Source organism: Ottowia sp. (assembly GCF_047601385.1).
GTDB lineage: Bacteria > Pseudomonadota > Gammaproteobacteria > Burkholderiales > Burkholderiaceae_C > Ottowia.
On record NZ_JASGJP010000001.1, the window covers coordinates 3359881 to 3417551 of the forward strand.

Here is a 57671-nt window from a genome sequence, read left to right on the forward strand (position 1 = left end):
CGCGCTCGGCGAGGATCAGGTGTTCTACTTCGTCGGCATCGACGGTGCGCGCTTCAAGCGGCCGGTGGAGCCGGGCGACCAGCTCATCCTGCATGCGGCGCTGGAGCGCGCGCGCGCCGGCATCTACCGCTTCAACTGCAAGGCCATGGTGGGCGACGACGTGGCCTGCGAGGCGGCCATCATGTGCACCATGCGCGACGTCGGCTGACGGACGGCTTCGGTCGCCCATGGCTGAGATCCACCCCACCGCGCTGGTCGATCCCCAGGCCGAGCTCGACGGCTCGGTGCGAGTCGGGCCCTGCGCCGTCATCGGTCCGCACGTGCGCATCGGCGCGCACTCCACGGTGGGAGCGCACTGCGTGATCGAAGGGCGCACCACGATCGGCGCGCACAACCGCGTCTTCCAGTTCGCCAGCATCGGCGCCGAGCCGCAGGACAAGAAGTACGCCGGCGAGCCCACGCGCCTGGAAATCGGCGACGGCAACACCATCCGCGAGTTCGTCACCATCAACGCCGGCACCGTGCAGGACGCCGGCGTCACCCGCGTGGGCGACGACAACTGGATCATGGCCTACGTGCACGTCGCGCACGACTGCCAGATCGGCAGCCACACGATCCTCGCCAATGCCGTGCAACTGGCCGGGCACGTGCACCTGGGGGACTGGGTGTTCCTGGGCGGGCAGACCGGTGTGCACCAGTTCGTGCGCGTGGGCGCCCATGCCATGACGGGCTTCCAGGCCCGCCTGTCGCAGGACTTGCCGCCTTTCGTCACCGCCGCCGGCAGCCCGGCGGAAGCGCAGAGCATCAACGCCGAGGGCCTGCGCCGCCGCGGCTACACGCCCGAGCGCATCGCCCTCGTCAAGCAGATGTACCGCCTGCTCTACCGCAAGGGCCTCACGCTGGATGCCGCGCGCCAGCAGATCGACGCGCTGCGCGGCGAGGTGGCCGAGGCCGATGCGGACATCGCGCTGATGCAGGCTTTCCTGGCATCGGCCGCGCGCGGCATCGTGCGCTAGCCGTGAACGCCCCGCGCTTCGCACTGGTCGCCGGAGAACCCTCAGGCGACCTGCTGGCGGGCCACTTGCTCGATGCGCTGAAGGCCCGCTGGCCCGGATTGCGCGCGGCCGGCATCGGCGGCGCCGAGATGGCCGCGCGCGGCTTCGAGGCCTGGTGGCCCATCGAGAAGCTCTCCGTGCGCGGCTACCTGGAGGTGCTGCCGCGCCTGCCCGAACTGCTGCGCATCCGCCGTCAGCTGGGCGACCGGCTGCTGGCCGAGCGGCCCGATCTGTTCATCGGCGTCGATGCGCCGGACTTCAACTTCGGCCTGGAGGCGCGCCTGAAAAGCGCCGGCCTGAGGACGCTGCACTTCGTCAGCCCCTCGTTCTGGGCCTGGCGGCCCGAGAAGCTGCGCAAGCTGCAAGCCGCCGCCGACCACGTGCTGTGCCTGTTCCCGTTCGAGCCCGAATGGCTGGCCGAGGCCGGCATCGCCGCCAGCTACGTGGGCCACCCGCTGGCCAGCGTGATTCCGATGCAGCCTGACCGCGCCGCCGCCCGGCGCGCGCTGGGGCTGCCCGAACAGGGCACCGTGGTGGCGCTGCTGCCAGGCAGCCGTACGGCCGAGGTCGATCACCTGGGTTCAAGGTTTTTCAAGGCCGCAGCGCTTGTCCAGCAAGCGCTGCCAGCTACGAAATTCATAGTCCCCACGGTGCCGCGCCTGCTGCCGCGCGTGCAGGCGCTGGCGCAGGCCAGCGGGCTGGGCGATGCCATCGCCGTGCTGCCCGGCCAGTCGCACGCCGCGCTGGCCGCCTGCGATGTGACGCTGATCGCCAGCGGCACCGCCACGCTGGAGGCGGCGCTGTTCAAGCGGCCGATGGTCATCGCCTACGCCATGCCAGCGCTCAGCTACCGGCTGATGGCGGCCAAGCGCCAACTGCCGTGGATCGGCCTGCCCAACATCCTGTGCGCGCCGCCCGAGTGGCTGCGCCGCCCGCCGGGCATGACGGCGCGCCAGGCGGCCGACCGGCCCGGCGCGCCCTTCGTCGTGCCGGAGCTGGTGCAGGATGCGGCCACACCCGAGGCGCTGGCGCGCGCCGTGCTGGACTGGCTGGCTGCGCCTGAGAAAATCGCCGCCACCGAGGCGCGCTTCGCCGCGCTGCACCACGATTTGCGGCGCGACACCGCGCGCCTGGCCACCGATGCGATCGAGACGCTTCTTGCGCGCTGAACAAACCGCCCTGGACTGGGACGCGCCCGGCCTGCTGGCCGGCGTGGACGAGGCCGGGCGCGGCCCGCTGGCCGGCCCGGTGGTGGCGGCGGCGGTCATCCTCGACCCGCGCCAGCCCATCGACGGCCTGGCCGATTCCAAGAAGCTCACGGCGCTGCGGCGCGAGCGGCTGTTCGACGAGATCCGCGCCAAGGCGCTGTGCTGCGCCATCGGCGAGGCGTCGGTGCAGGAAATCGACCGCCTGAACATCCTGCAAGCCACGCTGCTCGCCATGCAGCGCGCCGTCGCCGGCCTGCGCCTGCCGCCGGCCAAGGTGCTGGTGGACGGCAACCGCCTGCCCACGCTGCCCATGCGCGCCGAGGCGGTGGTGGGCGGCGACGCACTCGTGCCGGCGATCTCGGCCGCGTCGATCCTGGCCAAGGTGCACCGCGACCGCTGGTGCGCGGAGATCGACGGCGCCTTTCCGCAGTACGGCTTTGCCGCCCACAAGGGCTACGGCACGGCGGCGCACCTGGCGGCGCTGCGCGCGCACGGGGCGTGCGAGTACCACCGCCGCAGCTTCGCGCCGGTGGCGGCCGTGTTGACAAGGGCTGCCGCATGAGTACCGAGCCGCTGCGCATCACCTCGCGTGACAACCCACTCGTCAAAGACTTGAAGCGCCTGGCGCAGGACGGCGGCGCCTACCGCAAGCAGGGCCGCGTGTGGGTCGAGGGCGACCACCTGTGCCGCGCCGCGCTGGCCCGTGGCGTGCGGCCGCAGCTCGCGGTTTTTTCAGAGTCTTTTTGGCCTTCAGCGCTTGCTGGACAAGCGCTGGCAGCTATCAAAACCGTAGTTCTGGACGAAGCGCTGATGGCGCACGTCAGCGGCCTCGAATCGCCCGCGCCGGTGGCTTTCGTGATTGATCTGCCCGCCGCGCCGGCGCTGCTGCCCGACGCGCCCACCGTGGTGCTCGACCGCGTGCAGGACGCCGGCAACGCCGGCTCCATCCTGCGCAGCGCGGCGGCGTTCGGCTTCGCGCAGGTGGCGGCGCTCACGGGCACGGCGGGGCTGTGGTCGCCCAAGGTGCTGCGCGCCGGTATGGGCGCGCACTTCGGGCTGCGGCTGGTGGAGGGCCTGGTGCTCGACGACCTGGCGGCGCTGCAAGTGCCGCTGCTGGCGACCAGTTCGCACGAGGGCGAGCTGCTGCACCGCGCCGCGCTGCCCTGGCCCTGCGCCTGGGTGCTGGGGCACGAAGGGCAGGGCGTGGACCCGCGCATCGAAGCGCGCGCGGCGCAGCGCCTGCGCATCGCGCAGCCGGGCGGCGAGGAGTCTCTGAACGTCGCCGCCGCAGCGGCGATCTGCCTGCACGCCAGCGCCATCGCACGGGGCTGAGCGCCCCGCCCGCGAGGCGGCGCCCGGTTATACTTGGAGGCTTTTCTCGCAACAGCGTCGCCCCGACCGCAGCCGAAGCACCTCCTTCTTCAGACGAGCCGCCGCAGCCCGCGGGTTGCGGGGCCGCGCGCACGGGCGACCGCAACCATCGGAGAACCCTGTGCTTTCGTCCCTAGAGGGCAAATTCCCGCCCGCCATCCTGGCCCTCGCCGACGGCAGCGTCTTCATCGGTCAATCCATCGGCGCCGTCGGCACCGCGGCCGGCGAGGTGGTGTTCAACACCGCCATGACCGGCTACCAGGAAATCCTGACCGACCCCAGCTACTGCCAGCAGATCGTCACCCTGACGTACCCGCACATCGGCAACACCGGCGTGAACGGCGAGGACGTGGAATCCGGCAAGGTGCAGGCCGCCGGCCTGATCGTCAAGGACCTGCCGCTGCTGGAGAGCAACTTCCGCAGCCAGCGTACGCTCAGCGACTACCTGAAGGCCGAGCGCACCACGGCCATCGCCGGCATCGACACCCGCAAGCTCACGCGCATCCTGCGCGAGAAAGGCGCGCAGAACGGCGCCATCGCCGGCCTCGCCGAGGGCGAGGCGGCAACGCCCGCGCGCATCGACGCCGCGCTGGCCGCCGCCCGCGCCGCGCCGCCGATGGTGGGGCTGGATTTGGCCCAGGTGGTCAGCACCGACAAGCCCTACGAATGGACGCAGACCGAGTGGCATCTGGGCGAGGGCTACGGCACGCAGGGCGCGCCTCGGTTCCACGTCGTCGCCTATGACTTCGGCGTCAAGCAGAACATCCTGCGCATGCTGGCCGAGCGCGGCTGCCGCGTCACCGTGCTGCCGGCCCGCACGCCCGCCGCCGAGGTGCTGGCGCTGTCGCCGGACGGCGTGTTCCTCTCCAACGGCCCGGGCGACCCCCAGCCGTGCGATTACGCCATCGAGGCCACGCGCACGCTGGTCGAGCGCGGCCTGCCGGTGTTCGGCATCTGCCTGGGCCACCAGATCATGGCGCTGGCCTGCGGCGCCAGGACTTTCAAGATGAAGAACAGCCACCACGGCGCCAACCATCCCGTCAAGGAGCTGGATTCGGGCCGCGTCAGCATCACCAGCCAGAACCACGGCTTCGCCGTGGACATGAACAGCCTGCCCGCCAACGTGCGCGCCACGCACATCAGCCTGTTCGACGGCACGCTGCAGGGGCTGGCCTACGTGGACCGGCCCGCGTTCTGCTTCCAGGGCCATCCGGAGGCTTCGCCTGGCCCGCACGACATCGGCTACCTGTTCGACCGCTTCATCCAGTCCATGCGCACACACAGGGAGAAAACAGCATGAAGCTCTACGCCTTTCCGCAAGCGGCCCTCGAAAAGGCCATCGCCAAGCGCATGCTGACCCTGCCGCCGCCGCACAAGGCGTGGTTCACCGACCGCTGGTCGCAGAAGCCCTACAAGAAGTCCTTCATGGAGTTCAAGGCCATGCCGCTGATCACGCTGCTGGCCAAGGGCAAGACCTGGACCGATGAGGAATTCAACGGCGAGCTGGCGGCCTGGGACGTGAAGTTCTACGACGCCGAGGCCGAGGTGCTGCGCCCCATGATCGAGGGCGACGGCCTGGTGCAGCTCATGCAGAAGAACATGCCCGCCGACCGCGTGCAGGCCCTGCTGCGCAAGCTGGATGAAGACCGCCATGCTTGACCGTCTGCGCTGGCTGTGGAGCGGGCACCTGGGCGTCGGCATCGCGGCCGCGCTGCTGGCCGGCTGCGCGCAGATGCCGCCGCGGCCGCCGGACGCGCGCGCCGAGCGCCTGGGCGAGCTGTTCGCGCAGGCCGTGCCGGTGGGCGAGGTCGTGCGCGTGGTGGCCGAGCGCAACCCGCGCTGGCCGGTGCACGACCTGCCGCCCGGCAAGGTCACGCCGGAGCAGACGCGCTGCCTGCGCGCGGAACTGACGCCGGAGAAGGTGGCGGCCTTCCAGCGCGCCGACGCACGCCGGTTCGTGGAGCGCCACCCCGGCCAGGCCGACGAGGCCATCCGCATCCTGAGCCATGGCGGCGCCGAACTGTTCGGCAAGCTGATCATGGCCGGCGGCCAGGAGGAGCTGACGGGCCAGCGCGCCAACGCGCGGGCCATCATGCAAGGCGCCACGCCCGGCCAGCTCAAGGAGTTCATGCAGCTGACCACCGGCGCCGGCTATGCCGACCTGCGCCAGGCCCTGCGCATCGACGGCATCACCAGCAGCCTGGGCGATGAGCCTGCCACCGCGCGCCAGCGCGGCCGCCGCGCCGGCCAGGCCATGGTGCTCGAACCCCTGCTGACCGCCATGGAAACGTGCAAGGTGCCGTCTTCCACGCTTTTCTAGACCCGTTCCCATGCCCAAGAGAACCGACTTAGCCACCATCCTCATCATCGGCGCCGGCCCCATCGTCATCGGCCAGGCCTGCGAGTTCGACTACTCCGGCGTGCAGGCCTGCAAGGCCCTGCGCGAGGAGGGCTACAAGGTCATCCTGATCAACAGCAACCCGGCGACGATCATGACCGACCCGGCCACGGCCGACGTGACCTACATCGAGCCGATCACCTGGCCCACGGTCGAGAAGATCATCGCCAAGGAGCGCCCCGACGCCATCCTGCCCACCATGGGCGGCCAGACGGCGCTGAACTGCGCGCTGGACCTGTGGCGCCACGGCGTGCTGGCCAAGTACAACGTCGAGCTGATCGGCGCCACGCCCGAGGCCATCGACAAGGCCGAGGACCGCCTGAAGTTCAAGGAGGCCATGACCAAGATCGGTCTGGGCTCGGCGCGCTCCGGCATCGCGCACAGCATGGAGGAGGCCTGGGGCGTGCAGAAGCTCGTGGGCTTTCCCACCGTGATCCGCCCCAGCTTCACGCTGGGCGGCACAGGCGGCGGCATCGCCTACAACCCGGAAGAGTTCGAGACCATCTGCAAGCGCGGCCTGGAAGCCTCGCCCACCAACGAGCTGCTGATCGAGGAGTCGCTGCTCGGCTGGAAGGAGTACGAGATGGAGGTGGTGCGCGACAAGGCGGACAACTGCATCATCGTCTGCTCGATCGAGAACCTCGACCCGATGGGCGTGCACACCGGCGACTCGATCACCGTCGCCCCCGCGCAGACGCTGACCGACAAGGAATACCAGCTCATGCGCAACGCCAGCATCGCCGTGCTGCGCGAGATCGGCGTGGATACCGGCGGCTCCAACGTGCAGTTCTCGGTGAACCCGAAGGACGGCCGCATGATCGTCATCGAGATGAACCCGCGCGTGTCGCGCTCGTCGGCGCTGGCCTCCAAGGCCACGGGCTTTCCCATCGCCAAGATCGCCGCCAAGCTGGCCGTGGGCTACACGCTGGACGAACTGCGCAACGACATCACCGGCGGCGCCACGCCGGCGTCGTTCGAGCCGACCATCGACTACGTGGTCACCAAGATCCCGCGCTTCGCGTTCGAGAAGTTCCCCGCCGCCGACAACCGCCTGACCACGCAGATGAAGAGCGTGGGCGAGGTCATGGCCATCGGCCGCACTTTCCAGGAGAGCTTCCAGAAGGCCCTGCGCGGCCTGGAAGTGGGCGTGGACGGCATGAACGAGAAGACCCAGGACCGCGAGGTGCTGGAGAAGGAACTGGGCGAGCCCGGCCCCGAGCGCATCTGGTACGTGGGTGACGCCTTCGCCGCCGGCTGGTCGCTCCATGAAGTGCACCAGCTCACCAAGATCGACAAGTGGTTCCTGGTGCAGATCGAGCAGATCGTGAAGATCGAGCTGGACCTGGACCGCCACACCGCCGAGCACGGCGAGGCGGCGCTCGGAAAGCTATCGAAAGAGGAGCTGCTGGCGCTCAAGCGGAAAGGCTTCTCGGACCGTAGGCTTGCCAAACTGCTGAAGACCACCGACAAGGCCGTGCGCGAGGCTCGCCGGCTGCTTTCCGTGCGCCCGGTGTTCAAGCGCGTGGACACCTGCGCGGCCGAGTTCCCCACCAACACCGCCTACATGTACTCCACCTACGACGAGGAGTGCGAGGCCGAGCCGACGGCCAAGAAGAAGATCATGGTGCTCGGCGGCGGCCCCAACCGCATCGGCCAGGGCATCGAGTTCGACTACTGCTGCGTGCACGCCGCCCTCGCCATGCGCGAGGACGGCTACGAGACCATCATGGTCAACTGCAACCCTGAGACCGTCTCTACCGACTACGACACCTCCGACCGCCTGTACTTCGAGCCGCTGACGCTGGAGGACGTGCTGGAGATCGTCGACAAGGAAAAGCCCACCGGCGTGATCGTGCAGTACGGCGGCCAGACGCCGCTGAAGCTGGCGCTGGGCCTGGAGGCCGAGGGCGTGCCCATCATCGGCACCACGCCCGACATGATCGACGCCGCCGAGGACCGCGAGCGCTTCCAGAAGCTGCTGCACCAACTCAAGCTGCTGCAACCGCCCAACGCCACCGCCCGCACCGAGGCCGAGGCGCTGGAGAAGGCGCAGGCGCTGGGCTACCCGCTGGTGGTCCGCCCCAGCTACGTGCTGGGCGGCCGCGCGATGGAGATCGTGCACGAGCAGCGCGACCTGGAGCGCTACATGCGCGAGGCGGTGAAGGTCAGCAACGACTCGCCCGTGCTGCTCGACCGTTTCCTGTCCGACGCCATCGAGTGCGACGTGGACGCCGTGCGCGATGCGCAGGGCCGCGTGCTGATCGGCGGCGTGATGGAGCACATCGAGCAGGCCGGCGTGCACTCGGGCGACTCGGGCTGCTCGCTGCCGCCGTACTACCTGAAGCAGGCCACGGTGGACGAACTCAAGCGCCAGACCGCCGCCATGGCGCAGGCGCTGAACGTGGTCGGCCTGATGAACGTGCAGTTCGCCATCCAGGAGAAGGACGGCCAGCACGTGATCTACGTGCTGGAAGTGAACCCGCGCGCCAGCCGCACCGTGCCCTTCGTCAGCAAGGCCACCGGCATCCAGCTGGCCAAGGTGGCCGCGCGCTGCATGGCCGGCCAGACGCTGGATGCGCAGGGCATCGGCGCCGAGGTCACGCCGCCGTACTTCAGCGTCAAGGAGGCGGTGTTCCCGTTCGTCAAGTTCCCCGGCGTGGACACCATTCTCGGCCCCGAGATGAAGTCCACCGGCGAGGTGATGGGCGTGGGCAAGACCTTCGGCGAGGCCTACATCAAGGCCCAGATGGGCGCCGGCGAGCGCCTGCCGCGCCCGCTGAAGGCCGACGGCACGCCCGCCGGCAAGGTGTTCCTGACGGTGAAGAACGCCGACAAGCCGCAGGCGGTGCAGATCGCGCGCGAGCTGGCGGCCATGGGCTTCCGGCTGATCGCCACACGCGGCACGGCGGCGGCCATCGAGGCGGCCGGCGTGCCCTGCGAGACGGTGAACAAGGTCACCGAGGGCCGCCCGCACATCGTGGACATGCTCAAGAACAACGAGATCGCGATGGTCATCAACACCGTCGAAGAGCGCCGCAACGCCATCGCCGACAGCCGTGCCATCCGCACCAGCGCGCTGCTGGCGCGCGTGCCGACCATCACCACCATCTTCGGCGCCGAGGCGGCTGTCGAGGGCATGAAGTTCGCGGACAAGCTGGGCGTGGTCTCGGTGCAGGCCATGCACGCGCAGCTGGCTGCCGCCTGAGCCGGCCTGCCGCCTTCTCTCCAACATAATGTCGGCGCAGGGCGAATGGCCCGGTCGGCAATGATTTCAAGGAGACGACGATGGCGGATACCTATGTCCTGGTTCATGGCGCCTGGCACACCGGCGCGGAGATGGAGGCCGTGGCCGGCCACCTGCGCGCGCGTGGCCACACCGTGCACTGCCCCACGCTGGCGGGCAACCGGCCAGGCGACGACCGCGCGGCCGTCGGCCTGGCCGACGCGGTGGATTCGCTCGCGGCCTTCATCGAAAGCAACAACCTGACCGACGTGCGCCTGGTCGGGCACAGCTATGGCGGCATGGTCATCAGCCACATGCCGGCGCGGCTGCCGGGCCGCGTCCGCCGGCTGGTGTACTGGAACGCCTTCGTGCCGCAGGATGGCGAGTGCCTCAACGACATGGTGCCGCCGCACTACCGCGCGCTGTTCGACCAGGTCGCGGCGGCCAGTGGCAACGCGGTGATGCTGCCGTACCCCATCTGGCGCGAAGCCTTCATCAACGACGCGGACGAGGCGCTGGCGAAAAGCAGCTACGCGCTGCTCAACCCCCATCCCTACCGCACCTTCACCGAGCCCGCGCACCTGCCCGTGCCGCTGGCGGCGCTGGACATCGGCAAGAGCTACCTCAATGCCCGGCAGGACACGGCCATGCCGCACAGTCTGCCCTGGCACCCGCGCCTGTCGGAGCGGCTGGGCCTGTTCCGGCTGGTGGAGTGCCAGGGCAGCCATGAGATTCTGCTTCAGCGATCCGGCGCTGGCGGCGGACAGCATCGAAAGGGCGGGCCGGGACTGAAGGGCCTGGGCGCGCATTGACCGCCGCCCGGCACACGGCATAATCCTGCGCATGACACCGCCCGGCCAACGCCCGGCGGTGTCGCTTTTTTGACAACCCGCAACGACGACGGACATGAGCACCATTCCCATCACCAAGCGCGGCGCCGAGCAGCTCAAGGCCGAGCTGCACCGCCTGAAGACCAAGGACCGCCCGGAGGTCATCAACGCCATCGCCGAGGCGCGCGCGCAGGGCGACCTGAGCGAGAACGCCGAGTACGACGCCGCCAAGGACCGCCAGGGCTTCATCGAGGGCCGCATCAAGGAGGTCGAGGGCAAGCTGGCCGCCGCGCAGATCATCGACCCGGCCGCGCTGGACGCCGGCGGCAAGGTGGTGTTCGGCGCCACGGTGGAACTGGAGGAGGAGGACTCCGGCGAACAGGTCACCTACCAGATCGTGGGCGAGGACGAGGCCGACCTGAAGCAGGGGCTGATCAACGTCGGCAGCCCCATCGCGCGCGCCCTGATCGGCAAGGAGGAGGGCGACACCGCCGAAGTGCAGGCGCCGGGCGGCGTGAAGCACTACGAGATCATTGCTGTTCGGTATGTGTGAACACCCCCCTGAGTCGCCTTCGGCGCCTTCCCCCCTCTCTCTTCGGGAGGGGGGACAACGCCAGTGCTCGGTACAAGCCCGAGCACGGCGTTCGCTGGCATGGCCTGCTCCGCGGCCATCTGACTTCGTGGGACGGGTCAGCTAATGCAGCAGCGCATGGCGACCTTGGCCGCGGCCCTGTGGTGGGGCTGCCTGACGGGCCTGGGCTTCATCGCGGTACCGACGCTGTTCGCCAGCCTGCCGTCGCCGGCCATCGCCGGGTCGGTGGCGGCGCGGCTGTTCACGGCGCAGTCGTGGGTGTCGCTGGCCTGCGGCGTGCTGCTGTTGATCCTGCTCAAGGGCCCTGCCGCCGAGGGGCGGGATGATCGGGTGCGAACCACGCTGCTGCTGGTCGTGGCGGGCATGCTGCTGGCGCTGCTGATCGAATACCTGGCGGCGCCGCACATCCGCGCGCGCGACAATCTGGCCCTGTGGCACGGCGCGGGCACCGCGATGTACGCCGTGCAGTGGCTGTGCGCCCTGGCCGTGCTGTGGCGGCAGACCCATCGAGCCTGACTGAGCATGCAATCACCCATCGTCGAGTTGGACTTCACCGACTGGCGCCAGGCGCACGGCCGGCCCGAGTGGACGGCCGCCGTCGAGAGCGGCCAGGTGCTGTACTTCCCGCGCCTGGGCTTCGAGGTGCTGCCGGATGAAAAGCCGCTGCTGCGCGAGGAGATGCTGGCGCCTGAGTCGCGCAACGTCAGCCTGGGCGCCGACGGCGTGCTCAAGGGCGCGGGCGGCACGGCGGCCGAGCAGCGGCAATTGGCCGCCATGATCGGGCGCTTCCGCCAGCAGGCGCAGCAGTTCGTCGATGCTCTGCTGCCCGAATACCGGGGCCAGCTGCGCGTGGCGCCGACGAGCTTCCGGCCGCGCCAGGTGGAGACGCGCGCGCAGTCGGTGCGCGCCGACGACCAGCGCCTGCACGTGGACGCCTTTCCCTCGCGCCCCAACTACGGCGAGCGCATCCTGCGCGTGTTCGCCAACGTCAACCCGGCCGGCGTGCCGCGCGTGTGGCGCGTGGGCGATGCGTTCGAGGCGGTGGCGCGCCAGTTCCTGCCGCGCGCCAAGCCCTACCGGCTGTGGCAGGCCCAGGTGCTGAACGCGCTGCACGTGACCAAGTCGCTGCGCAGCGAGTACGACCACCTGATGCTGCAACTGCACGACCTGATGAAGTTCGACGAGGTCTACCAGAAGTCGGGCACGCAGGTCAGCGTGCCGTTCGCGGCCGGCAGCGTGTGGGTGTGCTATTCGGACCAGGCCACGCACGCGGTGATGAGCGGCCAGTACATGATGGAGCAGACGCTCTACCTGCCGCCGGGCCGCGAGGCCAATCCGCAGGCCAGCCCGCTGGCGATCCTCACGCGGCTGGTGGGGCGTCCGCTCATCGGCGTCGGCGCGGGCACCGCGTGCTGATTGCTATCAACTGAGTAGCTGCCAGCGCTTGCTGGACGGGCGCTGGAGGCCGATTTGACTCATAAAACCTGGGTCAAGCCTTCCACGCCTCGCCGACCCACAGCGCGGGCTGGATGTGCGCGAAACGCTTGTTGCGCTTGCCGGCCAGCGCGTCGGGCGGGTTCACCTCGCCGTGGAAGATGACGATGCGCGCATCAGGCGGCACGAAGGGCGGCTTCCAGTAGTTGGTGGGCCAGGCGGGGATGCAGTGGTACTTGAAGCTCGGGCACCACGCGGCCGGCCAGTAGCTCAACTTGCCCTGGCGGTGCAGGAAGTGCGAGAGGAATTCCTGCTCGTTGCGGTACTCGCGCTGCACCTCGCCCATGTGGCCGCGGAAGTGCGCCAGCACGTCGGCGTGCGCGCCCAGCGCGAAGCGGTACACCGACGAGTTGCCGACGATGCGCTCGCCGAAGCGCCAGAAGCGCGGGTAGTCGTGGATGATGAGGAACTCGCCCGGCTGGGTGAAGAAACCGTCCAGGCTACCGACGACCACCACGTCCAGGTCCAGGAACAGCGCCGTGCCGCGCAGGCCGTGCAGGTCGGCCTCGAAGGTGGTCAGCTTCTTCCAGGCGCCGTCGCGCTGGCCGGGCTTCAGGTGCAGGTTCAGCGGCGGGATGGGCAGGCACTGCACCTCGGGGCGGATGCCGTGGCCGTCGTCCGTCAGGCAGACGAAGTTGAAGTCGCCCGAGAGGTGGCGGCGCACCATGCCGTACAGGCGGTTGACGTATTCAGGGCCGTACTTGGTACCCCATTTCATGCACAAAATATGCCTCTGGCGCTGATCTGGCATGCGCTGGCAGCTCTCTATTTTGTAGTAACGGGCGGCGTCAATCCGCGCGGTTGCGCTTGACGGATTTCTGCTTGGGCTGCGCCTTCTTCAGCTTGCCGCCGGGCGTCAGCCGCTGGTTGCCCAGCACGCGCACCACGCGCACCTCGGGGCGCTGGCCGCCGCGCTTGCTGTACTTCATCACCTTCACGTCCTTGGGGCCGGCGCCGCGCTCCTCGTCGTCGGCGCGCGCCTTCTGCGGCTTGGGCCGCCACAGCACCAGCAGCTTGCCGATGTGCTGAATGGGCGCGGCATTCAGCTCGTCGGCCAGTTGCTGGTAGATGGCCTCGCGCGCGGCGCGGTCGTCGCCCAGCACGCGGATCTTGATCAGGCCGTGGGCGTTCAGCGCGGCGTCGGTCTCTTTCCTGACCGCCGCCGTCAGGCCATCGCCGCCGATCATGACCACGGGGTCCAGGTGGTGCGCCTCGGCGCGGTGCGCTTTGCGCTCGGTGGGGGTCAGTTCGATCTGCGGCATGGTCCGTATTATGTCCACGGCCGGCGCCATGGCGCCTTGACTTCACTGCGCGAAATTAGCCTGCGACGCAGCCGGCGATGCCGGTTGTCCGTTCAAAATACAAGAATATGAAAGTCAAATCCAAGAGCAGGAAGGTCAACAAGGCCTGGCTCAACGACCACCTGAACGACCCCTACGTCAAGCTGGCGCAGAAGGACGGCTACCGCGCCCGCGCGGCCTACAAGCTGAAGGAGATCGACGAGGCGCTGGGGCTCGTCAAGCCCGGCCACCGCGTGGTGGACCTGGGCTCGGCCCCCGGCGCCTGGAGCCAGTACCTGCGCCGGCGCCTGGCGCCCGCAGACACCGTGGTGGCGCTGGACATCCTGCCGATGGAGCCGATCGAGGGCGTGACCTTCCTGCAGGGCGACTTCCGCGAGGGCGCGGTGCTGGCGCGCCTGCACGACGCGGTGGGCGGCCAGCCGCTGGACCTGGTGGTGTCGGACATGGCGCCCAACCTGTCGGGCATCGCGTCGAGCGACACCGCGCGCATCAGCCATCTGGTGGAACTGGCGGTGGATTTCGCCCGGCAGCACCTCAAGCCCGAGGGCGCGCTGGTGGTCAAGGTGTTCCACGGCAGCGGCTACAGCCAGCTGGTGAAGCTGTTCAAGGAGACGTTCCGCGTGGTCAAGCCGCAGAAGCCCAAGGCCTCGCGCGACCGCTCGGCCGAGACCTTTCTGGTGGGCATCGGGCTGAAGGCGGGCAGGGCGCCTGAGGCTTGATGGGCGTCAAGTGTTGAAAGCAGTTGTATCGGCTTTCGCGGCAAATGCCGCCTTCAGCCCCGGGGTCGAAGGGACTCCACCGCGTGCCGGCGCGGTTGAAAAGCCTAGAATGGCCTGCATATGCGCGGCATTGCCGGGTTTTTGCCGCCGGGCCGCCCCAAGGCCAAGAAAGCCGGGGCATTTTTCGTGACTGGAGCGTAGGCCTTGAAGAATCAATGGTTCTCGAAGATCGCCGTCTGGCTGGTGATCGCGATGGTGCTGTTCACCGTGTTCAAGCAGTTCGACGGCGGCCGTATGGCCAGCGCCAACCAGATGGCGTATTCCGACTTCCTGGAAGAGGTGCGCGGCAACCGCGTCAAGCAGGCCACCATCCCTGATGGCCTGGGCGGCGGCGACATCATCGCGGTGATGACCGACGACCGGCGGGTGCGCGTGAACGCCTCGGCGCTGGACCGCGGCCTGATCGGCGACCTGATCAACCACAACGTCAAGTTCGACGTCAAGCAGCGCGACGAGCCGTCGCTGCTGGTCAGCATCCTGATGTCCTGGGGCCCGATGCTGCTGCTGATCGGCGTGTGGGTGTACTTCATGCGCCAGATGCAGGGCGGCGGCAAGGGCGGCGCCTTCAGCTTCGGCAAGAGCAAGGCGCGCATGCTCGACGAGAACAACAACACCGTCACCTTCGCCGACGTGGCCGGCTGCGACGAGGCCAAGGAAGAGGTGAAGGAAGTCGTCGATTTCCTGAAGGATCCGCAGAAATTCCAGAAGCTGGGCGGGCGCATCCCGCGCGGGCTGCTGCTGGTCGGCCCCCCGGGCACCGGCAAGACGCTGCTGGCCAAGTCCATCGCGGGCGAGGCCAAGGTGCCGTTCTTCAGCATCTCGGGCTCTGATTTCGTCGAGATGTTCGTCGGCGTGGGCGCGGCCCGCGTGCGCGACATGTTCGAGAACGCCAAGAAGAACGCCCCCTGCATCATCTTCATCGACGAAATCGACGCCGTGGGCCGCCAGCGCGGCGCCGGCCTGGGCGGCGGCAACGACGAGCGCGAGCAGACGCTGAACCAGATGCTGGTCGAGATGGACGGCTTCGAGACCAACCTGGGCGTGATCGTGGTGGCCGCCACCAACCGCCCCGACATCCTCGACGCCGCCCTGCTGCGCCCGGGCCGCTTCGACCGCCAGGTCTACGTCACGCTGCCCGACATCCGCGGCCGCGAGCAGATCCTGAACGTGCACATGCGCAAGATCCCCATCGGCCAGGACGTGAGCCCGAGCATCATCGCGCGCGGCACGCCCGGCATGTCGGGCGCCGACCTGGCCAACCTGTGCAACGAGGCCGCGCTGATGGCCGCGCGCCGCAACGCGCGCGTGGTCGAGATGCAGGACTTCGAGAAGGCCAAGGACAAGATCTTCATGGGCCCCGAGCGCAAGAGCATGGTCATGCCCGAGGAGGAGCGCCGCAATACGGCCTACCACGAGTCGGGCCACGCGCTGATCGGCAAGCTGCTGCCCAAATGCGACCCGGTGCACAAGGTCACCATCATCCCGCGCGGCCGCGCCCTGGGCGTGACCATGAGCCTGCCCGAGAACGACCGCTACAGCTACGACAAGGAATACATGCTGAACCAGATCAGCATGCTGTTCGGCGGCCGCATCGCGGAAGAGGTGTTCATGAACCAGATGACCACCGGCGCCAGCAACGACTTCGAGCGCGCCACCAACCTGGCGCGCGACATGGTCATGAAGTACGGCATGAGCGAGGCCCTGGGCCCCATGGTCTATGCCGAGAACGAAGGCGAGGTGTTCCTGGGCCGCAGCGTCACCAAGACCACCAACATCTCGGAGGAGACGATGCAGAAGGTCGATGCCGAGGTGCGCCGCATCATCGACGAGCAGTACGCCCTGGCGCGCCGCCTGATCGAGGAGCACCAGGACAAGATGCACGCCATGGCCAAGGCGCTGCTCGAATGGGAGACCATCGACGCCGAGCAGCTCGACGACATCATGGCCGGCCGCGCGCCGCGTCCGCCCAAGGACTTCACGCCGCGCGCGCCGTTCTCCGGCGGCAGCGGCACGCCGCCCGCCGCCAAGCCCGATCCGGCGCCTACCGTCGCCTGATCCTCCATCGCCTGTCATTCACGCGGGGCCTCGTGCCCCGCGTTGCGTTTGCAAAGCCCCATGTCCTGCTGGAAGACCACCCGCTACGAGATCGACCTCGCCCGCCCGCGTGTGATGGGCATCGTCAACGTCACGCCCGACTCGTTCTCCGACGGCGGCCGGCACGCCGACGCCGCCTCGGCCCTGCGCCACTGCGAGCAGCTGCTGCGGGAGGGCGCCGACATCCTCGACATCGGCGGCGAGTCCACCCGCCCTGGCAGCCCCGCCGTGCCGCTCCATGAAGAACTGGCACGCGTGCTGCCCGTGGTGCGCGAGGCGGTGGGGCTGAACGTGCCGGTCTCGGTGGACACCGCCAAGCCCGAGGTGATGGCCGCCGTGCTCGACCTGGGCGCCGACATCCTCAACGACGTGTGGGCGCTGCGCCGGCCCGGCGCGGCCGAGGTGGTGGCGGGCCACCCGGCCTGCGGCGTCTGCCTGATGCACATGCACCGCGACCCGCAGACCATGCAGGCCGCGCCCATGGCGGGCGACGCCGTGCCGCAGGTGCTGCTCTTCCTGGAGCAGGCCGCGCAGGCGCTGCAGGCGCGCGGCGTGCACCGCAGCCGCATCGTGCTGGACCCCGGCATCGGCTTCGGCAAGACCGTGGCGCAGAACTTCGCGCTGCTGGCGCGGCAGGACGAGCTGCTGGCGGCCGGCTACCCGCTGCTGGTGGGCTGGTCGCGCAAGTCGTCCATCGGCGCGGCCGTGCAGGGCAGCGCAACAGCACCGCCGCCGCCCGAGGCGCGCGTGGCCGGCAGCGTGGCGGCGGCGCTGATGGCGGTGGAGCGCGGCGCGCGCATCGTGCGCGTGCACGACGTGCGCGAGACGGTGCAGGCGCTGGCTGTGTGGCGGCAGGTCCGTGAAAACTACTAAAATCATAGCTGCCGGCGCTTGACCAGCGGGCGCTGGAGGCCAATTTGACCATGCAACCAGGAGACACCCCATGAGCCGCCACTACTTCGGCACCGACGGCATCCGCGGCACCGTGGGGCAGACGCCCATCACGCCCGACTTCGTGCTGCGGCTCGGCCACGCCGTGGGCCGCGTGCTCAAGCGCCACCAGCAGAGCCCGGTGGTGCTGATCGGCAAGGACACGCGCATCTCCGGCTACATGCTGGAGAGCGCGCTGGAGTCGGGCCTGAACTCCGCCGGCGCCGGCGTGGTGCTGCTGGGCCCGGTGCCGACGCCGGCCGTGGCGTATCTCACGCGGGCGCAGCGCGCCAGTCTGGGCGCCGTCATCAGCGCCAGCCACAACGCCTACCCCGACAACGGCATCAAGTTCTTCAGCGCCCACGGCACCAAGCTGCCCGACGCCTGGGAGCGCGAGGTCGAGGCCGTGCTGGCCGAGCCGCCGCAGTGGGCCGATTCGGCCGCGCTCGGCCGCGCGCGCCGGCTGGACGACGCGGCCGGCCGCTACATCGAGTTCTGCAAGAGCAGCTTTAATCACGACCTCAGCCTGCGCGGCCTGAAGATCGTGGTGGACGCCGCGCACGGCGCTGCCTACCAGATCGCGCCCAAGGTGTTCCACGAATTGGGCGCCGACGTGGTGGCCATCGGCTGCGCGCCGGACGGGCTGAACATCAACCAGGGCGTGGGCGCCACGCACCCCGAGGCGCTGGTGCGCGCCGTCACCGAGCAGCGCGCCGACTACGGCATCGCGCTTGACGGCGACGCCGACCGGCTGCAAATGGTCGATGCCGCCGGGCGCCTCTACAACGGCGACGAACTGCTCTACGTGCTCGCCGCCGATCGCCTGGCGCGCGACGCCGCGCTGCGCGGCCCCGGCCAGCGCAGCCCGGGGCTGGCCGGCGTGGTCGGCACGCTGATGACCAACCTGGCGGTGGAGCAGGCGTTGCGCCGGCAAGGCTTCGACTTCGTGCGCGCCAAGGTGGGCGACCGCTACGTGCTGGAGGAGCTGCACCGCCGCGGCTGGCTGCTGGGCGGCGAAGGCTCGGGCCACCTGCTGGTGCTGGACAAGCACACCACGGGCGACGGCCTCATCAGCGCCTTGCAGGTGCTGCAAGCCTGTGCCCAGCAAGGCCGCGGCCTGGCCGATCTGCTGGCCGACGTGCCGCTGTTCCCGCAGGTGCTGATCAACGTGCGCCTGCAACCCGGCGCCGACTGGCAGGCCAGCACGCGGCTGAAGTCCGAGACCGACGCCGTGCAGGCCGAGCTGGGCGGCGGAGGCCGCGTGCTGATCCGCGCCAGCGGCACCGAGCCGCTGCTGCGCGTGATGGTGGAGGCGGCCGACGGCGCCCAGGCCCGGCGCTGCGCCGAGCGGCTGGCCGCCGCCGTGGCTTGATTGCTATACCTGTGATAGCTGCCGGCGCTTGCTGGACGGGCGCTGGATGCCTTTTTTGCCGCTGGGCCGTCCCAAGGCAAAAACGCCCCCCCTCGGGGGGCAGCGCACCACGCGAAGCGGGAGAGCGTGGGGGCTTTTTATACTGAACCCGCGCCGCTGCTGCGGTACGCCACCGGCGTCTCCGGCACCGGGTAGCCGGCGGCGCCGAAGGTCTCGACGATGGCCTTGTGCGTGTCGAAGTAGACCTGCCAGTAGTGGTCGGTGTGGGTGTAGGGGCGCACGCACAGCTTGGGGCCCTCGGGCGTGAACTCCAGGATCTCGACGTCCGGCGCCGGCTCGGCCGCCACGTTGGGGATGGCGGCGATCACCGGCTTCAGCCGCGCGATGGCGTCCAGCGGGTTCACGCTGTTGGCCACCTTGGCCACGCAGTCCACCCGGCGCACCGGCAGCGCGCTGTAGTTCTGGATGTTGTCGCCGAACACCTTGCCGTTGCCCACCACCGTCATCACGTTGTCGGGCGTGACGATGGTGGTGGCGAACAGGCCCAGCTCCTTCACCGTGCCCACCACGCCGCCGGCGCTGATGAAGTCGCCCACCTTGTAGGGCCGCAGCACCTGCATGAACACGCCGGCGGCGAAGTTGCCCAGCATGCCGCTCCAGGCCGCGCCGATGGCCAGTCCCGCGCCGGCCAGCAGCGCCGCGAACGAGGTGGTCTTGACGCCGAAGATGTCCAGTATCGCCAGGATCAGGACGATGTTCAGCAGCACCGAGGTGATCGACTTCAGGTAGTGCGCCAGCGTGGCGTCGATCTTGCCGCCGCGCTCGAAGATCTTGCCCATCAGGCCCACGGCCAGACCGATCAGCCAGCGGCCGATGATCCAGGCCGCGATGGCCGTCAGCAGCTTGATGCCGAAGTCCGCGCCCTGCGTGGTGATGAAAGTCCAGATGTCCTGCGTGTTCATGGTGCCGGGTTCCGTTGTGAAAGGGAGGGATGGTAGCGGGCGCCGGAACTCTGCCACGGCATTGGCCGCCCAGACGCATGCGTGGCCCCCACCGTGACGTAGATCACGCCCGCGTGGCGGCCAGCGTAAAGCCGATGCCGCCGCCGCCCTCTGGTGATACGCTTCGGCCCACTTTGAAGCGAGACCTGTCCCCCCCGAGCGAGGTCAACCTGTCCGAAAGCGACGGCGTGCGCTACCTGCACCTGGGCACCGAGTGGGTGCAGGGCTCGATGCGCATCGACGCGCCGTTCGACATCGACCTGGAATACGTGCAGCGCATGATGGCCTGGCTGCTGTTCGCGCCGCCCGCCTCGGTGGCCGGCCGCCACGCCATGCAGCTCGGCCTGGGCGCCGGCGCCATCACCAAGTTCTGCTACAAGAAGCTGCGCATGACCTGCACCGCCGTCGAGCTGAACCCGCGCGTGGCCGACGTCTGCCGCGCCTGGCTGCGGCTGCCGCCCGACGACGAGCGCCTGCGCGTGGTCATCGCCGACGCCGCGCGGGAAATCCGCCGCGAGGAGTGGTTCGGTACTGTCGATGCTCTGGCCGTGGACCTGTACGACGACGAGGCCGCCGCCCCCGTGCTCGACAGCGCCGAGTTCTACGCCGACTGCCGCCGCCTGCTGACCGACGACGGCTGCATGGCGGTGAACCTGTTCGGCCGCTCGGCCAGCTTCGAGCGCAGCCTGGCGCGCATCGCCGAGGCCTTCGGCGCGCGTGCCGTGTGGGCCTTCAAGCCCACGCGCGAGGGCAACGCCGTGGTGCTGGCGCAGCGCACGCCCACGCGGCCCAAGCGCGCGGCGCTACAGGCGCAGGCCGAGGCGGTGGAGGCGCGCTGGGCATTGCCGGCGCGCAAATGGCTCAAGGTTTTCAAGGCGATCGAACGATGAAGCGCAACACCAAGCCCGTGCCGCTGGAGCCGGCGTTTTCTCATCACGGCCCGGTGCAGTGGCGCCAGCTCGTGGACTGGATGCGGGCAGACGATGTCATCACCGCCGCCGAGGCCACGCGCACCATCGCGCGCTGCTCGCAGGCCGAGAGCGCGCAGCCGGCGCTGGTGCGGCTGGCCGCGGTGGGCGTCGAGCGCGCCCGCGACGGCCAGCCGATGGACGTGGAGGAATTGACGCAATACCTGGCCCGCCGCGCCGGGCTGGACTACCTGCGCATCGACCCGCTCAAGGTGGACGCCGGCAAGGTGTCCGACACCATGAGCGCCAGCTACGCCGAGCGTCACAAGGTGCTGCCGGTGCAGGTGTCGCCCAGCGAGGTGGTGGTGGCCACCAGCGAGCCCTTCATCGACGACTGGGTGGGCGAAGTGGAGCGCCAGGCGCGCCGCGGCGTGCGGCGCGTGGTGGCCAACCCGGCCGACATCAAGCGCTACACCGCCGAGTTCTTCGCCCTCGCCAAGTCGGTGCGGGCGGCGCAGAAGCTCGGCGGCGCGGCCGGCGCGGCCAGCTTCGAGCAGCTGGTGGAGCTGGGCCGCTCGGGCCGCCCGCTGGATGCCAACGACCAGGGCGTGATCCAGGTGGTCGACTGGCTGTGGCAGTACGCCTTCGACCAGCGCGCCAGCGACATCCACCTGGAGCCGCGGCGCGAGCAGGGCGTGATCCGCTTCCGCATCGACGGCGTGCTGCACCCGGTCTACCAGGTGCCGCCGGGGGTGATGAACGCCATCACCGCGCGCATCAAGCTGCTGGGCCGCATGGACGTGGTGGAAAAGCGCCGCCCGCAGGACGGCCGCATCAAGACCCGCACGCCCGCCGGCGACGAGGTCGAGATGCGCCTGGCCACGCTGCCCACCGCCTTCGGCGAGAAGCTGGTGATGCGCATCTTCGACCCCGACACCGCCGTCAAGGACCTGGCGGCGCTGGGCTTCAGCCCGCATGACGCCGAGCGCTGGGAGCGGCTGGTCGCGCGGCCCAACGGCATCATTCTGGTGACGGGGCCCACCGGCTCCGGCAAGACCACCACGCTGTACTCCACGCTGCGGCGCGTGGCCACGGAGGAGGTCAACGTCAGCACCATCGAGGACCCGATCGAGAACATCGACCCGCGCCTGAACCAGACCCAGGTGCAGCCGCAGCTGGACTTCGGCTTCGCCGAGGGCGTGCGGGCGCTGATGCGGCAGGACCCGGACATCATCATGATCGGCGAGATCCGCGACCTGGAGACGGCCGAGATGGCCGTGCAGGCCGCCCTGACGGGCCACCTGGTGTTCAGCACCCTGCACACCAACGACGCCCCCTCGGCGCTGACGCGCTTGATGGAGCTGGGCGTGCCGGCCTACCTGCTGAACGCCACCATCCTGGGCGTGCTGGCGCAGCGCCTGGTGCGCACGCTCTGCCCGGCCTGCAAGCAGCCGGACGAGGCGGCCTCGACCCAGCTGTTGGCCGAAGCCGTCAAGCCCTGGAAGATCAACAGCGGCGCCTACCGGCCCTACAAGCCGGTGGGCTGCGTCGACTGCCGCATGACGGGCTACCGCGGCCGCATGGGCATCTACGAGCTGCTCACGGTGAGCGATGCCTTCCGCGCGCAGGTGCACGGCGACGTCGCCCTGCCGGCCTTGCGCAAGCAGGCCGTGGCCGACGGCATGCGCCCGCTGCGGCTGGCCGGCGCGCTGCGCGCTTCCGAGGGCGCGACGACGCTGGCCGAAGTCATTTCCGCGACACCGCCGCTGAGCTGACTAGGTGAATACCCCGAAGAAACGCGTTTGCCTGTTGTCGCCGCGCCACTTTGTGTTGCAAGCTGCGTGTAAGAATACGCCCCGCTTGGTAGTTTTTGGCTGTGGATTGCTTGGTTGGCGGCTGCCGCCGCTTCAGTTTGAGGAGAACCCATGAGGATAAAAAGTCAGAAAGACTTCTTCGCCGGCCTGCTGTACGCGGTGATCGGCATCGCGTTCGCCTGGGGCGCGACCACCTACAGCATCGGCGACGGCGCCCGCATGGGGCCGGGCTACTTCCCGCTGATCCTCGGCATCGTGCTGGCCCTCATCGGCGGCTTCGTGATGTTCCGGGCGCTGACGGTGGAAACGCCGGATGGCGATCCCATCGGCAAGTGGTCGTTCAAGCCGCTGATTTTCGTCATCCTGGCCAACTTCCTGTTCGGCATCCTGCTGGGCGGCATCCCCAGCATCGGCGTGCCGGCGATGGGGCTGATGATCGCCATCTTCGTGCTGACCATCGTGGCGGCCATGGCGGGCCCCGAGTTCAAGTGGGTCGAGGTGATCATCCTGGGCATCATCCTGGCGGCGGGCAGCTGGGTCACGTTCGTGTGGGGCCTGAACCTGCAGTTCCAGCTCTGGCCGAGCTTCATTTCGGGTTGATGGGGGGAAGGTAAATCATGGAACTGTTCGAACACCTCTCACTCGGGTTCAGCGTCGCCTTCACGGCGCAGAACCTGCTGTACGCCCTGCTGGGCTGCCTGCTGGGCACGCTGATCGGGGTGCTGCCGGGCCTGGGGCCCGTGACCACCATCGCCATGCTGCTGCCGGCCACCTACGCGCTGCCGCCGACCTCGGCGCTGATCATGCTGGCCGGCATCTACTACGGCGCGCAGTACGGCGGCTCGACCACCGCCATCCTGGTCAACCTGCCCGGCGAATCGTCCTCGGTGGTGACGGTGATCGACGGCTACCAGATGGCGCGCAAGGGGCGCGCCGGCCCGGCGCTGGCGGCGGCGGGCATCGGCTCGTTCATCGCCGGCTGCGTGGGCACGCTGGTGCTGGCGGCCTTCGCCATTCCGCTGACCGAGGTGGCCTTCGCCTTCGGCCCGGCCGAATACTTCTCGCTCATGATCCTGGGCCTGATCGGCGCCGTGGTGCTGGCCTCGGGCTCGCTCATCAAGGCCATCGGCATGATCATCCTGGGCCTGCTGCTGGGCCTGGTGGGCACCGACGTGAACTCCGGCGTGGCGCGCTACAGCTTCGACATTCCCGAGCTGACCGACGGCATCGGCTTCATCGTCATCGCCATGGGCGTGTTCGGCTACGGCGAGATCATCTCCAACCTGTCGCATTCCGAGGAAAAGCGCGAGGTGTTCACCGGCAAGATCGATCACCTCTACCCCACCAAGGAGGACTGGAAGCTGATGACGCCGGCCATCCTGCGCGGCACGCTGCTGGGCTCGGCGCTGGGCATCCTGCCGGGCGGCGGTGCCATGCTGGCGGCCTTCGCGGCCTACACGGTGGAGAAGAAGACCAAGCTCAAGCCCGGCGAAGTGCCCTTCGGCAGGGGCAACATCCGCGGCGTCGCGGCGCCCGAATCGGCCAACAACGCGGGCTCGCAGACCTCCTTCATCCCGCTGCTGACGCTGGGCATCCCGCCCAACGCCGTGATGGCGCTGATGGTCGGCGCCATGACCATCCACAACATCCAGCCCGGCCCGCAGGTGATGACCAGCAACCCGGATCTGTTCTGGGGCCTGATCGCCTCGATGTGGATCGGCAACGCCATGCTGATCATCCTGAACCTGCCGCTGATCGGCATCTGGATCAAGCTGCTCACGGTGCCCTACCGCTGGCTGTTCCCGGCCATCGTGCTGTTCTGCGCCATCGGGGTGTACTCCACCAACAACAACACCTGGGACGTCTGGATGGTGGGCTGGTTCGGCATCATCGGCTACGTCTTCATCAAGCTGGGCATGGAGCCGGCGCCGCTGCTGCTGGGCCTGATCCTGGGGCCGATGATGGAGGAAAACCTGCGCCGCGCGCTGCTGCTCTCGCGCGGCGACTGGAGCATCCTGGTCACGCGCCCGCTGTCGGCCGTGCTGCTGGCGATGGCGGCCGCGCTGCTGATCATCGTGCTGCTGCCGGCGGTGAAGAAGAGCCGGGAGACCGCGTTCGTCGAGGACTGACGCGCGGCCACTCGCGGAAGGCGGCGCCCAAGGGCGCCGTTTTCTTTTTTCCGTGGCATTCGTCTCGTTGACAAGCACGAAGGATGAACCCCATGAACCTCCGCTACGACATCGCCTACCCCAGCGTCCGCCTGCCCGTGTTCGCGCGCAACGTGGTGGCCACCTCGCACGCGCTGGCCGCGCAGGCCGGCCTGCGCATCCTGCAGCAGGGCGGCAACGCGGTGGATGCGGCCGTCGCCACGGCCGCCGCCATGACGATCTGCGAGCCCGTCAGCAACGGCCTGGGCAGCGACGCGTTCTGCATCCTGTGGGACGGCCAGCGGCTGCACGGGCTGAACGCCGCCGGCCACGCGCCGGCGACGTGGACGCCGGCGTACTTCCGCGGCAAATACGGCGACGGCGCGGCCACGCCGCCCAGGCGCGGCTTCGACTCGGTCACGGTGCCCGGCGCCGTCGCCGGCTGGGTGGCGCTCAGCCAGCGCTTCGGCCGCCTGCCGCTGGCCGACGTGCTGGCGCCGGCCATCGACATCGCCGAGCGCGGCTGCCCGGTGCCGGTGGTGGTGCAGCGCAAGTGGGCCGCGGCCACGCCCGAGCTGCAATCGCAACCGGGCTTTGCCGACGCCTTCCTGCCCTGGGGGCGCGCGCCCCAAGTGGGCGAACTGTTCCGCTTTCCGGCCGCCGCCAGGGCGCTGCGCGCCATCGCGCAGACCCAGGGCGAGGCGTTCTACGGCGGCGAGATCGCGCACGCCATCGAGCGCATGGCCGCGCAGCATGGCGGCAGCATCCGCGCCAGCGATTTCGCCCACTACCAGCCCGAATGGGTGGAGCCCATCGGCATCGACTACCGCGGCTACACGCTGCACGAGATCGGCCCCAGCGGCCAGGGCATCGCGGCGCTGATCGCCCTGGGCATCCTGGGCCGGTTCGACCTGGCGGCGCTGGCCGCGGACGGCGTGCCGTCCCAGCATTTGCAGATCGAGGCGATGAAGCTGGCCTTCGCCGACGTGTACCGCTACGTGGCCGATCCGTCGTCGATGGAAGTGACGCCGGCGCAGATGCTGGACGACGCCTACCTGGCCAGCCGCGCCCGGCTCATCGACCCCCAGCGCGCGCAGGTCTTCGCGCCCGGCAACCCGGCCCGGGGCGGCACCATCTACCTGACGGCGGCGGACGCGGACGGGATGATGGTCAGCTTCATCCAGAGCAACTACATGGGCTTCGGCTCCGGCTGCGTGGAGCCGACGTTCGGCATCAGCCTGCAGAACCGCGGCCACGGCTTCAGCTTGCGCGAGGACAGTCCTAATCGGGTGGCGCCGGGCAAGCGGCCGTTCCACACCATCATCCCGGCCTTCCTCACCCAGGGCGGCCGGCCGGTGATGAGCTTCGGCGTGATGGGCGCCAACATGCAGCCGCAGGGCCACGTGCAGACGCTGGTGCGCATGCTGGACCACGGCATGAACCCGCAGGCCGCCTGCGACGCGCCGCGCTGGCGCTTCAACCAGGGGCTGTCGCTGAACATCGAGGCCACGGCCGACCCGGCGCTGGTGCAGGGCCTGCGCGCGCTGGGGCACGCGTTCGAGGTCATCCACGACAGCTACCAGGACTTCGGCGCCGGCCAGTTCATCTGGCGCCTGGGCGATCCGGCCACCGAGGGCTACGTCGCCGCCAGCGATGCGCGCCGCGACGGCCTGGCGGCGGGGTTCTGACCGGCGATGCCCCTCTTGCCGAAAAAATAAGAGAAACAGGCCCCCAGCGCCCGACAATCCTGCGATGGAAGCTAGAAAAAACGTAGCAAACGGTATTGTCCTGGCCGCTGTCGGCGCGGTCTGCTTCAGCGGCAAGGCGATCATCGTCAAGCTGGCCTACCGCTATGGCGTGGACGCGGTCACGCTGCTGATGTACCGCATGCTGTTCGCGCTGCCGTTGTTCGTGGCGATGGCCTGGTGGGCCGGGCGCGGCCGGCCGCCGCTGTCGCGCCGCGACTGGGCGGGTGTGCTGGGGCTGGGCGTTTCCGGCTACTACCTGGCGAGCATGCTGGACTTCGCGGGGCTGCAATACATCACCGCGTCGCTGGAGCGGCTGATCCTGTACCTCAGCCCGACCCTGGTGCTGCTGCTGGGCTGGGCGATGCGCGGGCGGCGCATCACCGGCGGGCACGTGCTGGCCATCGCGGTCAGCTACGCGGGGGCGGTGCTGGTGTTCGGGCTGGAGCTGCGCGTGGCGCCCAGCGCGGCCACGGCCTGGGGCGCGCTGCTGGTGTTCGCCTCCACGCTCAGCTATGCGCTGTACCTGTTTTACAGCGGCGAGTTCGTGCAGCGCCTGGGCTCGCTGCGGCTGGTGGGGCTGGCCAGCATCGTCGCCAGCCTGTGCTGCATCGCCCAGTTCGGGCTGCTGCGCCCGCTGGCGGCGGCGCGGGTGGCGCCCGAGGTGCTCTGGCTGTCGGTGCTCAACGCCACGCTGTGCACGGCCGTGCCGGTGCTGCTGGTGATGATGGCGGTGGAGCGCATCGGGCCCGGCATGGCCTCGCAGGTGGGCATGATCGGGCCGCTGTCCACCATTGCGATGGGCATCGTCCTGCTGGGCGAGCCGCTGACGCCCTGGCTGGTGGCGGGTACGCTGCTGGTCATGGTCGGCATCGCATTGTTCGGGCGCGCCGGGCGCGGCGCGGCGGTCGAGAAAAAAGGAGCTTGAAGCATGGACCTGGGCATTGAGGGCAAGTGGGCGCTGGTATGCGGCGCCAGCAAGGGGCTGGGACTGGGCTGCGCCGAGGCGCTGGCGCACGAAGGCGTGAACGTGGTGATGGTGGCGCGCGGCCAGCCCGCGCTGGAGGCCGCGGCCGCCCGGCTGCGGGCCGAGGTCGCCGGCGTGCAGGTGCTGGCCGTGGCCGCCGACATCACCACGCCCGAGGGCCGCGCGGCGGCGCTGGCGGCGCATGCCGAGGTCGACATCGTCGTCACCAACGCCGGCGGACCGCCCCCAGGCGACTTCCGCGAGTGGGACCGTGCCGCGTGGCTCAAGGCCATCGACGCCAACATGCTCACGCCCATCGAACTCATCAAGTCGGTGGTGGACGGCATGGCGGCGCGCGGCTTCGGGCGCGTCGTCAATATCACCTCCAGCGCGGTGAAGGCGCCGATCGACATCCTGGGGCTGTCCAACGGCGCGCGCTCGGGGCTCACGGGCTTCGTCGCCGGGCTGGCGCGCAACCCCGAGCTGGCCGCGCGGGGCGTCACCCTCAACAACCTGTTGCCCGGCAAGTTCGACACCGACCGTCTGGCCGGCACCTTCGAGGGCGCGGCGCGCAAGTCGGGCCGGGCGGTGGACGAGGTGCGCGCCGCGCAGCAGGCCCAGATCCCCGCCCGGCGCTTCGGCACGCCGCGCGAGTTCGGCGCCCTCTGCGCCTTTCTGTGCAGCCGGCAGGCCGGCTACCTGACCGGGCAGAACATCCTGCCGGACGGCGGGGCCTATCCGGGCACCTTCTGACGAGGTTTCAAGCCAAATCGGGCTCCAGCGCTTGTGCAGAAAGCGCTGGCAGCTATTCAATCGATAGCTTTCCCGGTTCGCCATTCGCACGAATCGTTCGATTCGTCCATAATTTTCCCCGTCAATACGGAGAGAAACCATGCAAACCTTCACCGCCAACGAAGCCAAGACACGTTTCGGCGAGCTGATCGACCGCGTGCAGCGCGAGCCGGTGCGCGTGACCCGGCGCAACCGTGTCGTCGGCGTCATGGTCTCGCCCGACGACTACGCCGCCATGCGCGCCTTCTACGCCGACCGCCTGGCGCACACCCTGCAAGACACCGCCCGCGCCGCCGAGGCCAGCGGCCTGACCGACGCCGAGTTGCGGCGCCTGCTGGCCGATGAGAGCTGAGCGCGCGGTCATCGACACCAATGTGCTCATCAGCGCCGCGCTGTCGGCGCAGGGCGCGCCGGCGCGCATCGTGCACCTCCTGCTGGCGCACAGCCGCATCGTGTTTTCGCAGGAGAGCTTCGGCGAGCTGGAAACGCGCCTGTGGAAGCCCAAGTTCGACAAATACGTCAGCCCTGAACGCCGCCGGCTGCTGCTGCACGATCTGGCTGCCGTGGCCGACTGGGTGGAGCTGCCAGCGCCGCCGAGGCTGGCCTACAGCCGTGACCCGTACGACGATGCTTTCATTCACACCGCGCTGGCCGCGCAAGCGCCTTGGCTCATCAGCGGTGACGGTGACCTGCTCGGCGTGCCGCCCGTCGAGGGCTTGCGCATCCTCACGCCGGCCCAGGCGCTGGCGGCTTGGCTGGGCGGCACCTAGCGATCCGTGGCAGCCAATGGGCGTGGCATCATCCCCATGCATTCAGCATTGAAGGAAAACCGCATGCCTCTCGCCGTCCAGATCGAGCGCCCCGGCGGCATCGACGAAATGAAGCTGGTCGAACTGCCCGTGGGCGAGCCCGGCCCGGGGCAGGTGCGCATCCGCCACCAGGCGATCGGCCTGAACTTCATCGACGTGTACCAGCGCACCGGCCTCTACCAGCTGCCCATGCCGCTGACGCTGGGCATGGAGGGCGCGGGCATCGTCGAGGCGGTGGGCCAGGGCGTGGCGCACCTCAAGCCCGGCGACCGCGCCGCCTACGCCGGCAACCCGCCCGGCAGCTACAGCGAAGCGCGCGTGATGCCGGCGCTGGCGGTGTGCCGGCTGCCCGACGACATCGGCTTCGAGATCGGCGCCGCCATGATGCTCAAGGGCCTGACGGCGCAGTACCTGCTGCGCAAGACGCTGCCCGCGGAGGGCCTCCAGCCCGGCGACCACATCCTGTGGCACGCGGCGGCCGGCGGCGTGGGCCTGATCGCCTGCCAGTGGGCCAGGGCGCTGGGCTACCAGTTGATCGCCACCGCCGGTTCAGAAGAAAAATGTGCTCTGGCGCTCGCCAATGGTGCGGTGGCAGCTATCAATTACAGAGCTGAGGATTTCGTTGAACGGGTGAATACCCTCACCGGAGGGCGCGGCGTGAAGGTGGTCTACGACTCGGTCGGCAAGGACACCTGGGAGGGCTCGCTCAAGTGCCTGCGGCCGTTCGGCCTGATGGCCAGCTTCGGCAACGCCAGCGGCCCGGTGCCGCCGTTCGCCCCGGCCGTGCTGGCGGCCAAGTGCCTGTACGTCACGCGCGCCACCCTGTTCGCCCACATCGCCACGCGCGAGCGCTGCCAGCAGATGGCCGACGAGCTGTTCGCGGTGGTGCAGAGCGGCCAGGTGAAGATCCACATCGACCAGCGCTTTCCGCTGGCCGAGGTGCGCGCCGCGCACGAGGCGCTGGAGGCGCGGCGGACGACGGGCTCGACGATCCTCACGCTGGATTGAATCTGGACACCGCATTCGCGGAAATGAATGGCGCGCCGGACTTGGCGGAAGCCGTCTTTGGCACGTTGACACCCCCGCAGCCAAATATAAGTATTTAGATTGCGCGGCCAAGGCCCCTTTTGGCCCGGCGGGCTGCCGATTCTCCGTGTGCTCCCGGGGGGCAACCTCAAAAAAAGTCACGGCCGCTTGCGTTCGATGCCACCAATGCGCGCACATAGCCTGTAGCATCCTCTTACGAGCAGATTGTTGTCCGCGCCAGTTCATCTCGGCGCATGGATTCTGGGCTTCGGTGGCACTCACCCGGCATGGCCGGGCAAGGGTCAATGCCAGCGAAGCCCATTTTCTGCCTGGGATATTTTTGTGAAAGGGAAGGCATGTACAGCAAAGAAAGCATGAATCAACAAAAAGCGCCCAGGCGCCTGGCGGGACTCGGCATCGCCGCGCTCGTTCTGGGGCTGGCCGGCTGCGCCGGCACCGGCGGCCCGGTCGAGAAATGGCACATGACCGACGGCGCCGCCCCACAGGCCGCGCAGCCCCTGCCCGGGCCCCGGCAGCCCGTGGCCGTGGTCTTCTACCGCGAGGCCGAAGGTGCCCGCGCCAGCCAACCCATCAACGTCTACGTCAACGGGCAATACCAGGCCTCGCTGGTGGGCAACACCTACACCGAGCAGAGCCTCTGCCCCGGCCAACACACCCTGGCCGTGCACTTCAACGACGTCGTGCAGCGCTACCGCACCAAGCTGCAAGGCCAGCCCGCGCGCGTCGACCAAAGGCCCATGCAGTACTTCAAGGTCGCCGAAGGCGCCGACGGCCAGGCCAGCATCGTGCCCATGCCCGCCGACCAGGTCGGCGGCAAGATCGCGGCGCTGCAGCACCGGCAGACGCACACCCTCAGGCGTGTCACCCGCAACGGGTGCGCTGCCTCCTGAGCCTCGGCAAGCCCGGTGCCGCGCCGTACCCGGCGCGTGCCGCCGCCCAGATGAACCCCATACCCGCTGTCACGCACCATGAACATCCAGATCAAGATCAACGACGCCAGCCGGGCCGTCAAGCAGTACCAGGTTGACGCCGGCGCCGGCGCCCAGGGCAAGGCCCTGCACATCGACCTGCGCGGCCAGAAGAACCTCAACGTCGAGCTGATCAACGAGCAGACCAGCTTCGGCCCCGAGAACATCGCCACCAAGCGCATCGGCAACGACCTGCACGTGGCCTTCGAGCAGTCCGACATCGCCACCCCCGACCTCGTCATCGAAGGCTACTACGAAGACCGGTACGACCACGGCGTCATCGGCCGCGCCGAAGACGGCCTGTACTACTACTACGTCCCCGAGAGCGGCCTCGCCGGCGAGGCCATCAGCGGCCTCGGCGAAAACCTGCTGGCCGGCCAGGCCCTGGGAGGCCAGCACTACCCCACCGCCCTGTGGCCCGCGGGCGGCGACATCGGCCTGCTGCCCCTGCTGGGCGGCGCTCTGCTGCTGGGCGGCCTTGCCGGCGGCGGTGGCGGCGACGACGGCAGTGTGCCCGCGCCCGCGCCCGCGCCCGCGCCGACACCCGCGCCCACGCCTGCACCGGAGCCCGCGCCGGCACCTACGCCCGCGCCGGCACCTACGCCGGCACCGGCACCTACGCCGGCACCGGCACCTACGCCGGCACCCGCGCCTGCACCGGAGCCCGAGCCAGGCAATCAGCCGCCCGTGGCCACCAACGACGAGGTGAGCGCCGACGAAGACACGCCGGTCGGCGGCAACGTGCTGGACAACGACACCGACCCCGACGGCAACACCCTGACGGTGACGGGGTTCGTCGTCGGCGGCAGCACCTACAACCCAGGCGACACCGCGAACCTCCCCGAGGGCACGCTCGTCATCAACGCCGACGGCAGCTATACCTTTACCCCGGCAGACGACTGGAATGGCACTGTGCCGCCGGTGACTTACACCATCAGCGATGGCAACGGTGGCACCGATACGGCCATCCTGGTGATCACCGTCAACCCGGTCAACGACCCGCCGGTGGCCGAAGACCCCAACACCGACCCGGAAGACCCCGAGTACCCGGGCCAGAGCTTCGATCCCGACACGCGCGAATACAGCACCAGCACGCCCGAGGACACCCCCGTCCACGGCAAGGTCACCGGCAGCGACCCCGAGGACGACCCGCTCGTCTACACCGTCGAAGACGGCGACGAGCCCCAGCACGGTACGGTGGTGATCGACCCGGACACGGGCGAATACACCTACACGCCCGACGACGACTGGCACGGCGAAGACAGCTTCACCGTGACCATCGACGACGGCAACGGCGGCACCACGACCACCGTCGTCACGGTCACCGTCGGCCCCGAGCAGGACGCGTTCGACGACGAAGAGAGCACCAACTACCAGACGCCGGTGACCATCGACGTGCTGGACAACGACGACTTTGAAGGCGACAACCCGACCATCACGCAGGTCGATGGCCAGGACATCGAAGAGGGCGACACCATCACCCTGACCAACGGTCAGGGCACGGTCGAGCTCGAAGGTGGCCAACTGGTGTTCACGCCGGCCGACGGCTTCCATGGCGAGGCGACCTTCACCTATACCGCCACTTCCGAAACGGGTGTGCCTGAGACCGCCAATGTGACGGTGACGGTGAATCCGACGGTGGCGTCGGTGAGCGCAGCGACGGCCACCGAAGGTGATCCGCTGGTGCACACGGTCACGCTCAGCGGCGCGACCAGCAACGCGACGACGTACACGTTCACGCTGGCCGACGGCACGGCCAGCGCCCCTGGCGACTACACGGCGACGCCGACGTTCAGCAACGGCGTGACCTACGACAGCGGCACCGGCACGATCACGGTGCCGGCCGGGGTGACGAGCTTCACGGTGAGCTACCCGACGGTGGTGGACGCGGTGGCCGACAGCGGCGAAACCACGACGGTGACGGTGGGCGGCACGAGCGGCACAGGCACCATCAACGACCCGGCGGCGCCGACGGTGGCGTCGGTGAGCGCAGCGACGGCCACCGAAGGTGATCCGCTGGTGCACACGGTCACGCTCAGCGGCGCGACCAGCAACGCGACGACGTACACGTTCACGCTGGCCGACGGCACGGCCAGCGCCCCTGGCGACTACACGGCGACGCCGACGTTCAGCAACGGCGTGACCTACGACAGCGGCACCGGCACGATCACGGTGCCGGCCGGGGTGACGAGCTTCACGGTGAGCTACCCGACGGTGGTGGACGCGGTGGCCGACAGCGGCGAAACCACGACGGTGACGGTGGGCGGCACGAGCGGCACAGGCACCATCAACGACCCGGCGGCGCCGACGGTGGCGTCGGTGAGCGCAGCGACGGCCACCGAAGGTGATCCGCTGGTGCACACGGTCACGCTCAGCGGCGCGACCAGCAACGCGACGACGTACACGTTCACGCTGGCCGACGGCACGGCCAGCGCCCCTGGCGACTACACGGCGACGCCGACGTTCAGCAACGGCGTGACCTACGACAGCGGCACCGGCACGATCACGGTGCCGGCCGGGGTGACGAGCTTCACGGTGAGCTACCCGACGGTGGTGGACGCGGTGGCCGACAGCGGCGAAACCACGACGGTGACGGTGGGCGGCACGAGCGGCACAGGCACCATCAACGACCCGGCGGCGCCGACGGTGGCGTCGGTGAGCGCAGCGACGGCCACCGAAGGTGATCCGCTGGTGCACACGGTCACGCTCAGCGGCGCGACCAGCAACGCGACGACGTACACGTTCACGCTGGCCGACGGCACGGCCAGCGCCCCTGGCGACTACACGGCGACGCCGACGTTCAGCAACGGCGTGACCTACGACAGCGGCACCGGCACGATCACGGTGCCGGCCGGGGTGACGAGCTTCACGGTGAGCTACCCGACGGTGGTGGACGCGGTGGCCGACAGCGGCGAAACCACGACGGTGACGGTGGGCGGCACGAGCGGCACAGGCACCATCAACGACCCGGCGGCGCCGACGGTGGCGTCGGTGAGCGCAGCGACGGCCACCGAAGGTGATCCGCTGGTGCACACGGTCACGCTCAGCGGCGCGACCAGCAACGCGACGACGTACACGTTCACGCTGGCCGACGGCACGGCCAGCGCCCCTGGCGACTACACGGCGACGCCGACGTTCAGCAACGGCGTGACCTACGACAGCGGCACCGGCACGATCACGGTGCCGGCCGGGGTGACGAGCTTCACGGTGAGCTACCCGACGGTGGTGGACGCGGTGGCCGACAGCGGCGAAACCACGACGGTGACGGTGGGCGGCACGAGCGGCACAGGCACCATCAACGACCCGGCGGCGCCGACGGTGGCGTCGGTGAGCGCAGCGACGGCCACCGAAGGTGATCCGCTGGTGCACACGGTCACGCTCAGCGGCGCGACCAGCAACGCGACGACGTACACGTTCACGCTGGCCGACGGCACGGCCAGCGCCCCTGGCGACTACACGGCGACGCCGACGTTCAGCAACGGCGTGACCTACGACAGCGGCACCGGCACGATCACGGTGCCGGCCGGGGTGACGAGCTTCACGGTGAGCTACCCGACGGTGGTGGACGCGGTGGCCGACAGCGGCGAAACCACGACGGTGACGGTGGGCGGCACGAGCGGCACAGGCACCATCAACGACCCGGCGGCGCCGACGGTGGCGTCGGTGAGCGCAGCGACGGCCACCGAAGGTGATCCGCTGGTGCACACGGTCACGCTCAGCGGCGCGACCAGCAACGCGACGACGTACACGTTCACGCTGGCCGACGGCACGGCCAGCGCCCCTGGCGACTACACGGCGACGCCGACGTTCAGCAACGGCGTGACCTACGACAGCGGCACCGGCACGATCACGGTGCCGGCCGGGGTGACGAGCTTCACGGTGAGCTACCCGACGGTGGTGGACGCGGTGGCCGACAGCGGCGAAACCACGACGGTGACGGTGGGCGGCACGAGCGGCACAGGCACCATCAACGACCCGGCGGCGCCGACGGTGGCGTCGGTGAGCGCAGCGACGGCCACCGAAGGTGATCCGCTGGTGCACACGGTCACGCTCAGCGGCGCGACCAGCAACGCGACGACGTACACGTTCACGCTGGCCGACGGCACGGCCAGCGCCCCTGGCGACTACACGGCGACGCCGACGTTCAGCAACGGCGTGACCTACGACAGCGGCACCGGCACGATCACGGTGCCGGCCGGGGTGACGAGCTTCACGGTGAGCTACCCGACGGTGGTGGACGCGGTGGCCGACAGCGGCGAAACCACGACGGTGACGGTGGGCGGCACGAGCGGCACAGGCACCATCAACGACCCGGCGGCGCCGACGGTGGCGTCGGTGAGCGCAGCGACGGCCACCGAAGGTGATCCGCTGGTGCACACGGTCACGCTCAGCGGCGCGACCAGCAACGCGACGACGTACACGTTCACGCTGGCCGACGGCACGGCCAGCGCCCCTGGCGACTACACGGCGACGCCGACGTTCAGCAACGGCGTGACCTACGACAGCGGCACCGGCACGATCACGGTGCCGGCCGGGGTGACGAGCTTCACGGTGAGCTACCCGACGGTGGTGGACGCGGTGGCCGACAGCGGCGAAACCACGACGGTGACGGTGGGCGGCACGAGCGGCACAGGCACCATCAACGACCCGATCTTGCAAATCCCCACCATCACCGGCATCACCTCCATTCGCGTTTCCGAGGAGGGTTTGGCGGGGGGGATTGCGGATGCCGTTGGGTCTCCCGACGACACGACGAACGCAGTGACAGCCACGGGCACGATCTCGATCACCGACGCGGACAGCACGGCCGGTCAACTGGCCGTGACGCTGACCGGCCCTTCGGGCATCACCTCCGGCGGGACGGCGGTGACGTGGGCCTGGGATGCCGCCACCAGCACGCTGACCGGCACGGCCGGATCCACCACGGTGATGACGATCGCGGTCGGCAGCGCGACGGGCAGCGGCGGCAGCTATTCGGCCACGTACACCGCCACGCTGCTCGGGCCGGTCGATCACGCCACGAGCGGCGTGGAGGACGTGCTGTCGATGGGCTTCACGGCCACCGTCAGCGACGGCACCAACACCAGCGCCTCGGCCAGCTTCAGCGTCACGGTGGAAGACGATTCGCCGAAGGTGGGCAGCGGCACCGTCGAGGCCGACGTTGCCCAGACCGACACCAACCTGATGGTGATCCTGGATCTTTCCGGCAGCATGGCCAGTGCCTCGGGCGTGGACGGCAAGACGCGGCTCGAACTGGCCAAGGAGGCGCTCAACAGCCTGATCGACGGCTACGACCAGTATGGCGAGGTGCGCGTCCAGGTCGTCACGTTCAGCTCCAGCGCTTCCTACCAGTCCACCTGGCTGACCGCCAGCGAGGCCAAGGCGCTGATCAATGCCCTGTCGTCCGGCGGGACCACCAACTACGACGCCGCCCTGGCGGCCGCAACCGCAGGCTTCGCCGTCAGCGGCAGCCTGGCGGATGCACAGAATGTCTCCTACTTTCTCACCGACGGGGAGCCCAATCCCACGAGCACCGGCGTCGACACCACGGAAGAGGCGACCTGGACGAGCTTCCTGGCGGCCAACGACATCACCTCGTTCGCCCTGGGCATGGGCACGGGCCTGGGCACGAGCGCGCAGGCCAACATCGACCCGATCGCCTACGACGGGGCCACCGGCACCAACACCGCCGGCCTGCTGGTGACCGACATGGGCCAGCTGGATACTGTGCTGCAAAGCACCATCCAGGTTCCGTCCAAGGTGAGCAACCTGCTGACGGGGGATCTGTCGGACGGCAGCACCGGCTTCGGCGCGGACGGCGGCAGCGTGGCGCAGCTCACGCTGGACGGGACGACGTACAGCTACGACTACGACCAACAAACCCTGACGGTGACAGGCACCGACCGCTCCACCTGGGACGCCAGCACGAGCACGGCGACCATCACCACCCTGCAGGGCGGCACGCTGGTGCTCAACTTCGCGACCGGCGCGTACGAATACCAGCCCTCGATCACGCAGAGCAGCTACACCGAGACCTTGAACTACACGGTGATCGACGGCGATGGCGACACGGGGTCGGGCACGCAGACGCTGAACGTCAACTATGTCGGATCGCCGGTCGATGACATCGTGGTGACCGATGCCGCGACGGCGTCGATTCCGGTCAGCGCGCTGCTGGCCAACGACGCGGTGGGCAACCCCAGCACCATCACGCTGAGCAGCGCGAGCGGCGGCACGGTCAGCCAGTCCGGCGGCGTGGTCACCTTCACCTTCAGCGGCAGCGGCAGCACCACCGGGTCGTTCCACTACACCGTGACCAACACCGACGGCAGCACGTCGGACGTGGCCATCGTCAGCCTCACCAGAAACGGCTCCGGCACCAGTTCGATGACGGTGACGGGCACCGTGGCCGCCGAGATTCTGTTGGGCCGCGACGGCACCGCCGACACGATCAGCAGCGGCGGCGGCGCCGACATCATCTACGCCGGCACGGGCAACGACACCATCGCCGGCGCGACGTCGGACGCCAGTCTGATCGACGGCGGCGGCGGTACGGACACGCTGAGGCTCGCCGCCAGCTTCACCAGCGCCAGCGACGCGCAGATCGTCAACGTCGAGGCCGTCACCCTCACCGCGACCGGGCTGACGCTGGACCTGTCGAACCAGACCGAAGGCTTCACGATCACGGGTTCGGGCACGGGTTCGACGGGCGTCAACGTCATCACGGCCGGCTCGGGCGCGGACGCGATCACCGCCAGCACCGGCGACGGCAGCGTGGTCAACGCGGGCGCGGGGGCCGACGTGGTCACGATCGCCGCCGCCGCGCTGACCAACCGCGCCTGGACGATCGACCTGGGCGCCGCCGATGGCGCCGCCGACAAGGTGGTGTTCAGCCACAGCGCCTTGGACCTCGGCAACAACACGGTCGCGACGGTGAGCAACTTCGAGGTGGCGAGCGACAGGCTGTCGGTGTCGGTGGGCAGCACCAACTACACCGACGGCAGCTTCGTGACGGTGGCGGCAGCAACCAACACCAACGTCTCCTCGGGTGTGGAGGTGATCGAAATCCTGAACAGCGGCACGCTCACTCTGACGGATGACAGCAACAGCGGCATCATCGAGTCACTCATCTACGGCGCCATCGGCACCATTGCGAACGGCACCTACACCGTCGTCGTCTATTCGAATACGGGCACGACCGCCGATGCCGGCATCTATACGGTGACGACGTCTGGCGATACCTCTCTCACGCAGAGCAGCCAGCTGGTGGTCGAGCACATCATGACGGTTACCGGCGTGGGCTACGGCAATCTGAGCGCCAGCAACTTCGCCGGCACCGCCGATCCGGTCATTCTGGATCTGGATGGCAACGGCTACAGCTTCGGCACGACCGTGGCGTTCGACATCGACGGAGATGGCCAGGCCGACCAAGTGGCCTGGAACACGTCGAACGACGGCATGCTGGCCTATGACCTGAACGGCAATGGCCTGATCGACAGCGGCAGCGAGCTGTTCACGCCCGATTTCGCGGGCGGCCTGTTCGCCAGCGGGGTGGAGGCATTGGCGTCGCTGGACAGCAATGGCGATGGCCTCATTGATGCGAGCGATGAAGCATTCAGCCAGTTGCTGATCTGGCAGGACAGCAACCAGGATGGCATCAGCCAGGCGAGCGAGCTGAGCCACCTGAGCGACCACGGCATCACCGCCATCAGCACGGCCGCCACCGCGTCCACGCAGGTGATCGACGGGCAGGAGGTGACGGCCGAAGGCGCGGTCCACTATGCCGACGGGCGCACCGGAAGCTATGTCGAGGTTCAGCTCGACAGGCTCGCGGCCGAAAGCACGGGCACGGTTGCATCCCTGGCCCAGCCGAAGGCCGACGACTTCGTGCTGATCTGAGGCAAAGCCCATCCCGCGTTCCTTCTCGTCATCCACGCCGGCGCGGGGATGATGGAAGAGGCGGGATTTATAAGAGGATCGGGGTTCAGACCTTATCCACATTGCGCCGGCAGCTATAAAAAATGCAAAGGGCGGCTGGGCTCAGCCGCCCTTGGTCATGCTGAAGCGGGAAAATCAATGGAATGGACGCCCCCGCCTGATCGGCCATGAAGAGCCAGAGCGGAGGCCGACAACCCCCCCTGTCATCCAGACAGGAGCGTCCACCATGCAAGCTGCCGCGGTTGGCATCGATCTGGCCAGGAACACTTTTCACGTGCACGGCGCCGATCAGGCCGGCCATGTTGTGTGTTCGCCGCGCGTGGAGTGGCTCTACCCGCCGGGAGGCCGATTTCATCGTTGCGCGTATCCCGCACCCTGCGTGAATTCCATCCCGAAAACGCCGTGCTTAGTACATTGGTAGCTATCAAAGCCGGCGCGCATGGGGGATGATGCGCACCCTATGCGTTCTTTCCCGGCGGGAAGGGCGCGCAACCTCTGACCGATATTCCGATGTCCGAAAAGAATGCCGACCTGTTCGCCCAGGTCTCGCTGCTGACGCGCCTGCTGGGCGAGCCGCTGTCGGCCCAGGCGCTGGCGTCGCAGACGCTGCGCAACGCCGAGGGGCGGGTGGACTTGCAGAGCCTGCAGGAGGTGCTGCGCAGCCAGGGCTACGACAACCAGCTCAGCGAGCGGCCGCTGGCACAAATTCCGCCGGCGGCGGCGCCGGTGCTGCTGCCCACGCGCGATGGCGGGGCACTGGTGGTTTCGGCCATTTCGCAAGACGTGGCGGGCGCAGCCAGCTATGAAATCCTGAGCGAGGACGGCTCTCGCGCGCACTGGACGGCGGAGCGGATGGCCGAGGCCTACCTGGGCTATTGCTGGTTCGTCAAGGCGCGGGCGCGGCGCGACGCGCGTTCGGAGCTGCCCGAGTACGCGATGGACAAGGGCTGGTTCTGGCGCGTGATCTGGCGCTTCAAGGGCTACTACGTGCAGGTGGCGGTGGCGTCGGTGCTGATCAACGTGCTGGCGCTGATCGGCTCGCTGTACGTGATGAACGTGTACGACCGTGTGATTCCCAACCGCGCCTACGAGACGCTGTGGGTGCTGAGCCTCGGCGTGCTGGCGGCCAACCTGTTCGAGTTCGCCGCGCGCGCGCTGCGCGCGCGGCTGACGGATGTGGCGGGCAAGAAGGCGGATCTCATCATCAGCTCGGCGCTGTTCCGGCGCGTGCTGGCGATGGACCTGGCGCACAAGCCGGTGTCGGCGGGCTCGTATGCCAGCAACCTGCGGGACTTCGAGTCGGTGCGCGACTTCATGACCAGCGCGTCGCTGCTGGCGCTGGTGGACCTGCCGTTCATCCTGCTGTTCATCGCGGTGATGTGGCTGGTGGCGGGGCCGCTGGCGCTGGTGCCGCTGCTGACGATTCCGCTGGTGGTGGGGGTGGGCCTGCTGGCGCAGGTGCCGCTGGCCAAATACACCAACGAATCGATGCGCGAGGGCTCGCAGCGCTCGGGCCTGGCGGTGGAAGCCATCGAGGGCCTGGAAACGCTGAAGACCAACAACGCCGCCAATTGGGCGCAGCAGCGCTGGGACCGCTTCACGGCGGCGACGGCGCAGTCGTCGCTGAAGCTGCGCGACTGGAGCAACGGGGTGCTGCACTTCTCGACGCTGGTGCAGCAGATGAACACGGTGCTCCTGGTGCTGCTGGGCACCTACCTGATCCATGCGGACAACCCGGCCGAGCGCATCACCATGGGCGCGCTGATCGCCTGCGTGATCCTGTCGGGCCGCACGCTGGCGCCGCTGTCGCAGGTGGCGGGGCTGATGACGCGCTTTCAGCAGGCGCGGGTGGCGCTGGGCGGCATCGACGGCATCGTCGGCCGGCCGACCGAGCGCGACCCGGCGCGCAGCTACGTCAGCCTGAGCCAGGTGCGCGGCGAACTGGCGCTGGCCGGCGCCGGCTACCGCTACGGCGAGCAGGGGCCGCTGGTGCTGAAGGATCTGAACCTGCGCATCGCGCCGGGCGAGAAGGTGGCGGTGCTGGGGCGCATCGGCAGCGGCAAGTCCACGCTGCTGCGCCTGCTGGCCGGGCTGTACGCGCCCAGCGAGGGCAATGTGCTGCTGGACGGGGTGGACGTGCGCCAGATCGACCCGGCCGACGTGCGCGCGCACGTGAGCCTGCTGGGACAGCAGCCGCGCCTGTTCCTGGCCACGCTGCGCGAGAACCTGGAGATGGGGCGCATGGACCGGCTGTCGAACGACGGCGAGCTGATCGCGGCGCTGCGCCGCTTCGGCCTGGACAAGCTGGTGCAGTCGCACCCGCTGGGCCTGAACATGCCGATCGGCGAGGACGGGCAGGGCCTGTCGGGCGGGCAGCGGCAGATGGTGGGGCTGGCGCGCCTCACGCTGCGCGCGCCGAGCGTGGTGCTGCTGGACGAGCCGACCAGCGGCCTGGACGAGATGAGCGAGCGCGCGGCGCTGCAAGCCATGGCCGAGTGGGCGCGCGAGCGCACGATGGTGGTGGTGACGCACCGCCCGCAGGTGCTGCCGTTCGTGCAGCGCGTGATCGTGGTGGAACAGGGCCGGGTGCTGATGGACGGCCCGCGCGACGCGGTGCTGCAGCGGCTGCGCGGCGAACCGGCGGACGGCCAGGCCGCGCCGGCGCCGGTGAAGGGCCAGCTGGCGGCGCGACCGCGCGTGACGGTGGTGCGCCAGGATGCCGCGCCGCTGGCGGCCACGCCCGCGCCGGACGCGCCCGAGGAGCAGAGCCATGTCGCATAAGCCTCCGCGCGTGGCGCGGGAAGACCTGCCGCTGCTGAACGACCTGAACGCGGCGCTGCACCACGAGCGCCACCACGGCATGAGCTGGACCATCGGCCTGCTGTCGCTGCTGGTGGCGGCCTTCGTGGTGTGGGCGTACTTCAGCAACGTGGAGGAGGTGACGCGCGGGCAGGGCAGCGTGATCCCGTCCAGCCGCGAGCAGGTGATCCAGAGCCTGGACCCGGGCGTGCTGGCGGCGCTGGAGGTGCGGGAGGGCGACCTGGTGGAGGCCGGGCAGGTGCTGGTGCGCATGGACACGGCGCGCTCGTCGGCGGTGTACCGCGAGGCGCGCAACAAGGTGGACGCGCTGCGCGCGACGGCGGCGCGCCTGCGCTCGGAGGCACACGGGGTGCCGCTGCGCTTCGAGAAGGGCACGCCGGCCGAGCTGGTGGCGCGCGAGACGGCGGCCTACCAGTCGCGCACGAGGGCGGTGAACGAGTCGGTGCAGGGCCTGCGCCAGAGCAAGCAGCTGCTGGACCGCGAGATCGCCATCACCGAGCCGATGGCGGCCAAGGGCGTGGTGTCGGAGGTGGAGATCCTGCGCATGAAGCGCCAGTCGAACGAGTTGCAGTTGCAGATGACCGAGCGGCGCAACAAGTTCCAGTCCGACGCCAACACCGAGCTGGTGCGGGTGGAGGCCGAGCTGGCGCAGAGCGAGGAGAGCATGGCCGCGCGCGCCGACCCGGTGAACCGCTCGGAGATCAAGGCGCCGCTGCGTGGGGTGGTGAAGAGCATCCGCATCAACACGGTGGGCGGGGTGATCGGCGCGGGCCAGGACATCATGGAGATCGTGCCGGTGGAGGGCCCGCTGCTGGTGGAGGCCTACATCCGCCCGCAGGACGTGGCCTTCATCAAGCCGAACGACGAAGCGCTGGTGAAGCTGACGGCCTACGACTATTCGCTGTACGGCGGGCTGGACGGCGTGGTGAAGCTGATCAGCCCCGACACGCTGCAAGACAACCGGCGCCCCAGCGAGCTGAAGCTGAACGCCGATGAGTCGTACTACCGCGTGATCGTCGAGACGCGCGACAACCACCTGGCGGACAAGAACGGCAAGCTGCTGCCCATCATCCCCGGCATGATCGCCTCGGTGGACATCAAGACGGGCGAGAAGACGGTGTTCCAGTACCTCACCAAGCCCATCACGCGCCTGAAGCAGGCGCTGCGTGAACGGTAGTAATGAACCCGCCCCCGCTGCTCCACTCGCTGCGCGATGTTGCGGCATCCTCCCTCCAGGGTGCACTGGCATGGCCTGCTCCGCGGCCGCTGGGCTTCTTGGGCTTCATGCGCCGTTGGGGGGCGCGCGGCGCCGTGGGCAACTGAAGAATTAATCACTCAATCTGCCTGAAATCAGCGCCATCACTGCGCTGGCAGCTATGGAAACCATTGCATCGAAGACCATGAACCATCGACTCCGGGCCGCGCTGGCGGCGGGTTTTTTCCTGAGTGTGCTGGGCACGGCCCGGGCAGCCGGCCTGCCGGCGCTGATCGACGAGGCGGTGAACACCGACCCGGCGATCCTGGAGGCGCGGGCCAACGAGGAGGTGGCCGCCTCGCGCGCCGATGCCACGCGGGCCCAGCACTACCCGACGCTGGGCGCGCAGGCCGGCAGCTATGTGGCCAATCCGGGCGACTACAGCCGGCCGTTTCGCGGCGTGGTGGGGCGGGTGAACCTGTACGCGGCGGGCGCCATCGACGCGGCCGTCGAGCGCGACACGCTGAAGGAGCAGTCGCTGCGCCTGCACACCGCCGAGACGCGCGAGGCGGTGGCCGCCAGCGTGACGGGCCTGTACCTGGACGCGCTGCGCGCCCAGGAGCTGATGGAGAGCGAGCAGCGCAACCTGGCGCGCCACGAGAAGATCGTGGGCGACCTGCGGGTGGTCGTGGAGAACGACCGCGGCCGCAACTACGAGCTGGTGCAGGCGCAGTCGCGCGCGCTGCAGGTGCGCATGCGCATCGTCGAGTACGAGAAGGCGATGAAGCTGGCCCTGTCCCGGCTGACCCGCTACACGCGCCAGACGCCGACGCTGCAAGACCCGATGGGCGCCGACTGGCGCGCGCGCGTGCCGGCGGGCGTGGCCGAGCGCGTGCACCCGGGCGTGCAGGCGCAGCAGCGGGAGGCCGCGTCGGTGCGCGCCGAGCAGCGCGCGCTGGCGCGCCAGCGCTGGCCGCGCGTGGACCTGGAGGCGGGGGTGGGCAACCTGGGCTATGCGCGCGTGGTGCTGAACTGGGCCTTCTTCGATCGCAGCGCCGACTACACCGAGCTGAGCGCGGCCCGGCAGATCGCCGCGGCCGAGCGGCGCGGCGAACTGCTGGAGCGCGACGTGGCCGAGCGCAGCGCCACGGCCGAGGCCGACATGGCGCAGAGCCAGGCGCAGATCGAGGCGGCGGAGCGGCAGATCGGCGCCTCGGCCAGCGTGGTGGAGCTGTACGAGATGCAGTTCAAGGTGGGGCGGCGCAGCCTGATCGAGCTGGTCAACGCCTATGCCGAACTGGCATCGGTCGAGGCGTCGCGCGTGACGGCGCGGAACGACTGGCGGCGCGCGGTGGCGAGCTACCTGTCGGCGCGCGCCGTGCTGGCCGACTGGGCGCAGGCGCAGCGCTGATACGGGTCGCGTTCTATCGACGAGCGTCGTTCTTTGGCCTGAACGTTTCTTAGCTGCGCCGCACGCGCCGCAGCTCGTCCAGGATCAACCCGACCGCGCCGGCCGTGATGGCGGCGTCGGCCAGGTTGAAGGCGGGGAAGTGGCCGCGGTAGAACAAGGGGCTGAGGAAGGCCCAGTGGAAGTCCAGGAAGTCCACCACGTAGCCGTGTTGCAGCCGGTCCACCACGTTGCCCACCGCGCCGCCCAGGATCATGCTGAGCGAGAAGGCGAACAGCTTCTGCCCCGGGTGCGCGCGCAGCAGCCAGACGATGAAGACGCAGGCCGCCAGCGCCAGCGCGACGAAGAACCAGCGCTGCCAGCCGCCGGCCCCGGCCAAAAACGAGAACGCCGCGCCGGTGTTGTGCGCCCGCACGATGTTGAAGAAGCTGGTGACGGTGGTGCTGTCACCGAGCTGGTAGCGGGCCAGGATCAGGAATTTGCTGATCTGGTCGGCCACCACCACCAGCGCCGCCAGCGCCAGCCACAGCGCCAGGCTGGCGCCGGAGGCACGCGCGCGGGCCATCAGGCGTGCACCCGGCGCTCGCCGGCACCGAACAGGTTGCTGACGCAGCGCCCGCACAGCGTGGGGTGCGCGGCATCCGCGCCGACGTCGGGCACGTAGTGCCAGCAGCGCTCGCATTTCGTGTCATTTGAGGTTTGAGCCCGCACGGATACTGCGCTACCAGCTACCAAGTCAATAGCAGAGGTGATGAACACGAAGCGCAGGTCGTCGCCCAGGCTGGCCAGCAGCGCGTGGTCTTCGGGCGGCACCGTGAGGGTGACGTTGGCTTGCAGCGACGAGCCGACCGCGCCCTGCTCGCGCAGCGCCTCGATCTCCTTGTTGGCCAGCTCGCGCAGGGCGCGGATGCGCGCCCACTTGTCCAGCAGCGCGGCGTCGGGCGCGTCGAATTGCCAGAACTCCTCCAGGAAGATCGAGTCGCCGTCGCCGAACAGCTTCCACGCCTCCTCGGCGGTGAAGCTGAGGAAGGGCGCCATCCAGCGCAGCAGCGCGTGCGTGAGCTGCCACAGCGTGGTCTGCGCGCTGCGGCGCGCGAGCGACTTGGGCGCGGTGGTGTAGAGGCGGTCCTTCAGCACGTCGAGGTAGAAGCCGCCCAGGTCTTCCGAGCAGAACAGTTGCAGCTTGGCGACCACGGGGTGGAACTCGTACACCTCGTAGTGCGCCAGCACCTCGGCCTGGAACTCGGCCGCGCGGGCCAGCATCCAGCGGTCGATCTCCAGCAGCTCGGCGGCCGGCACGGCGTCGGCCTTCGGGTCGAAGTCGCTGGTGTTGGCCAGCAGGAAGCGCAGCGTGTTGCGGATGCGGCGGTAGGTGTCGATCACGCGCGCCATGATCTTGTCGTCGCCGGCGATGTCGCCCGAGTAGTCGCTGGCGGCCACCCACAGGCGCAGGATCTCGGCGCCCCATTTCTTGTTGGCCTCGTTCAGGTCGATGCCGTTGCCGAGCGACTTGCTCATCTTGCGGCCCTGTGCGTCCACGGTGAAGCCGTGCGTCAGCAGGCTGCGGTAGGGCGCGCGGCCGCGGATGGCGCTGGCCAGCAGCAGCGAGGAGTGGAACCAGCCGCGGTGCTGGTCGTGGCCTTCGAGGTACATGTCGGCCTCGGGGCCCGGAGCGCCGGTGCGCGGATCAATATCCGTGTGGTGCTCGTCGGGGTGCGTGCCGCACAGCACGTGGAAGAAGGTGGAGCCGGAGTCGAACCACACCTCCAGGATGTCGTTGAACTTGCGGTAGTGGCGCGCGTCCTCGTCGCCCAGGATCTGCTCGGGCGTGACGCGGCTCCACGCCTCGATGCCGCCCTGCTCGATGATGTCGGCCGCCTGGTCCAGGATCTCCAGCGTGCGCGGGTGCGGCTCATCCGTTTCCTTGTGCAGGAAGAAGGCGATCGGCACGCCCCAGGCGCGCTGGCGGCTGATGACCCAGTCGGGCCGGCCGGCGATCATGTCGCGCAGCCGCGCCTTGCCGGAGGGCGGGTAGAACGCCGTGTCCTCGATGGCGCGCAGCGCGGTGGTGCGCAGAGTCTCGGACGCCTTGTCCCTGGTGAACACGCCTTCGCCCTCGTCCATGCGCACGAACCACTGCGAGGCGGCGCGGTAGATCACCGGCGACTTGTGGCGCCAGCAGTGCGGGTAGCTGTGCGTGATGGTGCTGGTGGCGAACAGGCGGCCGGCGTCCTGCAAGGTCTTGACGATGACGGGCACGGCCTTCCAGATGTCCAGCCCGCCGAACAGCGGGAAGTCGGCGGCGTAGCTGCCGCCGCCCTGCACGGGGTTCAGGATGTCGGCGTGCGCCAGGCCGTGCGACACGCAGGAGTTGAAATCCTCGATGCCGTAGGCGGGCGCCGAGTGCACGATACCCGTGCCGTCGGTGTCGGTGGCGTAGTCGGCCAAGTACACGGGCGCCAGGCGCCGGTAGCCAGCATGAACGTCGTACAGCGGGTGCTTGAAGTCGAGGCCGCCCAGTTTGTCGCCCATCGCGGTGGCGAGCACGGTGCCTTCAAGGCCGTAGCGTTGCAGGCAGTCCTCCACGCGCGCTTTGGCCAGCAGCAGCAGGCCCTTGGGCGTATCGACCAGCGCGTACTCGATGTGCGGCCCCAGGTTGAGCGCCTGGTTGGCCGGGATGGTCCAGGCCGTGGTGGTCCAGATGACGACGAAGGCCGGCTTGCCCAGCTTCGGCTGGCCGAAGGCGGCGGCCAGCCTGGCCGGGTCGGCCGCCTCGAAGGCGACATCGACGGTGTTGCTCTTCTTGTCCTGGTACTCGATCTCGGCCTCGGCCAGCGCCGAGCCGCAGTCGAAGCACCAGTACACGGGCTTGAGGCCCCGGTAGACGAAGCCGCGCTCGATCAGGCGCTTGAACAGGCGCAGCTCGCCCGCCTCGTTGGCGAAGTTCATCGTCTTGTAGGGGTGGTCCCAATCGCCCAGCACGCCCAGGCGCTTGAAATCCTTCATCTGCAAGGCGATCTGCTCGGTGGCGTAGGCGCGGCCCTTGGCCTGCATCTCGTCGCGGCTGAGGTTGCGGCCGAACTGCTTTTCGATCTGGTTCTCGATCGGCAGGCCGTGGCAGTCCCAGCCGGGGACGTAGTGCGCGTCCAGGCCCTTGAGCTGCCGCGTCTTGACGATCATGTCCTTCAGGATCTTGTTGACCGCGTGGCCGGCGTGCAGCTGGCCGTTGGCGTAGGGCGGGCCGTCGTGCAGGATGAACTTCTCGCGCCCGGCGCGGGCGGCGCGCAGGCGCTTGTACAGGCCCATGTCCTCCCAGCCCTGCACCCAGGCCGGCTCGCGCTTGGGCAGGTCGCCGCGCATGGGGAAAGGCGTGTCGGGCAGGTTCAGCGTGGCCCGGTAGTCGGTCTTGGTGTCGGTGCTCATGGCGGAAGTCGGGAAGAATGTGGATCAAAATGGCCGCCAGCGCTTGCTGGTCAAGCGCTGGCAGCTATCGAATCAGGAGCGGGGCGCTGCGCGGACTGTGCAAGAGGGCGTCCGCCGCCCCTTCAAATTCGGGCGGGTTGGGCGGCGAGCCAGGCGCGCGCGCCGGCGCAGTCGCGCGCGATGCCTTCGGTCAGCGCCGCCAGGCTGTGATAGCGCAACTCGTCGTGCAGTTTGTGCAGCAGATCCACGCGCACGATTTTACCGTAGGCCCCCTCGGCGCCCAGGTGCTGCGGCCATTCAAGGCAATGCGTTTCCAGCAGCACGCGGCCGCCGTTCACGTCGTTCGGATCGAGCGAGGGGCGCACGCCCAGGTTGGCGACGCCGGGCAGGGGTTCGGGCGCCAGGCCGTGCACCTGCACCACGAAGATGCCGCTGGCGGCGGGCTTCCAGGCGTGGGCGCGGCGCGAGAAGCGCAGGTTGAGCGTGCGGAAGCCGTCCGCCGCGCCGGGCGCCGTTTCGGCCAGCGCGCGGCCCAGCTTGCGGCCGTGCACCACGTGGCCGCTGATGGCGTAGGGGCGGCCCAGCAGGGCGGCGGCTTCATGAAGGCGGCCGGCGGCCAGCGCCTCGCGCACGGCCGAGGAGGACACGCGCAGGCCATGCACCTCGTAAGACTGCATGCGCGCCACGTCGAAGCCCAAGCGCTGGCCGGCGGCGTCGAGCATGGCGTAGTCGCCCGCGCGCCGGGCGCCGAAGCGGAAGTCGTCGCCCACCAGCACGTAGCGCACGCCCAGGCCGCGCACCAGGGTTTCCTCGATGAACGCCTCGGCGGGCTGGCTGGCGAGCCGGGCGTTGAAGGGCAGCACGATGGTCTGATCGACCCCGCAGCGCGCCAGCTCGGCCAGCTTGTCGCGGAAGGTGGCGATGCGCGCCGGCGCCAGGTCGGGCTTGCCCTGCACGGCGGCGAAATAGTCGCGCGGGTGCGGCTCGAAGGTCATCACGCAGCTGGGCACGCCGCGGTGCGCGGCCTCGCTGCGCAGCAGCGCCAGCATGGCCTGGTGGCCGCGGTGCACGCCGTCGAAGTTGCCGATGGTCAGCGCGCAGCCGGGCGCGATGCCGGGGTGGCGCAGGCCGCGGAAGATCTTCATGGCGTCTTTAGGGAATTACTTTTTTGATAGCGGCCCGCGCGCGCCAGCATTGCGCCAAAGGCCTAAAACTGTCACGAAAAGCGAGTATATTGCGAGTTCTTGACGGGGCGGCCGGCGCTGGCAACGCCGGCCACTGAACGATGGTTCTTTTGCAAGAGGAGTCGTTTCGTGAAAGTGCTCAAGCTGTCGGCACAGGGGCTGCCGCAATCGTGGATCTCGCTGGAGCAGGCGGTGATCCACTACGCGGCCGACGAGGTGCGCTGGGAGGCCGGCCAGCAGGTGGCGGTGTTCCGCGGCGGGCACAACGCCGTCACGGGCGCGCAGTCCGTCATCGCCATCAACAGCATCATCGGCACCAAGGGCGTGCCGGGCATCAACCCGTTCGAGCTGCGCCCGGGCCTGACCAACGCCAAGCTGTTCGCGCGCGACCGCAACGTCTGCGCCTACTGCGGCGGCCACTTCCACGAGACCGAGCTGACGCGCGAGCACATCATCCCGTTCGCGCAGAACGGCCGCGACGGCTGGATGAACGTCGTCACCGCCTGCCGCGCGTGCAACCACCGCAAGAGCGACCGCACGCCCGAGCAGGCGCACATGCCGCTGCTGTACGCGCCCTACGTGCCCAGCCTGTGGGAAGACTTCATCCTGCGCAACCGCCGCATCCTGGCGGACCAGATGGAATTCCTGATGGCGCACCTGCCCAAGAATTCGCGCCTGCACGGCTGATGCCCAGCCTGATCTTCTTCTGCGGCCACGCGGGCACCGGCAAGACCACCCTCGCCAAGCGCGCGATGCTCGAGCTGCGCCGGCGCACCGGCGAATCGTTCTGCCTGCTCGACAAGGACACGCTCTACGGCGAGTACAGCGCCGCCGTCATGGGCGTGCTGACCGGCGACCCCAACGACCGCGACAGCCCGCCCTACCTGCAACACCTGCGCGACCCCGAATACGCGGGCCTCTTGAACACCGCGCGCGAGAACCTGGCGCTGGGCACCAACTGCCTGGTGGTCGGCCCGCTGTCGCGCGAGGTGCGCGCCCACCGGCTGGCCGACCGCGCCTGGCTGCGCGTGGAGGGCGACGTGCAGGTGCGCGTGGTGTGGGTGCATTTGCGGGAAGACGAGGCGCGCCGCCGCATCACCCTGCGCGGCAACCCCAACGACGCCTGGAAGCTGGCGCACTGGGACGACTACCGCACGCGCCTGTTCATGCCGGCGGCGGCCGACTACCCCGAGCTGCGCCTGTACGACAACACGGCCGCCACGGCGCGAGACTTCGAGGCGCTGCTGGGGGATTTGGCCGCACCGCCTTGTCCGGAATCTGAATAAAAACAGGCTCCAGCGCCCGCCAGGCAAGCGCTGGCAGCTACAAAAAACATAGTCACGGGGCCGGATCGGGCGTCTCGCCCGGCGGCACGGCGCTGCGCTCGTCCGGGCGCAGCTGCCAGAACACGGCGGCCGAGGCCATCGTCATCGCGCCGATCGCCATCAAGGCGCCGCGGAACACCGGCAGCGACTGCGTGCCGCCGCCGGCGCCCAGCCAGTCGCCGAAGGCGTGCAGCAGCGCGGCGGCGCAGGTCACGCCCAGGCTCATGCCCAGCATCTGCACCATCGAGAACAGGCTGTTGCCGCTGGCCGCGCGCTCGGGCGGCAGGTCCTTCAGCGTGACCGCGTTCATGGCCGTGAACTGGGTCGAGTTGACGGCGCCGAACGCCGCCATCTGCACGATGCGCAGCCACAGCGGCTGCCCGGGGGACATCAGCGCGAAGCCGGCGATCATCAGCCCCAGCAGCAGCGTGTTGGCGATCAGCACCGGCCGGTAGCCGATGCGCTGGATCATGCGCGTGACCACCCGCTTGGCGCCCATGGCGGCCAGTGCCACCGGCAGCATCATCATGCCGGCCTGCGCGGGCGAGAAGCCCATGGCCAGCTGCAACAGCAGCGGCAGCATGTACGGCATGGCGCCCGAGCCGATGCGCGCGAACAGGTTGCCCAGCACGCCCACCCGGTAGCTGGGGATGGCGAACAGCGCGGGCGAGAAGATCGGCGCCGGGCTGCGCAGCGCGTGCAGCACGTAGGCCGCCAGCGCCGCCAGGCCCAGCACCATCAGCAGCACCACCAGCGTGCGCGCCCAGCCCAGGCCGCCCAGGCCGTCGAGCGCCAGCGAGATGCTGACCATGGCCGTCACCAGCAGCAGGTAGCCGCCGAGGTCGAAGCGGCCCACGCCCGCATGGCGCAGGTTGGGCATGAAGCGCAGCGCGGCCAGCAGCCCGAGCGCGCCGACCGGCAGGTTGATGAGGAAGATCCAGTGCCAGGAGGCCGCCTCCACCAGCCAGCCGCCCAGCGTCGGCCCGATCAGCGGCCCCACCAGGCCGGGGATGGCGACGAAGCTCATCGCCTCCAGGAACCGATCGCGCGGAAAGGCGCGCAGCACCACCAGCCGGCCCACCGGCAACAGCATGGCGCCGCCCACGCCTTGCAGCACGCGCGCCGCCGTGAGCTGCCCCAGGCTGGCCGACAGGGCGCAGGCGCCCGAGCCGAGCGTGAACAGCGCGATGGCCAGCAGGAACACGCGCTGCGTGCCGAAGCGGTCGGCCAGCCAGCCGGTGCAGGGGATCACCGCCGCCATCGTCAGCGCGTAGGCCACCACCACGGCCTGCATGCGCAACGGGCTTGCGCCCAGGCTGCGCGCCATCGACGGCAGCGCGGTGTTGACGATGGTGGAGTCCAGCGTCTGCATGAAGAAGCCGACGGCCACCAGCCACAGCAGCAGGCGCGGATTCTGCGGCGGTGCCAGGGCAGCGGGGGAGGCGGGCATGAGCAAGAAAAAAACGGCGCCGCGAACCCTCGCGGCGCCGTGCCTATCTTACGCAGCCGGGCGCGGCCGCGCGGGGCGGGCTCAGGCGAACACGCCGGCCGAATCGGTCATGCGGGCGCTGACCTCGCCCAGGTGGTGCAGCGTGTCGCCGTAGGTCATCTCCAGCGCGGTGAGCTTCTTGAAATAGTGGCTGCCGGCGTATTCGTCGGTGACGCCGATGCCGCCGTGCAGCTGCACGCCCTGCTGACCGACGAAGCGCATCGACTGGCCGAGCTGCACCTTGGCGCGCGAGAGCGCCTGGCGGCGCTCGGCTTCTTCCGTGCCCAGCTTCAGGGTGGCGTAGTAGCTCATGCTGCGTGCCAGCTCCAGCTGCATCTTCATGTCGGCCACGCGGTGGCGCAGCGCCTGGAAGCTGGCGATGGTGACGCCGAACTGCTTGCGCTGGTTCATGTATTCCACCGTCATGGCCAGGAAGCGGTCCATCGCGCCCACGCCCTCGGCGCAGGCGCAGGCCAGCCCTAAGTCCACCGCGTAGGCGAGGGCGGCCAGGCCGTCGGCGCTGACCAGGGCGGCGGGCGCGTTGGTCAGCTCGACGTCGGCGGCGCGGCCTTCGTCCTGCGTCAGGTAGCCGCGCGTGGCGACGCCCTGCGCGCCGCGCTCGACCAGGAACAGCGCCAGCTTGCCGTCCAGCTGGGCCGGCACCAGGAAGGCGTCGGCCTGGTCGCCCGCGGGCACGATGTTCTTCAGGCCCGTGACGGTGTAGCCGGCGCCGGCCTGGGCGGCCTGGGCCTCGCACACGTCCAGGCGGTAGCGCGCCTTGCGCTCCTGCTGCGCCAGCACCACCAGCGCCTCGCCGCCGGCGATCCTGGGCAGCCACTCGGCTTTCACGTCATCGGCGCCGAAGGCTTCGAGCGTGGCGCCGGCGATGAAGGCCTGCGCGATGGGCTCCAGCACGATGCCGCGGCCGAGTTCTTCCATCACCACCATCGCCTCGACCGGGCCCATGCCCATGCCGCCATGGTCCTCGCTGATGAACAGGCCCGCCAGGCCCAGCTCGGCCAGCTCGTCGTAGGCCGCGCGGTCGAAGCCGCCGGCGGCGACGATCTTCTTGCGGCGCTCGAAGTCGTAGCCCTTGGCCACCCATTTGGCGACGGCGTCGCGCAGCTGCTCCTGGTCGTCGGAGAAATTGAAGTCCATGATCTTGTTCCTAGCGATGCGGGTGGCGTCAGCCGAGCACGGTTTGCGCGACGATGGTGCGCTGCACCTCGTTGCTGCCGCCGTAGATGGTGGTCTTGCGGGTGTTGAAGTAGCTGCCGGCCAGCGGGGCGTTGCCCGCCTCGCCGCCGGGGAAGCCGCGCAGCGCGGCGCTGGCGGCCTGGTCGCCCTGCCAGCCGGCGGCCATGGCGTCCCAGATGAAGGGCAGGCTGTAGGGGCCGGCGGCCAGCATCATCAGCTCGGTGAAGCGCTGCTGGATCTCGCTGCCCTTGATCTTCAGCAGGCCGGCGATGTCGAGCGAGTTCTTGCCCGAGGTGGCGGCCGAGAGCACGCGCAGCACCAGCATCTCCAGCGCCACGATGTCCACCTCCAGCAGGGCGATCTGGTCGCGGAAGCGCAGGTCGTTCCACACGCCCTCGCGCTGGGCGATCTTCTTCAGGCGCTCCAGCTCGCGCTTGGAGCGGTTCACGTCGGCGATGTTGGTGCGCTCGTGGCTGAGCAGGTGCTTGGCGTAGGTCCAGCCCTTGTTCTCCTCGCCGATGAGGTTTTCTACCGGCACCTCGACGTTGTCGAAGAACACGTCGTTGACTTCGTGGCCGCCCTCCAGCATCTTGATGGGGCGCACGGTGACGCCGGGCGTCTTCATGTCGAGCACGATGAAGCTGATGCCGGTCTGCGGCTTGCCCTCGGTGCTGGTGCGCACCAGGTTGAACATCCAGTCGCCGTGCTGGCCCTGGGTGGTCCAGGTCTTCTGGCCGTTGATGACGTACTTGTCGCCCTTGCGCTCGGCGCGGGTCTTGAGCGAGGCCAGGTCGGAGCCGGCGCCCGGCTCGCTGTAGCCCTGGCTCCACCACACTTCGCCGCTGGCGATGCCGGGCAGGAAGCGCTTGTGCTGCTCGGGCGTGCCGAAGGCCTGGATGACGGGCGCCACCATCACCGGGCCGAAGGGCACGATGCGCGGCGCGCCGGCCATGGCGCATTCTTCCTCGAACAGGTGCTTTTCGACGGCGGTCCAGCCGGGGCCGCCGAACTCCTTGGGCCAGCCGTAGCCCAGCCAGCCCTTCTTGCCCAGGATCTTGGCCCAGTCCTGGTAGTCGGCCTTGGTCAGGTGCTGGCCGGCGTGCACCTTGGCGGCGGTCTCGGCCGGCAGGCTGGCCTTGATCCAGGCGCGGATCTCGTCGCGGAATTTCAGTTCTTCAGGGGTGAATGCCAGATCCATGTCAGTCGATCTCCTTGGAGGGCGGGGTTGTAGCATGCTCGTTCGCCATTGTCCGTCCGCCCGGTGACAGGCCCAGCTCGGCGCACAGCGCGGCCACGGTGGCGCGCAGCTCGGCGACTTCGTGCTCCAACTGGCTTATGCGGTCAAATTGGCCTCCAGCGCCCGCCCCGCCTGCGCTGGCAGCTATGAAATCGGTAGTCGCCGGCCCGCACAGCAGGTGCGCCCAGCGCGCCTCGCGCTCGCCGGGCGCGCGCGGCAGGTGCACGGCCAGCGGGCCGCCCTTGTCGTCGGCGCGGGCGGCCAGCTCCTCCAGGAAGCCCTCGACGGAGGAAATGTCGGCGAAGCGGTACCAGCGCTCGGCGTTGATGCGCAGCTCGCCCGCCGTCTGCGGGCCGCGCAGCATCAGCAGGCCCAGCAGCACGGCCGACTGCTCGGGCACACCCAGGCGGCGCTGCGCGTTGTGCTCGTAGCGCGCCACGCGGCTGCCGTGCGACTCGATCACCAGGCCGAGGGCCTTCAGGTCGTCCAGCGCCGCCTGCGCCTGGGCCTCGCCCACGCTCATCACCGGCTCGCGGCTGGTCTTCTGGTTGCAGCCGGCGACGACGAGGTTCAGCGACAGCGGGTAGGTGTCGGGCACGGTGCGGGCCTTTTCCAGCAGGGTGCCGAGCACGCGGGCTTCGAGGGGGCTGAGGGGGCGCAGGGCGGTCATGCCGGCAAGGATAATCCGCCCGGCATGAAGCACATCGTCATCCTGATCTCCGGCGCCGGCAGCAACATGGCGGCCATCGCCCGGGCGGCCGAGCGCGAGCGCTGGGCCGAGCCACCGCCCCGGGGTTTGAGCGCCCGCGTGGCGGCGGTGGTCAGCAACCGGCCCGATGCCGGCGGCCTGCGCGTGGCGGCGGAGCTGAGCATTCCTACCGCTGTCGTGGACCATAAGACGTTCGCCAGCCGCGAGGTCTTCGATACCGCGCTGATGCAGGCCATCGACGTGCACGCCCCCGCGCTGGTGGTGCTGGCCGGCTTCATGCGCGTGCTCACGCCCGGCTTCGTGGCGCACTACGCGGGGCGCCTGGTCAACATCCACCCCAGCCTGCTGCCGGCGTTCCCTGGCCTGCACACGCACCAGCGCGCCATCGATGAAGGCTGCAAGCTGGCCGGCGCCACCGTGCACCGCGTGACCTCCGAGCTGGACCGGGGCGACATCCTCGCCCAGGCCGCCGTGCCCGTGCTGCCCGGCGACACCGCGGAGGCGCTGGCCGCGCGCGTGCAGACGCAGGAGCACCTGATCTACCCCCGCGCCGTCGCCGATTTACTGCGAAAATGATAGCTGCTGGCGCTTTCTGGGAAAGCGCTGGAGCCTGATTTCATTCATAAAAATGCATCCCAAAACCCTGCTCGATACCGCCGCCGAACTGGTGCGCCGCGTGCTCTTGCTCGACCACCCGGCCGACGCCGTGGTGTCGCGCTTCTTCCGCGAGCACCGCGGCCTCGGCCCGCGCGAGCGCGCCACGCTGGCCGAGACGGCCTACGCCGTGCTGCGGCGCAAGCCCTTGGTCGAGCATCTGGCGCGCGCCGGCAGCGGGGCGCGCGAGCGGCGGCTGGCGATCCTGGGCTTCGCCGCGCCGCGCGACTTCCTCAAGCAGGCGTTGACCGACAAAGAAAAAGCCTGGCTCGACGCCTGCGACGCCGTGGCGCCCGCCGAGCTGCTGCCGCAGTACCGCCACAACCTGCCGGCGTGGCTGGCCGATCGTTTGCTGGCTCAGCTCGGCGCGGCCGAGTTCGACGCCCTGGCCGCCGCGCTGCTGGAAGGCGCGCCGCTGGACCTGCGCGTCAACACCCTGCTCACGAAACGGGAGCAGGCCGCGCAGGCCCTGCAAGCGGCGGGCGTCGAATCAGCCCCCACGCCGCACTCGCCCTGGGGCCTGCGCGCGGCCGGCAAACCGGCGCTGAACAAGCTCGACGTGTTCACCAGCGGCGCGGTCGAGGTGCAGGACGAAGGCTCGCAGCTGCTGGCCCTGCTGCTCGACGCCCGGCGCGGCGAGATGGTGGCCGACTTCTGCGCCGGCGCCGGCGGCAAGACGCTGGCCATCGGCGCGGCCATGCGCAGCACCGGGCGGCTGTACGCCTTCGACGTGTCGGCGCACCGGCTGGAGGCGCTCAAGCCGCGCCTGGCGCGCAGCGGCCTCTCCAACGTGCACCCGGTGGCCATCGCCCACGAGCGCGACGAGCGCATCAAGCGCCTGGCCGGCAAGCTGGACCGCGTGCTGGTCGATGCGCCGTGCTCGGGCCTCGGCACGCTGCGCCGCAACCCCGACCTGAAGTGGCGCCAGTCGCCTGACGGCGTGCGGGAGCTGGCCGCCAAGCAGCAGGCCATAGTGACCAGCGCCGCGCGCCTGCTCAAGCCCGGCGGCCGGCTGGTCTATGCCACGTGCAGCCTGCTGCCGGATGAGAACGAGGACGTGGCGCAGGCTTTCGGCGCCGCGCACCCCGATTTCGCGCCCCTGAACGCGGCCGACCTGCTGCAAGCGCTGAAAGTGCCCGATGCCGCCGCGCTGTGCAGCGGGGAAGGGCGCTTCCTGCGCCTGTGGCCGCACCGCCACGGCACCGACGGTTTCTTCGCGGCTGCGTGGCAGCGCAAAACCTAGAATTGAACGATCGGGGGCGCAGGCGTTCCAATACCGGGTACGCATCGCGCCCCGCGACGCCGCAAGGAACCCACGCTCCATGTCCACGCTTCTCGATTCCCCGACGCTCGCCGCCGTCCTCGACTGGGCCGCCGGCGGCGTGCTCGGCCTGGCCTGGTGGCAGGTGCTGCTGATCGGCCTGCTGCTCACGCACGTCACCATCGTCAGCGTCACGCTGTACCTGCACCGCCATTCGGCGCACCGCGCGCTCGACCTGCACCCCGCCGTGCGGCACTTCTTCCGCTTCTGGCTGTGGATGACCACCGGCATGACCACCAAGGCCTGGACCGCCATCCACCGCAAGCACCACGCCAAGTGCGAGCAGGCCGAGGACCCGCACAGCCCGCAGATCCATGGCCTGCGCAAGGTGCTGTGGCAGGGCGCCGAGCTGTACCGCGCCGAGGCCGTGAACCCCGACACCCTGGCCCGCTTCGGCCACGGCACGCCCGACGACTGGCTGGAGCGCAACGTCTACAGCCGCCACTCCATCCTGGGCGTCAGCCTGATGCTGGTCATCGACGTGCTGCTGTTCGGCGCCCTGGGCGCCGCGCTGTGGGCCATGCAGATGGCCTGGATCCCGTTCTGGGCCGCCGGCGTGGTCAACGGCGTGGGCCACTTCTGGGGCTACCGCAACTTCGAGGCGCAGGACGCCAGCACCAACCTCGTGCCCTGGGGCATCGTCATCGGCGGCGAGGAACTGCACAACAACCACCACACCTACCCGACCTCGGCCAAGTTCTCGGTCAAGCCGTATGAGTTCGACATCGGCTGGGTCTACATCAGCCTGCTGTCCCGCCTGGGCCTGGCGCGCGCCAAGAAGACCCCGCCGCGCCTGGCCTACGGCGAGGTGCGCCCGGTGGCCGACGACAAGACGCTGGAGGCGCTGATCGCCCACCGTTACGAGGTCATGGCCAGCTACGCGCGCCACATGCGCACCGTGCTGCGCCAGCAGGCCCAGGCCGCCG

General features: G+C 69.5%; 47 protein-coding genes and 1 pseudogene (2 of these 48 only partly in view). 37 read left to right on the forward strand and 11 right to left on the reverse strand.

Translation table 11 applies throughout. From position 1 onward, the window contains the following. The 13 genes and pseudogenes from fabZ to QM772_RS16375 form a co-directional block, all read left to right on the forward strand. Nucleotides 1-208, forward strand: partial view of a 3-hydroxyacyl-ACP dehydratase FabZ gene (fabZ, locus tag QM772_RS16315; protein ID WP_415138297.1) — the 3' end only. Its footprint begins 236 nt before the window's first position; the window shows 208 of its 444 coding nt (coding positions 237-444); the start codon falls outside the window, past its left edge; the stop codon is at nucleotides 206-208. Between the two features lie 19 nt (nucleotides 209-227). Further along, nucleotides 228-1016, forward strand: a complete 789-nt coding sequence (lpxA, locus tag QM772_RS16320) for an acyl-ACP--UDP-N-acetylglucosamine O-acyltransferase (RefSeq protein WP_415138299.1) — start codon at nucleotides 228-230, stop codon at nucleotides 1014-1016. A gap of 2 nt (nucleotides 1017-1018) precedes the next feature. Next, complete coding sequence (gene lpxB / locus QM772_RS16325) at nucleotides 1019-2224, forward strand: lipid-A-disaccharide synthase (protein WP_415138301.1); 1206 nt, start codon at nucleotides 1019-1021, stop codon at nucleotides 2222-2224. Next, nucleotides 2196-2825, forward strand: coding sequence for a ribonuclease HII (rnhB, locus tag QM772_RS16330; protein WP_415138303.1), 630 nt, complete (start codon nucleotides 2196-2198; stop codon nucleotides 2823-2825). Before lpxB ends, rnhB begins: the two co-directional genes overlap by 29 nt. Then, nucleotides 2822-3595, forward strand: a complete 774-nt coding sequence (locus tag QM772_RS16335; RefSeq protein WP_415138305.1) for a TrmH family RNA methyltransferase — start codon at nucleotides 2822-2824, stop codon at nucleotides 3593-3595. Before rnhB ends, QM772_RS16335 begins: the two co-directional genes overlap by 4 nt. 160 nt (nucleotides 3596-3755) lie before the next feature. Beyond that, nucleotides 3756-4934 carry a glutamine-hydrolyzing carbamoyl-phosphate synthase small subunit gene (gene carA, locus QM772_RS16340; RefSeq protein WP_415138307.1) on the forward strand — a complete coding sequence of 393 codons (1179 nt, stop codon included), beginning with the start codon at nucleotides 3756-3758 and terminating at the stop codon, nucleotides 4932-4934. After that, nucleotides 4931-5293 (forward strand): hypothetical protein, encoded by a 363-nt coding sequence (locus tag QM772_RS16345; RefSeq protein ID WP_415138309.1) that lies wholly within the window; start codon nucleotides 4931-4933, stop codon nucleotides 5291-5293. The genes carA and QM772_RS16345 overlap by 4 nt, the downstream gene beginning before the upstream one ends. Continuing rightward, nucleotides 5286-5954, forward strand: coding sequence for a hypothetical protein (locus tag QM772_RS16350; protein WP_415138311.1), 669 nt, complete (start codon nucleotides 5286-5288; stop codon nucleotides 5952-5954). Before QM772_RS16345 ends, QM772_RS16350 begins: the two co-directional genes overlap by 8 nt. Nucleotides 5955-5964: 10 nt before the next feature. Beyond that, nucleotides 5965-9237 carry a carbamoyl-phosphate synthase large subunit gene (gene carB, locus QM772_RS16355; protein WP_415138313.1) on the forward strand — a complete coding sequence of 1091 codons (3273 nt, stop codon included), beginning with the start codon at nucleotides 5965-5967 and terminating at the stop codon, nucleotides 9235-9237. Nucleotides 9238-9317: 80 nt separating this feature from the next. Continuing rightward, a pseudogene (locus tag QM772_RS16360) lies at nucleotides 9318-10047 on the forward strand (alpha/beta hydrolase). A gap of 114 nt (nucleotides 10048-10161) precedes the next feature. Then, on the forward strand, nucleotides 10162-10638 hold the full coding sequence (gene greA / locus QM772_RS16365; protein WP_415138315.1) for a transcription elongation factor GreA: 477 nt from the start codon (nucleotides 10162-10164) through the stop codon (nucleotides 10636-10638). Between the two features lie 144 nt (nucleotides 10639-10782). Next, entirely contained in the window at nucleotides 10783-11193 is a 411-nt protein-coding gene (locus tag QM772_RS16370) for a DUF4149 domain-containing protein (protein ID WP_415138317.1), read from the forward strand. A gap of 6 nt (nucleotides 11194-11199) precedes the next feature. Then, on the forward strand, nucleotides 11200-12093 hold the full coding sequence (locus QM772_RS16375; protein ID WP_415138319.1) for a Kdo hydroxylase family protein: 894 nt from the start codon (nucleotides 11200-11202) through the stop codon (nucleotides 12091-12093). Between the two features lie 73 nt (nucleotides 12094-12166). On the opposite strand, the gene QM772_RS16380 is transcribed toward QM772_RS16375, so the two are convergent. Both QM772_RS16380 and QM772_RS16385 read right to left on the reverse strand, forming a co-directional pair. Next, nucleotides 12167-12889, reverse strand: coding sequence for a glycosyltransferase (locus tag QM772_RS16380; protein ID WP_415138321.1), 723 nt, complete (start codon nucleotides 12887-12889; stop codon nucleotides 12167-12169). A gap of 70 nt (nucleotides 12890-12959) precedes the next feature. Beyond that, nucleotides 12960-13433: a YhbY family RNA-binding protein gene (locus tag QM772_RS16385; protein ID WP_415138322.1), complete on the reverse strand. Its 474-nt coding sequence runs from the start codon at nucleotides 13431-13433 to the stop codon at nucleotides 12960-12962. 107 nt (nucleotides 13434-13540) lie between these two features. Here QM772_RS16385 and QM772_RS16390 point away from each other — a divergent pair, with 107 nt between their 5' ends. The 4 genes from QM772_RS16390 (at nucleotide 13541) to glmM (ending at nucleotide 18647) form a co-directional block, all read left to right on the forward strand. Then, nucleotides 13541-14191: an RlmE family RNA methyltransferase gene (locus QM772_RS16390; protein ID WP_415138324.1), complete on the forward strand. Its 651-nt coding sequence runs from the start codon at nucleotides 13541-13543 to the stop codon at nucleotides 14189-14191. 204 nt (nucleotides 14192-14395) lie between these two features. Then, nucleotides 14396-16306, forward strand: a complete 1911-nt coding sequence (gene ftsH, locus QM772_RS16395) for an ATP-dependent zinc metalloprotease FtsH (protein ID WP_415138326.1) — start codon at nucleotides 14396-14398, stop codon at nucleotides 16304-16306. Between the two features lie 60 nt (nucleotides 16307-16366). Further along, complete coding sequence (gene folP, locus QM772_RS16400) at nucleotides 16367-17218, forward strand: dihydropteroate synthase (RefSeq protein ID WP_415138328.1); 852 nt, start codon at nucleotides 16367-16369, stop codon at nucleotides 17216-17218. Between the two features lie 70 nt (nucleotides 17219-17288). Continuing rightward, nucleotides 17289-18647: a phosphoglucosamine mutase gene (gene glmM, locus QM772_RS16405; protein ID WP_415138330.1), complete on the forward strand. Its 1359-nt coding sequence runs from the start codon at nucleotides 17289-17291 to the stop codon at nucleotides 18645-18647. Nucleotides 18648-18784: 137 nt separating this feature from the next. Here glmM and QM772_RS16410 read toward each other — a convergent pair whose 3' ends face one another. After that, the gene (locus QM772_RS16410; RefSeq protein ID WP_415138332.1) at nucleotides 18785-19609 is read right to left on the reverse strand and encodes a mechanosensitive ion channel family protein; all 825 of its coding nucleotides are present in this window, start codon (nucleotides 19607-19609) and stop codon (nucleotides 18785-18787) included. A 173-nt stretch (nucleotides 19610-19782) separates the two neighbouring features. Here QM772_RS16410 and QM772_RS16415 point away from each other — a divergent pair, with 173 nt between their 5' ends. From QM772_RS16415 to QM772_RS16470, 12 genes are all read left to right on the forward strand, one after another. Then, the gene (locus QM772_RS16415) at nucleotides 19783-20538 is read left to right on the forward strand and encodes a spermidine synthase (protein ID WP_415138334.1); all 756 of its coding nucleotides are present in this window, start codon (nucleotides 19783-19785) and stop codon (nucleotides 20536-20538) included. Further along, a complete protein-coding gene (locus tag QM772_RS16420) occupies nucleotides 20535-22331 on the forward strand; it encodes a GspE/PulE family protein (RefSeq protein WP_415138336.1) in 1797 nt (598 codons plus the stop codon). Before QM772_RS16415 ends, QM772_RS16420 begins: the two co-directional genes overlap by 4 nt. A 150-nt stretch (nucleotides 22332-22481) precedes the next feature. Further along, nucleotides 22482-22970, forward strand: coding sequence for a tripartite tricarboxylate transporter TctB family protein (locus QM772_RS16425; protein ID WP_415138338.1), 489 nt, complete (start codon nucleotides 22482-22484; stop codon nucleotides 22968-22970). 17 nt (nucleotides 22971-22987) lie between these two features. Then, nucleotides 22988-24499 (forward strand): tripartite tricarboxylate transporter permease, encoded by a 1512-nt coding sequence (locus tag QM772_RS16430; RefSeq protein WP_415138340.1) that lies wholly within the window; start codon nucleotides 22988-22990, stop codon nucleotides 24497-24499. Nucleotides 24500-24591: 92 nt separating this feature from the next. Then, nucleotides 24592-26205, forward strand: coding sequence for a gamma-glutamyltransferase family protein (locus QM772_RS16435; RefSeq protein WP_415138342.1), 1614 nt, complete (start codon nucleotides 24592-24594; stop codon nucleotides 26203-26205). A 64-nt stretch (nucleotides 26206-26269) separates the two neighbouring features. Continuing rightward, nucleotides 26270-27190, forward strand: a complete 921-nt coding sequence (locus tag QM772_RS16440) for a DMT family transporter (RefSeq protein WP_415138344.1) — start codon at nucleotides 26270-26272, stop codon at nucleotides 27188-27190. Nucleotides 27191-27193: 3 nt separating this feature from the next. After that, a complete protein-coding gene (locus tag QM772_RS16445; protein ID WP_415138346.1) occupies nucleotides 27194-27982 on the forward strand; it encodes an SDR family oxidoreductase in 789 nt (262 codons plus the stop codon). A 139-nt stretch (nucleotides 27983-28121) separates the two neighbouring features. Continuing rightward, nucleotides 28122-28373 carry a type II toxin-antitoxin system prevent-host-death family antitoxin gene (locus QM772_RS16450; RefSeq protein WP_415138348.1) on the forward strand — a complete coding sequence of 84 codons (252 nt, stop codon included), beginning with the start codon at nucleotides 28122-28124 and terminating at the stop codon, nucleotides 28371-28373. After that, entirely contained in the window at nucleotides 28363-28791 is a 429-nt protein-coding gene (locus tag QM772_RS16455) for a putative toxin-antitoxin system toxin component, PIN family (RefSeq protein ID WP_415138350.1), read from the forward strand. Before QM772_RS16450 ends, QM772_RS16455 begins: the two co-directional genes overlap by 11 nt. 63 nt (nucleotides 28792-28854) lie before the next feature. Further along, nucleotides 28855-29838, forward strand: a complete 984-nt coding sequence (locus QM772_RS16460) for a quinone oxidoreductase family protein (RefSeq protein WP_415138352.1) — start codon at nucleotides 28855-28857, stop codon at nucleotides 29836-29838. Between the two features lie 392 nt (nucleotides 29839-30230). Next, nucleotides 30231-30767 (forward strand): hypothetical protein, encoded by a 537-nt coding sequence (locus QM772_RS16465; protein WP_415138354.1) that lies wholly within the window; start codon nucleotides 30231-30233, stop codon nucleotides 30765-30767. Between the two features lie 78 nt (nucleotides 30768-30845). Continuing rightward, entirely contained in the window at nucleotides 30846-38744 is a 7899-nt protein-coding gene (locus tag QM772_RS16470; RefSeq protein ID WP_415138356.1) for an Ig-like domain-containing protein, read from the forward strand. A gap of 85 nt (nucleotides 38745-38829) precedes the next feature. On the opposite strand, the gene QM772_RS16475 is transcribed toward QM772_RS16470, so the two are convergent. Then, nucleotides 38830-39084 carry a hypothetical protein gene (locus tag QM772_RS16475; RefSeq protein WP_415138358.1) on the reverse strand — a complete coding sequence of 85 codons (255 nt, stop codon included), beginning with the start codon at nucleotides 39082-39084 and terminating at the stop codon, nucleotides 38830-38832. A 209-nt stretch (nucleotides 39085-39293) separates the two neighbouring features. Here QM772_RS16475 and QM772_RS16480 point away from each other — a divergent pair, with 209 nt between their 5' ends. The 3 genes from QM772_RS16480 (at nucleotide 39294) to QM772_RS16490 (ending at nucleotide 44209) form a co-directional block, all read left to right on the forward strand. After that, nucleotides 39294-41564 carry a type I secretion system permease/ATPase gene (locus QM772_RS16480; protein WP_415138360.1) on the forward strand — a complete coding sequence of 757 codons (2271 nt, stop codon included), beginning with the start codon at nucleotides 39294-39296 and terminating at the stop codon, nucleotides 41562-41564. Further along, complete coding sequence (locus QM772_RS16485) at nucleotides 41554-42780, forward strand: HlyD family type I secretion periplasmic adaptor subunit (protein WP_415138362.1); 1227 nt, start codon at nucleotides 41554-41556, stop codon at nucleotides 42778-42780. Before QM772_RS16480 ends, QM772_RS16485 begins: the two co-directional genes overlap by 11 nt. 223 nt (nucleotides 42781-43003) lie before the next feature. Further along, nucleotides 43004-44209, forward strand: coding sequence for a TolC family protein (locus QM772_RS16490; RefSeq protein WP_415138364.1), 1206 nt, complete (start codon nucleotides 43004-43006; stop codon nucleotides 44207-44209). A gap of 49 nt (nucleotides 44210-44258) precedes the next feature. On the opposite strand, the gene lspA is transcribed toward QM772_RS16490, so the two are convergent. The 3 genes from lspA to QM772_RS16505 all read right to left on the reverse strand — a co-directional run bounded on the left by lspA (nucleotide 44259) and on the right by QM772_RS16505 (nucleotide 48774). After that, nucleotides 44259-44771 (reverse strand): signal peptidase II, encoded by a 513-nt coding sequence (lspA, locus tag QM772_RS16495; RefSeq protein ID WP_415138366.1) that lies wholly within the window; start codon nucleotides 44769-44771, stop codon nucleotides 44259-44261. After that, the gene (gene ileS / locus QM772_RS16500; protein ID WP_415138368.1) at nucleotides 44771-47629 is read right to left on the reverse strand and encodes an isoleucine--tRNA ligase; all 2859 of its coding nucleotides are present in this window, start codon (nucleotides 47627-47629) and stop codon (nucleotides 44771-44773) included. The genes lspA and ileS overlap by 1 nt, the downstream gene beginning before the upstream one ends. Before the next feature lie 122 nt (nucleotides 47630-47751). Continuing rightward, on the reverse strand, nucleotides 47752-48774 hold the full coding sequence (locus QM772_RS16505; RefSeq protein ID WP_415138370.1) for a bifunctional riboflavin kinase/FAD synthetase: 1023 nt from the start codon (nucleotides 48772-48774) through the stop codon (nucleotides 47752-47754). Nucleotides 48775-48942: 168 nt separating this feature from the next. Between QM772_RS16505 and QM772_RS16510 the strand changes: the two genes are divergently transcribed. Both QM772_RS16510 and QM772_RS16515 read left to right on the forward strand, forming a co-directional pair. Then, nucleotides 48943-49500 (forward strand): HNH endonuclease, encoded by a 558-nt coding sequence (locus QM772_RS16510; protein WP_415138372.1) that lies wholly within the window; start codon nucleotides 48943-48945, stop codon nucleotides 49498-49500. After that, nucleotides 49500-50099, forward strand: coding sequence for an AAA family ATPase (locus QM772_RS16515; protein WP_415138374.1), 600 nt, complete (start codon nucleotides 49500-49502; stop codon nucleotides 50097-50099). The genes QM772_RS16510 and QM772_RS16515 overlap by 1 nt, the downstream gene beginning before the upstream one ends. A gap of 52 nt (nucleotides 50100-50151) precedes the next feature. On the opposite strand, the gene mdtD is transcribed toward QM772_RS16515, so the two are convergent. The 4 genes from mdtD to QM772_RS16535 form a co-directional block, all read right to left on the reverse strand. Next, a complete protein-coding gene (gene mdtD / locus QM772_RS16520; RefSeq protein ID WP_415138376.1) occupies nucleotides 50152-51588 on the reverse strand; it encodes a multidrug transporter subunit MdtD in 1437 nt (478 codons plus the stop codon). Between the two features lie 81 nt (nucleotides 51589-51669). After that, on the reverse strand, nucleotides 51670-52785 hold the full coding sequence (locus QM772_RS16525; protein WP_415138378.1) for an acyl-CoA dehydrogenase family protein: 1116 nt from the start codon (nucleotides 52783-52785) through the stop codon (nucleotides 51670-51672). Nucleotides 52786-52813: 28 nt separating this feature from the next. Then, entirely contained in the window at nucleotides 52814-54022 is a 1209-nt protein-coding gene (locus tag QM772_RS16530) for an acyl-CoA dehydrogenase family protein (protein WP_415138380.1), read from the reverse strand. A gap of 1 nt (nucleotide 54023) precedes the next feature. Further along, nucleotides 54024-54731, reverse strand: a complete 708-nt coding sequence (locus tag QM772_RS16535; protein WP_415138382.1) for a YceH family protein — start codon at nucleotides 54729-54731, stop codon at nucleotides 54024-54026. 24 nt (nucleotides 54732-54755) lie between these two features. On the opposite strand from QM772_RS16535, the gene purN reads away from it, so the two are divergent. The 3 genes from purN to QM772_RS16550 form a co-directional block, all read left to right on the forward strand. Beyond that, a complete protein-coding gene (gene purN / locus QM772_RS16540) occupies nucleotides 54756-55346 on the forward strand; it encodes a phosphoribosylglycinamide formyltransferase (protein ID WP_415138384.1) in 591 nt (196 codons plus the stop codon). A 52-nt stretch (nucleotides 55347-55398) separates the two neighbouring features. Further along, nucleotides 55399-56667 carry an RsmB/NOP family class I SAM-dependent RNA methyltransferase gene (locus QM772_RS16545; RefSeq protein ID WP_415138386.1) on the forward strand — a complete coding sequence of 423 codons (1269 nt, stop codon included), beginning with the start codon at nucleotides 55399-55401 and terminating at the stop codon, nucleotides 56665-56667. A gap of 79 nt (nucleotides 56668-56746) precedes the next feature. After that, on the forward strand, nucleotides 56747-57671 hold the 5' portion of the coding sequence (locus tag QM772_RS16550; protein WP_415138388.1) for a fatty acid desaturase. The gene runs 293 nt beyond the window's last position; 925 of the gene's 1218 nt are visible here — the first part of the coding sequence; its start codon is at nucleotides 56747-56749; its stop codon lies beyond the right edge, outside the window.

Bases quoted from the DNA above. Each gene is read 5' to 3' on its own strand.
- lpxA (WP_415138299.1), top strand. From the start codon at position 228: ATGGCTGAGATCCACCCCACCGCGCTGGTCGATCCCCAGGCCGAGCTC.
- rnhB (WP_415138303.1), top strand. From the start codon at position 2,196: ATGCGATCGAGACGCTTCTTGCGCGCTGAACAAACCGCCCTGGACTGG.
- QM772_RS16335 (WP_415138305.1), top strand. From the start codon at position 2,822: ATGAGTACCGAGCCGCTGCGCATCACCTCGCGTGACAACCCACTCGTC.
- QM772_RS16345 (WP_415138309.1), top strand. From the start codon at position 4,931: ATGAAGCTCTACGCCTTTCCGCAAGCGGCCCTCGAAAAGGCCATCGCC.
- QM772_RS16350 (WP_415138311.1), top strand. From the start codon at position 5,286: ATGCTTGACCGTCTGCGCTGGCTGTGGAGCGGGCACCTGGGCGTCGGC.
- carB (WP_415138313.1), top strand. From the start codon at position 5,965: ATGCCCAAGAGAACCGACTTAGCCACCATCCTCATCATCGGCGCCGGC.
- greA (WP_415138315.1), top strand. From the start codon at position 10,162: ATGAGCACCATTCCCATCACCAAGCGCGGCGCCGAGCAGCTCAAGGCC.
- QM772_RS16370 (WP_415138317.1), top strand. From the start codon at position 10,783: ATGCAGCAGCGCATGGCGACCTTGGCCGCGGCCCTGTGGTGGGGCTGC.
- QM772_RS16375 (WP_415138319.1), top strand. From the start codon at position 11,200: ATGCAATCACCCATCGTCGAGTTGGACTTCACCGACTGGCGCCAGGCG.
- QM772_RS16380 (WP_415138321.1), bottom strand. From the start codon at position 12,889: ATGAAATGGGGTACCAAGTACGGCCCTGAATACGTCAACCGCCTGTAC.
- QM772_RS16385 (WP_415138322.1), bottom strand. From the start codon at position 13,433: ATGCCGCAGATCGAACTGACCCCCACCGAGCGCAAAGCGCACCGCGCC.
- QM772_RS16390 (WP_415138324.1), top strand. From the start codon at position 13,541: ATGAAAGTCAAATCCAAGAGCAGGAAGGTCAACAAGGCCTGGCTCAAC.
- folP (WP_415138328.1), top strand. From the start codon at position 16,367: ATGTCCTGCTGGAAGACCACCCGCTACGAGATCGACCTCGCCCGCCCG.
- glmM (WP_415138330.1), top strand. From the start codon at position 17,289: ATGAGCCGCCACTACTTCGGCACCGACGGCATCCGCGGCACCGTGGGG.
- QM772_RS16410 (WP_415138332.1), bottom strand. From the start codon at position 19,609: ATGAACACGCAGGACATCTGGACTTTCATCACCACGCAGGGCGCGGAC.
- QM772_RS16420 (WP_415138336.1), top strand. From the start codon at position 20,535: ATGAAGCGCAACACCAAGCCCGTGCCGCTGGAGCCGGCGTTTTCTCAT.
- QM772_RS16425 (WP_415138338.1), top strand. From the start codon at position 22,482: ATGAGGATAAAAAGTCAGAAAGACTTCTTCGCCGGCCTGCTGTACGCG.
- QM772_RS16430 (WP_415138340.1), top strand. From the start codon at position 22,988: ATGGAACTGTTCGAACACCTCTCACTCGGGTTCAGCGTCGCCTTCACG.
- QM772_RS16435 (WP_415138342.1), top strand. From the start codon at position 24,592: ATGAACCTCCGCTACGACATCGCCTACCCCAGCGTCCGCCTGCCCGTG.
- QM772_RS16440 (WP_415138344.1), top strand. From the start codon at position 26,270: ATGGAAGCTAGAAAAAACGTAGCAAACGGTATTGTCCTGGCCGCTGTC.
- QM772_RS16445 (WP_415138346.1), top strand. From the start codon at position 27,194: ATGGACCTGGGCATTGAGGGCAAGTGGGCGCTGGTATGCGGCGCCAGC.
- QM772_RS16450 (WP_415138348.1), top strand. From the start codon at position 28,122: ATGCAAACCTTCACCGCCAACGAAGCCAAGACACGTTTCGGCGAGCTG.
- QM772_RS16455 (WP_415138350.1), top strand. From the start codon at position 28,363: ATGAGAGCTGAGCGCGCGGTCATCGACACCAATGTGCTCATCAGCGCC.
- QM772_RS16460 (WP_415138352.1), top strand. From the start codon at position 28,855: ATGCCTCTCGCCGTCCAGATCGAGCGCCCCGGCGGCATCGACGAAATG.
- QM772_RS16465 (WP_415138354.1), top strand. From the start codon at position 30,231: ATGAATCAACAAAAAGCGCCCAGGCGCCTGGCGGGACTCGGCATCGCC.
- QM772_RS16470 (WP_415138356.1), top strand. From the start codon at position 30,846: ATGAACATCCAGATCAAGATCAACGACGCCAGCCGGGCCGTCAAGCAG.
- QM772_RS16475 (WP_415138358.1), bottom strand. From the start codon at position 39,084: ATGGCCGGCCTGATCGGCGCCGTGCACGTGAAAAGTGTTCCTGGCCAG.
- QM772_RS16480 (WP_415138360.1), top strand. From the start codon at position 39,294: ATGTCCGAAAAGAATGCCGACCTGTTCGCCCAGGTCTCGCTGCTGACG.
- QM772_RS16485 (WP_415138362.1), top strand. From the start codon at position 41,554: ATGTCGCATAAGCCTCCGCGCGTGGCGCGGGAAGACCTGCCGCTGCTG.
- QM772_RS16490 (WP_415138364.1), top strand. From the start codon at position 43,004: ATGAACCATCGACTCCGGGCCGCGCTGGCGGCGGGTTTTTTCCTGAGT.
- lspA (WP_415138366.1), bottom strand. From the start codon at position 44,771: ATGGCCCGCGCGCGTGCCTCCGGCGCCAGCCTGGCGCTGTGGCTGGCG.
- ileS (WP_415138368.1), bottom strand. From the start codon at position 47,629: ATGAGCACCGACACCAAGACCGACTACCGGGCCACGCTGAACCTGCCC.
- QM772_RS16505 (WP_415138370.1), bottom strand. From the start codon at position 48,774: ATGAAGATCTTCCGCGGCCTGCGCCACCCCGGCATCGCGCCCGGCTGC.
- QM772_RS16515 (WP_415138374.1), top strand. From the start codon at position 49,500: ATGCCCAGCCTGATCTTCTTCTGCGGCCACGCGGGCACCGGCAAGACC.
- mdtD (WP_415138376.1), bottom strand. From the start codon at position 51,588: ATGCCCGCCTCCCCCGCTGCCCTGGCACCGCCGCAGAATCCGCGCCTG.
- QM772_RS16525 (WP_415138378.1), bottom strand. From the start codon at position 52,785: ATGGACTTCAATTTCTCCGACGACCAGGAGCAGCTGCGCGACGCCGTC.
- QM772_RS16530 (WP_415138380.1), bottom strand. From the start codon at position 54,022: ATGGATCTGGCATTCACCCCTGAAGAACTGAAATTCCGCGACGAGATC.
- QM772_RS16535 (WP_415138382.1), bottom strand. From the start codon at position 54,731: ATGACCGCCCTGCGCCCCCTCAGCCCCCTCGAAGCCCGCGTGCTCGGC.
- purN (WP_415138384.1), top strand. From the start codon at position 54,756: ATGAAGCACATCGTCATCCTGATCTCCGGCGCCGGCAGCAACATGGCG.
- QM772_RS16545 (WP_415138386.1), top strand. From the start codon at position 55,399: ATGCATCCCAAAACCCTGCTCGATACCGCCGCCGAACTGGTGCGCCGC.